Annotated in this window: 41 protein-coding genes and 1 tRNA gene (2 of these 42 running past the window's edge); 27 read left to right on the forward strand and 15 right to left on the reverse strand. The window is 60.0% G+C overall.

Annotated elements, in window-relative coordinates:
• A protein-coding gene (locus ACYZTZ_RS12495; RefSeq protein ID WP_461998406.1) for a UvrD-helicase domain-containing protein crosses the window boundary here: on the forward strand, nucleotides 1–213 show its end. The gene continues 2,262 nt to the left of window position 1, outside the view; the window shows 213 of its 2,475 coding nt (coding positions 2,263–2,475); its start codon lies off the left edge, out of view; the stop codon is at nucleotides 211–213.
• A gap of 66 nt (nucleotides 214–279) precedes the next feature.
• Here the strand turns inward: ACYZTZ_RS12495 and ACYZTZ_RS12500 are convergent, their stop codons facing one another.
• Nucleotides 280–552, reverse strand: a complete 273-nt coding sequence (locus ACYZTZ_RS12500; protein WP_046048374.1) for a DUF1652 domain-containing protein — start codon at nucleotides 550–552, stop codon at nucleotides 280–282.
• Between the two features lie 263 nt (nucleotides 553–815).
• Between ACYZTZ_RS12500 and ACYZTZ_RS12505 the strand changes: the two genes are divergently transcribed.
• The 13 genes from ACYZTZ_RS12505 (at nucleotide 816) to ACYZTZ_RS12565 (ending at nucleotide 21,583) form a co-directional block, all read left to right on the forward strand.
• Nucleotides 816–1,631 (forward strand): helix-turn-helix domain-containing protein, encoded by an 816-nt coding sequence (locus tag ACYZTZ_RS12505; RefSeq protein ID WP_461998407.1) that lies wholly within the window; start codon nucleotides 816–818, stop codon nucleotides 1,629–1,631.
• A gap of 50 nt (nucleotides 1,632–1,681) precedes the next feature.
• Nucleotides 1,682–3,085, forward strand: coding sequence for an NAD(P)/FAD-dependent oxidoreductase (locus ACYZTZ_RS12510; RefSeq protein WP_461998408.1), 1,404 nt, complete (start codon nucleotides 1,682–1,684; stop codon nucleotides 3,083–3,085).
• Nucleotides 3,086–3,128: 43 nt separating this feature from the next.
• A complete protein-coding gene (locus ACYZTZ_RS12515; protein WP_056743722.1) occupies nucleotides 3,129–3,470 on the forward strand; it encodes a cupin domain-containing protein in 342 nt (113 codons plus the stop codon).
• Between the two features lie 47 nt (nucleotides 3,471–3,517).
• A complete protein-coding gene (locus ACYZTZ_RS12520) occupies nucleotides 3,518–4,603 on the forward strand; it encodes a polyamine ABC transporter substrate-binding protein (RefSeq protein ID WP_461998409.1) in 1,086 nt (361 codons plus the stop codon).
• 578 nt (nucleotides 4,604–5,181) lie between these two features.
• Nucleotides 5,182–6,639: a serralysin family metalloprotease gene (locus ACYZTZ_RS12525; protein WP_461998410.1), complete on the forward strand. Its 1,458-nt coding sequence runs from the start codon at nucleotides 5,182–5,184 to the stop codon at nucleotides 6,637–6,639.
• Nucleotides 6,640–6,706: 67 nt separating this feature from the next.
• Nucleotides 6,707–7,132 carry an AprI/Inh family metalloprotease inhibitor gene (locus ACYZTZ_RS12530; protein WP_461998411.1) on the forward strand — a complete coding sequence of 142 codons (426 nt, stop codon included), beginning with the start codon at nucleotides 6,707–6,709 and terminating at the stop codon, nucleotides 7,130–7,132.
• Between the two features lie 187 nt (nucleotides 7,133–7,319).
• A complete protein-coding gene (locus tag ACYZTZ_RS12535) occupies nucleotides 7,320–9,095 on the forward strand; it encodes a type I secretion system permease/ATPase (protein ID WP_461998412.1) in 1,776 nt (591 codons plus the stop codon).
• Nucleotides 9,092–10,426, forward strand: a complete 1,335-nt coding sequence (locus ACYZTZ_RS12540; RefSeq protein ID WP_461998413.1) for an HlyD family type I secretion periplasmic adaptor subunit — start codon at nucleotides 9,092–9,094, stop codon at nucleotides 10,424–10,426. Before ACYZTZ_RS12535 ends, ACYZTZ_RS12540 begins: the two co-directional genes overlap by 4 nt.
• A 2-nt stretch (nucleotides 10,427–10,428) precedes the next feature.
• Entirely contained in the window at nucleotides 10,429–11,793 is a 1,365-nt protein-coding gene (locus ACYZTZ_RS12545) for a TolC family outer membrane protein (RefSeq protein WP_461998414.1), read from the forward strand.
• A gap of 34 nt (nucleotides 11,794–11,827) precedes the next feature.
• The gene (eprS, locus tag ACYZTZ_RS12550) at nucleotides 11,828–14,791 is read left to right on the forward strand and encodes an autotransporter serine peptidase EprS (RefSeq protein ID WP_461998415.1); all 2,964 of its coding nucleotides are present in this window, start codon (nucleotides 11,828–11,830) and stop codon (nucleotides 14,789–14,791) included.
• A gap of 83 nt (nucleotides 14,792–14,874) precedes the next feature.
• Nucleotides 14,875–17,922 carry an autotransporter domain-containing protein gene (locus tag ACYZTZ_RS12555; protein ID WP_461998416.1) on the forward strand — a complete coding sequence of 1,016 codons (3,048 nt, stop codon included), beginning with the start codon at nucleotides 14,875–14,877 and terminating at the stop codon, nucleotides 17,920–17,922.
• A gap of 23 nt (nucleotides 17,923–17,945) precedes the next feature.
• Entirely contained in the window at nucleotides 17,946–19,634 is a 1,689-nt protein-coding gene (locus ACYZTZ_RS12560; protein ID WP_461998417.1) for a polyurethane esterase, read from the forward strand.
• 95 nt (nucleotides 19,635–19,729) lie between these two features.
• A complete protein-coding gene (locus ACYZTZ_RS12565; protein WP_461998418.1) occupies nucleotides 19,730–21,583 on the forward strand; it encodes a polyurethane esterase in 1,854 nt (617 codons plus the stop codon).
• A 108-nt stretch (nucleotides 21,584–21,691) separates the two neighbouring features.
• On the opposite strand, the gene ACYZTZ_RS12570 is transcribed toward ACYZTZ_RS12565, so the two are convergent.
• Nucleotides 21,692–21,916, reverse strand: coding sequence for a YgdI/YgdR family lipoprotein (locus tag ACYZTZ_RS12570; RefSeq protein ID WP_461998419.1), 225 nt, complete (start codon nucleotides 21,914–21,916; stop codon nucleotides 21,692–21,694).
• Between the two features lie 208 nt (nucleotides 21,917–22,124).
• Between ACYZTZ_RS12570 and ACYZTZ_RS12575 the strand changes: the two genes are divergently transcribed.
• The 3 genes from ACYZTZ_RS12575 to ACYZTZ_RS12585 all read left to right on the forward strand — a co-directional run bounded on the left by ACYZTZ_RS12575 (nucleotide 22,125) and on the right by ACYZTZ_RS12585 (nucleotide 28,111).
• Nucleotides 22,125–23,792 carry a VRR-NUC domain-containing protein gene (locus tag ACYZTZ_RS12575; RefSeq protein ID WP_461998420.1) on the forward strand — a complete coding sequence of 556 codons (1,668 nt, stop codon included), beginning with the start codon at nucleotides 22,125–22,127 and terminating at the stop codon, nucleotides 23,790–23,792.
• On the forward strand, nucleotides 23,789–26,089 hold the full coding sequence (locus tag ACYZTZ_RS12580; RefSeq protein ID WP_461998421.1) for an ATP-dependent DNA helicase: 2,301 nt from the start codon (nucleotides 23,789–23,791) through the stop codon (nucleotides 26,087–26,089). The genes ACYZTZ_RS12575 and ACYZTZ_RS12580 overlap by 4 nt, the downstream gene beginning before the upstream one ends.
• A gap of 99 nt (nucleotides 26,090–26,188) precedes the next feature.
• Nucleotides 26,189–28,111 (forward strand): hybrid sensor histidine kinase/response regulator, encoded by a 1,923-nt coding sequence (locus tag ACYZTZ_RS12585; RefSeq protein ID WP_461998422.1) that lies wholly within the window; start codon nucleotides 26,189–26,191, stop codon nucleotides 28,109–28,111.
• A gap of 774 nt (nucleotides 28,112–28,885) precedes the next feature.
• Here the strand turns inward: ACYZTZ_RS12585 and ACYZTZ_RS12590 are convergent.
• Nucleotides 28,886–29,362, reverse strand: coding sequence for a hemerythrin domain-containing protein (locus tag ACYZTZ_RS12590; RefSeq protein WP_461998423.1), 477 nt, complete (start codon nucleotides 29,360–29,362; stop codon nucleotides 28,886–28,888).
• A gap of 207 nt (nucleotides 29,363–29,569) precedes the next feature.
• Between ACYZTZ_RS12590 and ACYZTZ_RS12595 the strand changes: the two genes are divergently transcribed.
• Nucleotides 29,570–29,872 carry a hypothetical protein gene (locus ACYZTZ_RS12595; protein ID WP_461998424.1) on the forward strand — a complete coding sequence of 101 codons (303 nt, stop codon included), beginning with the start codon at nucleotides 29,570–29,572 and terminating at the stop codon, nucleotides 29,870–29,872.
• On the opposite strand, the gene ACYZTZ_RS12600 is transcribed toward ACYZTZ_RS12595, so the two are convergent.
• On the reverse strand, nucleotides 29,856–31,010 hold the full coding sequence (locus tag ACYZTZ_RS12600; protein WP_461998425.1) for a MalY/PatB family protein: 1,155 nt from the start codon (nucleotides 31,008–31,010) through the stop codon (nucleotides 29,856–29,858). The two genes, ACYZTZ_RS12595 and ACYZTZ_RS12600, sit on opposite strands and share 17 nt — an antisense overlap.
• Before the next feature lie 223 nt (nucleotides 31,011–31,233).
• On the opposite strand from ACYZTZ_RS12600, the gene fdnG reads away from it, so the two are divergent.
• The 7 genes from fdnG (at nucleotide 31,234) to ACYZTZ_RS12635 (ending at nucleotide 40,312) form a co-directional block, all read left to right on the forward strand.
• Nucleotides 31,234–34,299 carry a formate dehydrogenase-N subunit alpha gene (fdnG, locus tag ACYZTZ_RS12605; RefSeq protein WP_461998426.1) on the forward strand — a complete coding sequence of 1,022 codons (3,066 nt, stop codon included), beginning with the start codon at nucleotides 31,234–31,236 and terminating at the stop codon, nucleotides 34,297–34,299.
• Nucleotides 34,300–35,235, forward strand: coding sequence for a formate dehydrogenase subunit beta (fdxH, locus tag ACYZTZ_RS12610; protein ID WP_461998427.1), 936 nt, complete (start codon nucleotides 34,300–34,302; stop codon nucleotides 35,233–35,235).
• Complete coding sequence (locus ACYZTZ_RS12615) at nucleotides 35,232–35,885, forward strand: formate dehydrogenase subunit gamma (protein ID WP_461998428.1); 654 nt, start codon at nucleotides 35,232–35,234, stop codon at nucleotides 35,883–35,885. Before fdxH ends, ACYZTZ_RS12615 begins: the two co-directional genes overlap by 4 nt.
• 5 nt (nucleotides 35,886–35,890) lie before the next feature.
• Nucleotides 35,891–36,817 (forward strand): formate dehydrogenase accessory protein FdhE, encoded by a 927-nt coding sequence (fdhE, locus tag ACYZTZ_RS12620; RefSeq protein ID WP_461998429.1) that lies wholly within the window; start codon nucleotides 35,891–35,893, stop codon nucleotides 36,815–36,817.
• Between the two features lie 64 nt (nucleotides 36,818–36,881).
• On the forward strand, nucleotides 36,882–38,306 hold the full coding sequence (gene selA, locus ACYZTZ_RS12625) for an L-seryl-tRNA(Sec) selenium transferase (RefSeq protein ID WP_461998430.1): 1,425 nt from the start codon (nucleotides 36,882–36,884) through the stop codon (nucleotides 38,304–38,306).
• A complete protein-coding gene (selB, locus tag ACYZTZ_RS12630) occupies nucleotides 38,303–40,210 on the forward strand; it encodes a selenocysteine-specific translation elongation factor (protein WP_461998431.1) in 1,908 nt (635 codons plus the stop codon). The genes selA and selB overlap by 4 nt, the downstream gene beginning before the upstream one ends.
• A 6-nt stretch (nucleotides 40,211–40,216) precedes the next feature.
• Nucleotides 40,217–40,312, forward strand: a tRNA-Sec gene (locus ACYZTZ_RS12635).
• A 293-nt stretch (nucleotides 40,313–40,605) separates the two neighbouring features.
• Here the strand turns inward: ACYZTZ_RS12635 and phaC are convergent.
• The 3 genes from phaC to phbB form a co-directional block, all read right to left on the reverse strand.
• Nucleotides 40,606–42,309: a class I poly(R)-hydroxyalkanoic acid synthase gene (gene phaC, locus ACYZTZ_RS12640; protein WP_461998432.1), complete on the reverse strand. Its 1,704-nt coding sequence runs from the start codon at nucleotides 42,307–42,309 to the stop codon at nucleotides 40,606–40,608.
• A 96-nt stretch (nucleotides 42,310–42,405) separates the two neighbouring features.
• Nucleotides 42,406–43,581, reverse strand: coding sequence for an acetyl-CoA C-acetyltransferase (locus tag ACYZTZ_RS12645; RefSeq protein ID WP_461998433.1), 1,176 nt, complete (start codon nucleotides 43,579–43,581; stop codon nucleotides 42,406–42,408).
• A 57-nt stretch (nucleotides 43,582–43,638) separates the two neighbouring features.
• A complete protein-coding gene (gene phbB / locus ACYZTZ_RS12650; RefSeq protein WP_461998434.1) occupies nucleotides 43,639–44,385 on the reverse strand; it encodes an acetoacetyl-CoA reductase in 747 nt (248 codons plus the stop codon).
• A gap of 257 nt (nucleotides 44,386–44,642) precedes the next feature.
• Here phbB and ACYZTZ_RS12655 point away from each other — a divergent pair, with 257 nt between their 5' ends.
• Nucleotides 44,643–45,647 carry an AraC family transcriptional regulator gene (locus ACYZTZ_RS12655; RefSeq protein WP_461998435.1) on the forward strand — a complete coding sequence of 335 codons (1,005 nt, stop codon included), beginning with the start codon at nucleotides 44,643–44,645 and terminating at the stop codon, nucleotides 45,645–45,647.
• 49 nt (nucleotides 45,648–45,696) lie between these two features.
• On the opposite strand, the gene ACYZTZ_RS12660 is transcribed toward ACYZTZ_RS12655, so the two are convergent.
• Entirely contained in the window at nucleotides 45,697–48,162 is a 2,466-nt protein-coding gene (locus tag ACYZTZ_RS12660) for a DUF3141 domain-containing protein (RefSeq protein WP_461998436.1), read from the reverse strand.
• Between the two features lie 255 nt (nucleotides 48,163–48,417).
• On the opposite strand from ACYZTZ_RS12660, the gene phaP reads away from it, so the two are divergent.
• Nucleotides 48,418–48,987 carry a TIGR01841 family phasin gene (phaP, locus tag ACYZTZ_RS12665; protein WP_056742252.1) on the forward strand — a complete coding sequence of 190 codons (570 nt, stop codon included), beginning with the start codon at nucleotides 48,418–48,420 and terminating at the stop codon, nucleotides 48,985–48,987.
• Nucleotides 48,988–49,080: 93 nt separating this feature from the next.
• Here phaP and ACYZTZ_RS12670 read toward each other — a convergent pair whose 3' ends face one another.
• From ACYZTZ_RS12670 to ACYZTZ_RS12700, 7 genes are all read right to left on the reverse strand, one after another.
• Nucleotides 49,081–51,102 (reverse strand): nitric oxide reductase activation protein NorD, encoded by a 2,022-nt coding sequence (locus ACYZTZ_RS12670; protein ID WP_461998437.1) that lies wholly within the window; start codon nucleotides 51,100–51,102, stop codon nucleotides 49,081–49,083.
• Nucleotides 51,103–51,903, reverse strand: a complete 801-nt coding sequence (locus ACYZTZ_RS12675) for an AAA family ATPase (protein WP_461998438.1) — start codon at nucleotides 51,901–51,903, stop codon at nucleotides 51,103–51,105.
• 14 nt (nucleotides 51,904–51,917) lie between these two features.
• Nucleotides 51,918–53,288 (reverse strand): cbb3-type cytochrome c oxidase subunit I, encoded by a 1,371-nt coding sequence (locus ACYZTZ_RS12680; protein WP_461998439.1) that lies wholly within the window; start codon nucleotides 53,286–53,288, stop codon nucleotides 51,918–51,920.
• A gap of 15 nt (nucleotides 53,289–53,303) precedes the next feature.
• Nucleotides 53,304–54,164, reverse strand: a complete 861-nt coding sequence (locus tag ACYZTZ_RS12685) for a c-type cytochrome (RefSeq protein WP_461998440.1) — start codon at nucleotides 54,162–54,164, stop codon at nucleotides 53,304–53,306.
• A 378-nt stretch (nucleotides 54,165–54,542) separates the two neighbouring features.
• On the reverse strand, nucleotides 54,543–55,085 hold the full coding sequence (phaR, locus tag ACYZTZ_RS12690) for a polyhydroxyalkanoate synthesis repressor PhaR (protein ID WP_156400827.1): 543 nt from the start codon (nucleotides 55,083–55,085) through the stop codon (nucleotides 54,543–54,545).
• An 81-nt stretch (nucleotides 55,086–55,166) separates the two neighbouring features.
• Complete coding sequence (locus tag ACYZTZ_RS12695) at nucleotides 55,167–56,435, reverse strand: OprD family porin (RefSeq protein ID WP_461998441.1); 1,269 nt, start codon at nucleotides 56,433–56,435, stop codon at nucleotides 55,167–55,169.
• Nucleotides 56,436–56,562: 127 nt separating this feature from the next.
• Nucleotides 56,563–57,671, reverse strand: the 3' portion of a protein-coding gene (locus ACYZTZ_RS12700) for an acyl-CoA dehydrogenase C-terminal domain-containing protein (protein ID WP_461998442.1). It continues 664 nt past the right edge of the window; only the last 1,109 of its 1,773 coding nucleotides appear in the window; its start codon lies beyond the right edge, outside the window — the gene reads right to left on this strand; the stop codon is at nucleotides 56,563–56,565.

The raw sequence follows: 57,671 nt of genomic DNA on the forward strand, positions 1-57,671 counted from the left end.
GGCAAGGCTGGCGACAGCGAAGCGTATGACAGCGCACAGAAAGACGAGATCCTGCGGCTGGCTTACGTCGGCATCACTCGGGCGGTGAGTCATTGCTATTGGTATGTCGATGGGCAAGACACTCAAGCAGCCAACCTGCCTAAAGCTTCCGATCGGATCGGCAAGGGCAAAGCGTTCTTTGCCGATCACCGACAGGGCAAGACATCGGCGTGAACCGCCAAAGATCGTCGCGCACAAAAAAGCCCACTTAACGTGGGCTTGTTGTTGAAAGTTCAGCCTTCAGGCATAGCTCCTGAGGGCGGCGGACGGAATGAAAGCCTCAAGCTCGTCTTCCACCGCTTCGATTATTCGTTCTACATCCGCAGCATTCATTACCGTCGCGCAAGGAATGCCGGCGATGGCGATCATGGTCTCGCCACTGGCACGGTCAAATAGACGGGCAATCATGCTGCCCGGCGCATCCATGCTCGCCTCGAAACCCATGGGATGAAAATGCCAGCGCATCAGCTGGCAGGCGTTTGGAAAGGTGACTTTACTGAACCCTTTATTCATATGCAGCCCGCCTCATTCATCGAGCGCTTCCTTTAGCTCATGTTAGGAGGGAAGAGCCTTCAATGGCTCAACCGGTGACTGCCTTTAAAAGTAGCAGCCAAATGTGAAAACAATGTGGATTTTTCAGGCCGTTTAGCGATTGGTTCAGTTTTTTTGATGCAAGTCACGGGAACGGTCGGTGTCGGGCAGTTGGCCACTACTGGTTGGTCATTGAAGCCGAGACGGAATTTCGGCAAGCTCGGCTTTTTTTCGCCGAGTCCTTTATGCACGCCGATGATGATGGTCCGCTGCAAACCCAGGCCACGGGCGACACGGTGATGCGTTATCACTTGCGCTGGAAACACCGGGACCTGGACGGGGTGATGGCGCTCTATCACCCAGAGATTCAGTACAGCGATTTTTTCCAGAACCGTGTGATGGGGCTGTCCGAATTACGTGAATACGTGCGCAGCAGCATGCCCCGCGATCCCGATGAGGCCCTGGAGCACTCGGACCGTATTCGTCTGGACGGCAACACGGCGTTCATTCAGTACCGCATCACCCTTCGCGGCGGTGAAGGTCTGGTGTCGTTCCGGGCCAGCGAGGCGATTACCGTACGTCACGGACTGATCTGGAGGGTCAACGAATATGCCTCGCTGGTGCATGAACAGCCTGTCAGCAAAGCCGCCAGCAGCCAACGTCCGGCGGTCAGTCGACTCGGGCTGTCTGCACGCCAGCTGAGCTTCATGGCTGAAGACTTGCAGCAGTATTTTCAGCGCCAACAACCATACCTCGATCCCGAACTCGACCTGCAACGGGTGGCGAAGGAGTGCGGCTATAGCCGCAATCAGATTTCCTATCTGCTGAATCAGGTGCTTGGCCAGAGCTTCTACCGATACGTCAACCAGGCGCGCCTGCAGCATTTGCTCGCAGCACTGGATAACGCCACGCCGCCACTGCGTATCGACGAACTGGCGTTTGCCGCCGGGTTCAATTCGCTGTCGGCGTTCTATAGCTGCTTCCGTCAGCACACCGGCCAGTCGCCCAAGGCCTACGTAAAACAAATTTCTTTGCGTGCACGCGCGCAAGACAGTCTCTAAGTCCACGCACTAGGATCGACGCCATCGAAGTTTGAGTGGCGGAGTCTTGCATGTCGGCGTGGCGCACTATCAGTTTGTGGATGGATCAACTCGACGAGCCATTATTGGCGCGACCGGCGCTGGAACAGGATCTGGACGTCGACGTCGCCATCATTGGCGCGGGATACACCGGGCTCTGGACCGCGTACTACCTCAAGCGCCTGGCGCCCGACCTGAGCATCGCCATCGTTGAAGCGCAAACCGCCGGTTTTGGCGCCTCGGGGCGTAACGGTGGCTGGCTGATGGGCAATGTGCTGGGCGAAGACCGCTTGCTCGCCGACTTGCCGCCCGAACAGCGCCGGGCTTCTTTCGATTTGCTGCACGGTATTCCAGATGAAGTCGGGATTGTCCTTGAGCGTGAAAACATAGACTGCGATTACCGCAAAGGCGGGGCGCTGTATTGCGCTGCACGCTATCCGGAACAGGAAGCCAGCCTTCGGCATTATCTCGACACGCTCTACCGCCAGGGATTGACCGAAAGCGATTACCGCTGGCTCAGCCCCGAGCAGTTGGCGCAACAGATCAGAGTCGCCAAACCTTATGGCGGTATCTATGCACCGCACGTCGCGACCATTCACCCGGCAAAGTTGGTGCGAGGTCTGGCTGGGACGGTGGAGAAAATGGGCGTCAGGATTTACGAGAACAGCCCGGTCACCCAGTGGCAGTCGGGTGGCCTGCGCACGGCGAAAGCCTCGGTTCGTAGCCGTTGGATCGTGCCGGCGGTCGAAGGTTACTCGGTCACCTTGCCACCCTTGGGGCGTTATCAGCTGCCGGTGCAAAGCTTGATCGTGGCCACCGAGCCGTTATCCGCTGCCACGTGGGATGAAATCGGCCTGAGTCGCGGCCAGGCCTTCAGCGAAAACAGTCGCCAGGTCACTTACGGTCAGCGCACGGCTGACAACCGGTTGGTGTTCGGCGCGCGGGGCGGTTATCAGTTCGCTGCCAAGTTACGCCACGACTTCGACTTGACCACCAGCGAAGTGGAGCTGCGGCGTTACCTGTTTGGCGAACTCTTCCCGCAGCTCAAGAACGTGCGGATTACCCATGCCTGGGGCGGCAACCTGGGGATGTCCCGGCGTTTCAAGCCGCACATGCTGTGCGATCAGGCCAGTGGCATCGCCTTGTCGGGTGGCTATGGCGGGGAGGGCGTCGGTGCCAGCAACCTGGGTGGCCGGACCCTGGCCGACCTGATTCTGCGGCGCGACACCGAGCTGGTTCGCCAGCCGTGGGTCATCCATGGCGGGCTCGACGCGCTCAGGGCCTGGGAGCCGGAGCCCTGCCGCTGGCTTGGTTACAACGCAATCATCCGCAGCTTCGTCCACGAAGACCAGACCCTGGCCAACCCGGCCACCGCACCCTGGCGTCGCAAACTGGCCACTGGTATTGCCGGCTTCATGGAAGGTTTCATGCAGTAAACGGCGCGCTCTTCATCTATAGGCTCAATCGACAGGTACTCCCATGAGCATCACGCAATTCAAGAACACCGCAACCCTGAAGCTGGAAGAGTCGAATCCGGTCGCCGTGCCGCTGGGCATGCCCGTGGCGGTGGCCTCGACCACCAGCGTTGAACGCGACGATGGCGTCGAAACCGGCGTCTGGGAATGCACGCCCGGCCGCTGGCGGCGGCAGATCGTCGCCCAGGAGTTCTGTCACTTCATCCAGGGACGCTGCACCTTTACCCCGGATGACGGTGAAACCCTGCACATAGAAGCCGGCGATGCACTGATGTTGCCAGCCAACAGCCTCGGCATCTGGGATATCCAGGAAACCGTACGCAAGACCTACGTTTTGATTTTTTGATCTTCTGATTGCCTGCCAACAACAATAAACCCATCAGGAATCGACTCATGATCCGAAAGACACTGACTCTGGCTCCACTTGCGCTCTTCGCGACCCTCGGCCACGCGGCTGAGACCGTCAAGATCTACAACTGGTCGGAATACATCGCCCCGGACACGACGAAAAACTTCCAGAAAGAAACCGGCATCGCGTTCAGTTACGACGTCTTCGACAGCAATGAAACCCTCGACGGCAAATTGATGACCGGCAAATCCGGTTACGACGTGGTGTTTCCGTCCAACCACTTCATGGCGCGGCAGATTCAAGGCGTGGCGCTGAAGAAACTCGACAAGAGCCAACTGCCGAACTGGAAAAACCTCAACCCGGCGTTGCTCAAGGCCTTGCAAACCAACGATCCGGGCAACGAACACGGCTTCCCGTACCTCTGGGGCAGCACCGGCATCGGTTACAACATCGCCAAGGTCAAGGCCGTGTTGGGTGATAACGCGCCAGTGGACTCCTGGGACCTGATTTTCAAGCCCGAAAACATGCAAAAGCTGCAGAAGTGCGGCGTGGCCATCCTCGACAACGGCCCCGAACTGTTGCCGGCGGCCCTGAACTACCTGGGCCTGCCGCATCACAGCAAGAACCCGGAAGACTACAAAAAGGCTGAAGCGCTGCTGATGAAAGTCCGCCCGTATGTCAGCTATTTCCACTCGTCCAAGTACACCGGCGACCTGGCCAATGGCGACATCTGCGTGGCTGTCGGCTTCTCCGGTGACATTCTGCAAGCTGAAAACCGCGCGAAAGAAGCCAAGAACGGCGTCGACATTGGCTATTCGATTCCCAAGGAAGGCGCCGCCATCTGGTTCGACATGGTCGCCATGCCGGTAGACGCCCCGGACGAAAAGGCCGGCTATGCCTTCATGAACTACCTGCTGCGCCCGGACGTCATGGCCAGCATCAGCAACTACGTGCACTACGCCAACGGTAACGAGCAGGCCGACAGCCTGATCGACCCGGCGATCAAGAATGACACCAAGGTCTACCCGAGCCCGGACATGATGGGGAAATTGTTTGCGCTGGAGGCTATGCCGCTGAACATCGACCGGGTCCGTACGCGGGTGTGGAACAAGATTCGTACCGGGAGTTGAGGTAGATTCCTGGCCTCTTTTCAATGGTTAGGAGGCAATGGAATGCCTGTCTGCTTGAATGCTGGTCATCTGCGTATCGGTCGCTTCTCTGAGCCAGGGCGTATTTATCTGTTAACGGCTGTCGTTGACCAACGGCAGTCGTTTTTTGCTATTGGCGATTGGGGAGGTTGGTTGTGAGTATCTGCCGAAGCCTGCGTTCGGCTGCGCAGCAGTCGCCAAAAGCTCTAATCCAATGAAGATCCAACTGATATCAATGCGCTGGCACTCATGTTAATAACTCACGCAAAGTGAGACCCCATCGACAAAAAACAAACTTACCTCTATTTAATAATTAAATAACGAATTGTCAGACAATTTGCGCAAACCGCCATCTAACAAACAATATTTAGACAGCGAAGGCATTGTTTCCGGGTACTTGCAGGAACAACTCAATTTGACGTCAAAAAAAATGTAGACGGTTGATTTCAAATTGTGTCAGTTTTCTTTCGCCTTCATTGGGCGAGTGATAGGACGATCTCGCCAGAGATTGTCGCTGTCTGACAAAAAACTGTTCCATAGCTAAACAAGGAAGTGTGTTTATGTCGAAAGTAAAAGACAACGCTATTGATACCGCCGAACAGGCGTTCCAGCCGCTGCACGCATTGGCTGCATCCAGTTCTGCGTTCAACCAGATCAATAGCTTCAGCCATCAGTATGATCGGGGCGGTAACCTCATGGTCAATGGCAAACCCTCATTCTCCGTCGACCAGGCAGCTACCCAATTGCTGCGCGATGGCGCTGCCTACCAGGACAAGGACGGCAGCGGCAAAATCGAACTCACCTACACGTTCCTGACCTCGGCGTCGTCGAGCACCATGAACAAACACGGGATCACCGGGTTCAGCCAGTTCAGTGCTCAGCAGAAAGGCCAGGCTGTGCTTGCCATGCAATCCTGGGCCGATGTGGCCAATGTCACGTTCACCGATAAGGCCACGGGCGGCGACGGTCACATGACCTTCGGCAACTACAGCGGCGGCCAGGATGGCGCAGCGGCCTTCGCCTATCTGCCTGGCACCGGCGCGGGTTACGACGGTACTTCCTGGTACCTGACCAACAGCAGCTACACGCCAAACAAGACGCCGGACCTGAACAATTACGGCCGGCAAACCCTGACTCACGAAATCGGTCACACCCTGGGCCTTGCCCACCCTGGCGACTACAACGCAGGCGAGGGCGCGCCGACCTACAACGACGCTTCCTACGGGCAAGACACCCGCGGTTACAGCGTCATGAGCTACTGGAGTGAAAGCAATACCAGCCAGAACTTCAGCAAGGGTGGCGTCGAAGCCTATTCATCCGGTCCGCTGATGGACGATATCGCGGCCATCCAAAAGCTCTACGGTGCCAACACCACCACCCGAACCGGCGATACCACTTACGGTTTCAACTCCAACGCCGGGCGCGACTTCCTGAGTGCGACTTCGTCGTCGGACAAGGTTGTGTTTTCGGTATGGGATGCGGGCGGCAAGGACACGCTGGACTTCTCCGGTTTTACCCAAAACCAGAAGATTAACCTCAATGAGGCCTCGTTCTCCGACGTTGGCGGCCTGGTGGGTAACGTGTCCATCGCCAAGGGCGTCACCGTCGAGAACGCTATCGGCGGTTCGGGCAGCGACCTGCTGATCGGCAACAGCGTGTCCAACGAACTGAAGGGCGGTGCCGGCAACGACATCCTCTTCGGCGCGGGCGGCGCGGACAAACTGTGGGGTGGCGCCGGTTCGGATACCTTCGTGTTCGCCGCCAGCAGCGATTCCAAACCCGGTGCTGTCGACCAGATCCTCGATTTTGTCAGCGGCCTGGACAAGATCGACCTGACCGGCATTACCAACGGCGCGGGCCTGCATTTCGTGAACTCGTTCACCGGTGCGGCAGGCGATGCGGTGTTGACCTCATCGGGCGGCAACAGCCTGTTGTCGGTGGACTTCTCCGGGCATGGCGTGGCTGATTTCCTGGTCAGCACCGTAGGCCAGGCGGCTTACTCCGACATCGCTGCGTAATGTGAGGTGAAAAGGAGGGCGGCGCAGACGCGCTGCTCTCTGCCCCTTGAAATGAGTAAAGCGCCTTATGATCCATAACGGCTTCACCGACAGAACAACCGCGTGGCTATTGGCGACGTTCATGATGATTTTTGGAGATGTAGCCATGGCGAGCAGCCTGAAATTAGCAGACCCCTCGGAATTGGCCGGCAAATGGCAGGCGACCCTGATCGCCAAAGATGACTCGTCAGAGTCCCAGGCGTTGCAGGACAAACCGTCAAACGTCTGCGTCATCGACTTTCAACCGAAACAGACGCTGGGTGAGGGCGCCGATTGTCTCAGCGCCTGGCTGGGTGGCGAATCTGCGATTGGCTGGTTCCCTGAGCCGGATGGGCTGGCGATCACCGGCAAAGAAGGTTCGAAGATTCTATTTCTCAGCCGCCAACGCGACGGATCGTATAAAGCCACATTGAAATCCGATCTGGTCATAACACTTGTGCGCCAGGTGCAATAACACGATTCGACTATAACGTTCGTCATTGCCGACATAAGCACAACACAACTAGTCGAGGCGCTCTGCCGCCCACGAAAAGTTGTTATTAGTTTGTAAGCGCTACTGCAAAGCCTATATCCGCCTCTGCGCGGACAGTTAATGGAAACTTCGCCAGACAGGGCGAGGAATAACACCTCAGGAATAATCCATGAAGATGGCAAAGAGCCCGGCCACCGCACCCTTATTCAAAGCGCTGGGCGACTACAAGAGCATCCTGATCAGCGTCGGCTGTTTTACCGCGTTAATTAACGTGCTGATGCTGGTTCCGTCGATTTACATGCTTCAGGTCTACGACCGTGTGCTGTCTTCGCAAAACGAAACAACACTGGCCATGTTGTCCTTAATGGTCGTCGGATTCTTTGCCTTCATCGGTCTGCTTGAGATCGTGCGCAGCTTCATCGTTATCCGCATCGGCAGCCAACTGGAGCGCCGCTTCAACCTTCGGGTCTATCAGGCCGCATTCGAGCGCAACCTGTTCAAGGGCGAGGGCAACGCCGGGCAAGCCTTGGGTGACCTGACGCAAATTCGCCAATTCGTCACCGGTCCTGCGCTGTTTGCCTTCTTCGATGCGCCGTGGTTTCCGGTCTATCTGTTTGTGATCTACCTGTTCAATGTCTGGCTCGGCGTGTTTGCGACCGTGGGCGCGGTGGTGCTAATTGGCCTTGCTTGCCTCAACGAGACAATGACCAAAAAGCCCTTGGGCGAAGCCGCAGGGTTTTCCCAGAAATCCAGCCAACTGGCCACCAGTCACCTGCACAACGCCGAAACCATTCAGGCCATGGGCATGCTCGGGGCATTGCGTAAACGCTGGTTCCAGGTCCATTCACGTTTCCTCGGCTTGCAGAACCAGGCCAGCGACACCGGTGCCGTCATCAGCTCTCTGAGCAAAACCCTGCGCCTGTGCCTGCAATCGCTGGTGCTGGGTCTGGGGGCATTGCTGGTGATCAAGGGTGATATGACGGCCGGGATGATGATCGCCGGCTCCATTCTGATGGGCCGCGTCCTGAGCCCCATCGATCAGTTGATTGCCGTGTGGAAGCAGTGGAGCGGCGCCAAGCTCGCGTATCGTCGTCTTGATTCGTTGCTGCAAGCCTTTCCACCGAGTGACGAAGCCATGGCGCTGCCGGCGCCGAAAGGCCAGATCGCGTTCGAGCAGGTCAGCGCCGCGCCGCCGGGGCAACGAGCCGCCACGCTGCATCTGGTCAATTTCAGCCTCGGTGCCGGGGAAGTCCTGGGCGTACTCGGGGCTTCCGGTTCCGGCAAATCGACATTGGCCCGGGTGCTCGTGGGCGTCTGGCCGACGCTGGGCGGTACGGTGCGGCTCGACGGTGCGGACATTCATCGCTGGAACCGCGACGATCTCGGCCCCTACATCGGTTACCTGCCTCAGGACATCGAATTGTTCAGCGGCAGCATCGCTGAAAACATCGCCCGGTTCAGCGAGGCGGACCCGCAAAAAGTCGTTGAAGCCGCGCAACAGGCTGGCGTTCATGAACTGATCCTGCGCATGCCGCAAGGCTACGACACCGTGCTCGGCGAGGACGGCAGCGGCTTGTCCGGGGGCCAGAAGCAGCGTGTGGCCTTGGCGCGTGCGTTGTATGGCAACCCGCGCCTGGTGGTGCTGGATGAACCCAATTCCAACCTCGACACCGTGGGTGAAGCGGCATTGGCCAGCGCCATTGCGCAAATGAAAGCCCAAGGCACCAGCGTGATTCTGGTGACCCATCGCTCCTCGGCACTGGCCCAGGCCGACAAGTTGCTGGTGCTCAACGAAGGGCGCTTGCAAGCCTTTGGTGCAAGCCAGGACGTGCTTAAGGCACTTTCCGGCGCCCACGAACAGCAACGGGAAAAAGCCGCGCAAGCACCGGGTGGACTCAGCATGAGCCGTCAGTATCAGCCCTCGACAAGGAATTCGGGCGTATGAGCAACATCAGCGAAGCCACCATGGAACACGACTACATCGCAGAACGCCCTGAGCGCGACGCGCGTTTCTTCGCCCGCATGGGCTGGATTCTGGCGATCGTCGGCGCCGGCAGTTTCTTTACCTGGGCCAGTCTTGCGCCTCTTGACCAAGGCATTCCCGTGCAAGGCACGGTCGTGGTGTCGGGCAAGCGCAAAGCCGTGCAATCGATGAGCAGTGGGGTGGTCAGCCAGATTCTGGTGCGCGAGGGTCAAGTGGTGACGCAAGGCCAGCCATTGTTCCAGCTCGACCAGACGCAAGTCGCCGCGGACGTGCAATCGCTGCAAGCGCAATACCGCATGGCCTGGGCCAGTCTGGCGCGGTGGCAGAGTGAACGGGACAACCTCAAGCAAGTGAGTTTCCCCGCTGAACTGAGCAACAATCCTGACCCGCGTCTGGCCTTGGTGCTGGAAGGTCAACGGCAGTTGTTCAGCAGCCGCCGTGAGGCGTTTTCCCGCGAGCAGGCTGCCTTGCGCGCCAGCATCGAAGGCGCCAGCGCGCAACTGGCGGGCATGCGCCGCGCCCGCACGGACTTGACTGCCCAGGCCAGCTCTCTGCAACAACAGCTGAGCAACCTTCAGCCCCTGGCGGATAACGGCTACATCCCGCGCAATCGGTTGATGGAGTACCAGCGTCAGCTGTCGCAAGTTCAGCAACAATTGGCAGAAAACACCGGCGACAGCGGCCGTGTGGAGCAGGGCATCCTCGAATCGCGGTTGAAACTGCAACAGCACATCGAGGAATACCAGAAAGAAGTCCGTACCCAACTGGCCGACGCGCAATTGAAAAGCGTAACGCTGGAAGAGCAATTGACCTCCGCCGGGTTCGATCTGCAACACAGCGAGATCATCGCCACGGCCGATGGCATTGCGGTCAACCTCGGGGTTCACACCGTGGGCGCGGTGGTGCGTCAGGGCGAAACTCTGCTGGAGATCGTGCCTCAGGGGACGAGTCTGGAGGTGGAAGGGCACCTGCCGGTCAACCTGGTCGACAAGGTTGGCACGCACTTGCCGGTGGACATTCTGTTCACGGCGTTCAACCAGAGCCGCACGCCGCGCGTGCCCGGCGAAGTCAGCCTGATCTCCGCCGACCAGATGGTCGACGAGAAAACCGGTGCGCCGTATTACGTACTGCGAAGCAGCGTCAGTGATCAGGCCATGGAAAAACTCAACGGCCTGGTGATCAAGCCTGGCATGCCGGCGGAAATGTTCGTGCGCACCGGTGAACGTTCACTCCTCAACTATTTGTTCAAACCGCTGCTCGACCGGGCAGGTTCCGCGTTGACTGAGGAATAAGGATGTTCCGCTGTATGAATAAGCTTTCCATGCTCGCAGCGACTCTGGCGTTGCTGACCTGCAACAGTGTGCTGGCCATGGGGCCGTTCGAGGTCTACGAACAAGCATTGCGCAATGATCCGGTGTTTCTCGGCGCCATCAAGGAACGCGATGCCGGCCTTGAAAACCGCGCCATCGGCCGCGCCGGGCTGTTGCCCAGGATCGGTTACAACTACAACAAGGGGCGCAACTCCTCCAAGGCCACCGCCCTCAATGAGCGCGGGCAGAACCGCACCGATGATCGCAACTACAGCAGTTACGGCTCGACCCTGACCCTGCAACAACCGCTGCTCGACTACGAGGCTTACGCGTCGTACCGCAAAGGTGTGGCGCAATCGCTGTTTGCCGACGAAGCCTTTCGGGGCAAGAGCCAGGAATTGCTGGTTCGGGTGCTGGAGAATTACACCCAGGCGTTGTTCGCTCAGGATCAGATCGACATCGCGCAGGCCAAGAAAAAGGCTTTCGAGCAACAGTTCCAGCAGAACGAACACATGTTCCGCCAGGGCGAGGGCACACGCACCGACATCCTTGAGGCCGAGTCCCGCTATGAACTGGCCACGGCCGAGGAAATCGAAGCCCGTGATGAGCAGGACGCGTCGTTACGAGAGTTGGGCGCTCTGATTGGTGTGCCGGTGATCAATATCGGGGATTTGGCGCCGCTGGATCAGCGTTTCCAGACGTTCACCCTGCAGCCGGCCAATTACGACACCTGGCACGAGATGGCGGTGGCCAACAACCCGAACCTGGCCTCCCAGCGTCAGGCCGTGGAAGTGGCGCGTTACGAGGTTGAACGCAACCGCGCCGGACACCTGCCCAAAGTCAGCGCTTACGCCTCGGTGCGCCAGAACGAGTCGGAAAGCGGCAACACCTACAACCAGCGCTACGACACCAACACCATCGGGATTGAAGTCAGCGTGCCGCTGTATGCGGGTGGTGGGGTCTCGGCCTCGACCCGTCAGGCCAGCCGCACCATGGAGCAGGCCGAGTACGAACTGGACGGCAAGACCCGGGAAACCCTGATCCAGCTGCGTCGGCAGTTCAGCGCCTGCTTGTCCGGTGTGAACAAATTGCGGGCTTATCAGAAGGCCCTGACGTCTGCCGAAGCGCTGGTGGTTTCGACCAAGCAAAGCATCTTGGGCGGTGAGCGGGTCAACCTCGATGCGCTGAACGCCGAACAACAACTATTTACCACCCGCCGCGATCTGGCACAGGCACGCTACGACTACTTGATGGCCTGGACCAAGTTGCATTACTACGCCGGGACGTTGAATGAGCAGGATTTGGCCAAGGTTGACGAGGCGTTTGGCCAAGGCCCAAGAACGCGATAGATGCCCCCAAAAAAAACAAAAAAAGCGAGAAGTCATGAACACGGACGTACAGATCAAGCCGATGTCGGTCGGCACGCTATTACTCCTGGTGTCAGCAATGCCCGGCTCGGTGCAAGCCGCTTACCTGGAAACCGGCACACCCGGCGATGCCGCCAGTTGGCGCACGACGGAGTTCCAGCGCGACTGGGGACTGGCCCGTATGCAGGCCGATCAAGCCTACGCCGCCGGCATCACTGGCAAAGGCGTGAAAATCGGCGAGCTCGATTCAGGTTTCGATGCTGCCCATCCCGAATTCGCCTCCGACCGTTACCACGGGGTGACCGCCAGCGGCCGTTACGTTGACGGCACCCAGTTCAACGTCGACGGCACGCTCAACGCCAACAACGACTCCCACGGCACGCACGTCGCCGGCACCATCGGCGCTTCCCGCGACGGTACCGGCATGCACGGCGTGGCCTACAACGCGCAGGTCTACGTCGGCAACACCAACAAGAACGACAGTTTCCTGTTCGGCCCCAATCCTGATCCACGCTACTTCAAAGCGGTCTACAACGCGTTGGCGGATGCCGGTGTGCGAGCGATCAACAACAGCTGGGGCAGCCAACCACCGGACGTCAGCTATCGGACCCTCGACGATCTGCATGCGGCCTACGCCCAGCACTGGAACAAAGGCACCTGGCTCGATGAGGCCGCAGACGTTTCCAGACGCGGCGTGATCAACGTGTTCAGCGCCGGTAACAGCGGTTACCCCAACGCCAGCGTGCGTTCTGCCTTGCCGTATTTTGAGCCGGACCTGGAAGGCCACTGGCTGGCGGTGTCGGGGCTGGATCAAGGCAACCAGCAGAAATACAACCAGTGCGGGATCGCCAAGTATTGGTGCATCACCACCCCCGGCGCGAAGATCGACAGCACCATTCCCGGCGCAGGCTATGCGATCAAGTCCGGCACCTCCATGTCCGCGCCGCATGCCACCGGTGCCTTGGCGCTGGTGATGGAACGCTATCCGTACATGAACAACCAGCAGGCGCTGGAAACCTTACTGACCACCGCCACCCAACTCGACGGTTCGATCACCGAAGCGCCGAATACCCGCGTCGGCTGGGGCGTCGCCAATCTAGAACGGGCGATGCACGGGCCGGGGCAATTACTCGGACGTTTCGACGCCAATCTGGGGGCAGGGCAGAGCGATGTCTGGAGCAACAACATCACCGACAAGGCGCTGATTCAGCGTCAGAGCGAAGACGCGGCGGAACACAGTGCCTGGCAACAGACACTGCTGACCAAAGGTTGGGAGAACGGTGTACCGGTCGGTGCCAGTCAGCAGGATCAGACCGACTATGCGGTGGGCACGACCCGCGATCTCGCCGCCTCCACTCGGGTCTACGAAGGCAGCCTGATCAAGTCCGGTGCCGGACGCCTGATGCTGACCGGCGACAGCACTTATCGCGGGTCGACTTCGGTGAATGGCGGTCTGCTGTCGGTCAACGGTTCGCTGGCATCGCAAGTGACCGTCAATGACAGCGGCACGCTGGGCGGATCGGGGCGCGTCGGCGCACTGACCGCCAACCGCGGCGCCACGGTTGCGCCCGGCAATTCCATTGGCACCTTGCAGGTCAGCGGCGACGTCACGTTTGCGCCGGGTTCAACCTACGCGGTGGAGCTGTCGCCGACCGAGAGCGACCGGATCGTCGCGGGCGGCACGGCCACGGTCAGCGGCGCGACCGTCAGCCTGTCACTGGAAAACAGCCCGACCTTGCTCAGCACTCAACAAGTGCAAAGCCTGCTCGGTCATCAGTACAACATCCTGCAAGCGGCCGGCGGTATTCAAGGTCAGTTCGGCGCGGTGTTGCCCAATTATCTATTCATCGGCGGCAGCCTCGATTACGCCGCCACCGGTATTCAACTGAGTGTCGAGCGTAACGACACAACCTTCGCCAGCGTCGGCCAAACGCCGAACCAGCGCGCCGTAGCCTCCGCCGTTGAAGGGCTAGGGGCGGGCAATCCGGTTTACGAAAGCTTGCTGCTGTCGCCCACCGCGACATCCGCCCAACAGGCGTTTCAGCAGTTGTCGGGAGAAATCTATCCGGCGCTGGGTTCGGTACTGATCAACGACAGCCGCTACCTGCGTGATGCTGTTGGCGAGCGACTGATTGACGCCCAAGGCGCTCAAAGCAATGGCTGGATCAAGGCGCTGGGCGCCTGGGGCAAGACCGATGAGCGCCATGACACCGCCGGTTACACCACCTCGATTGGCGGCTTGCTCGCCGGGGTCGACGGGGCGCTCGATGAGCAAACCCGGATCGGTCTGGTCACCGGCTATAGCGACAGCTCGGTGAGCATGGGCTCCGGCACTCACTCATCGGCCAAGGTCGACAGCTATCACTTGGGTGCTTATGCCGGCCGCGAGTCAGGTGCCTGGCGTCTGAGTGCCGGCGGTGCCTACAGCTGGCATCGCGCCGACGTCAAACGTGACCTGCAATACGGCGACGTCAGCGCCAAACAGAAAGCCAAGGTTGATGCCGGGACCACCCAAGTGTTCGGTGAAGCGGCGTATCGCCTGAACCTGCAACCGCTGGCAGTCGAACCTTTCGCGAACCTGGCTTACGTGCACCTCGACACCGAAGGTTTCACCGAGAAAGGTGATGCCGCCGCACTGAAAAGCAGTGGCGACACGCGTGACGCGGTGCTCAGCACATTGGGCGTGCGCGCATTGAAAACCGTGAACCTGTCCGGCCAGCAGAAACTGGACCTGAGCGGCAGCCTCGGCTGGCAGCACAACCTGAGCCATACCGACTCCGAAGAACACCTGGCGTTTGCCGGCGGCAGCACAGCGTTTTCCGTGGAGAGTTCGCCAATGGTGCGTGATGCGGCGCTGGTGGGCGCCCATGCCAGCCTGGCCCTGAGCCGGGACATCCGCTTGAACCTCGATTACACCGGCCAACTGGCCAGCCGCGAGAAAAGCCATGGCGTAGGGCTGAGCCTAAATTGGCAGTTTTAATGCAAACCCAGGATGTGTGTGAATTTGAAGGGTGCTTTTCAAGGCACAGGGATTTTGGCAACACAACTAAGGACGGTAGCTGGATGAATAACAAGCACAACAACCTTGCCATGCTCTGCGCATTGGCCACCCTCGGTACCGCGCAAGCGGCGCCTTACGTGGAAAACGGTAGAGCAGGCGATCCCAACAGTTGGCGCAGCACTGAATTCAATGCCGATTGGGGGCTGGGAGCGGTCAACGCACAAGAGGCCTACGCCGCCGGTTACACCGGTAAAGGCGTGAAGCTGGGGATCTTCGACCAACCGGTCTACGCCGCGCATCCGGAGTTTTCCGGCCCCAACAAAGTGATCACTCTGGTCACCAGCGGCATCCGCGAATACACCGACCCGTACATCCCGGTCAAAGCCGGCGATGCGTTTCGCTACGACGGTTCGCCCTCGATCGGTTACGACGGCAAGCTGGGTGCCCACGGCACCCACGTTGGCGGGATCGCTGCCGGCAGTCGCGATGGTGGCCCGATGCATGGCGTGGCGTTTGGCGCACAGATCATCAGTGCGGACAACGGTGATCCGGGCCCGGAGGACGGCATCATTCGCGGCAACGACGGCGCGGTCTACAAGGCTGGTTGGGATGCCTTGATCGCCAGCGGCGCGCGGATCATCAACAACAGTTGGGGCATCGGCATCACCGATCGTTTCGACCTCGGCGGACGCAACCCCGCCTACCCGCATTTCACCGTGCAAGACGCGCAATTGCAGTTCAACGAGATCCGTCCGTTGCTCGGGACCAAACCGGGCGGAGCCTACGATGGTGCCATCGCGGCGGCCCGCAGCGGTATCGTGACGATCTTCGCGGCCGGTAACGACTACAACCTCAACAACCCGGACGCCATCGCCGGCCTGGGCTATTTCGTCCCGGACATCGCGCCGAACTGGGTGACCGTGGCGGCGTTGCAGAAAAACCCGGACCTCAACAGCCCGGACTTCTACAACATCAGCACCTTCTCTTCGCGCTGCGGCTACACCGCCAGCTTTTGCGTGTCCGCACCGGGCAGCAAGATCTACAGCTCGATCATCAGCGGTACCAACGCCGACAACCTGACCACCGGCTACACCAACTACAACGGCACGTCGATGGCGGCGCCGCATGTCGCCGGTTCCATGGCTGTGCTGATGGAACGCTTCCCGTACATGACCGGCGCCCAGGTCGCCAGCGTGTTGCGCACCACGGCCACCGACCTCGGTGCGCCAGGTGTCGATTCGCTGTATGGCTGGGGCATGATCAACCTGCGCAAAGGCATCGATGGCCCGGCGATGTTTGTCACCGAGCAAGACATTCCCGAGGAGTTCCGCATTCAGGGTGCCTATGGTTCCAGTCAGTTTGTGGCGGACTTGCCAGGGATCGGCGCGATCATCGACGCGGGCAAACCGACTCAACGCGTGTGCAATGACGTGCACTGCGGCCTCGACACGTGGCGCAACGACATTTCCGGCCATGGTGGCCTGACCAAGCAGGGCATCGGCACGCTGGTGCTGACCGGCGCCAACACCTACGGCGGCCCGACGCTGGTCAATCAGGGCCGATTGGCCATCAACGGCTCGCTGCTCTCGGCGGTCACCGTCAACGACAGCGGGATCCTCGGCGGTAATGGCCGCATCGGCGCGTTGACCGCGAAAAGCGGTGGCACCGTGGCGCCTGGCAATTCCATCGGCACCTTGCAAGTGGCGGGCGACGTCACCTTCGAGCCTGGTTCGACCTACGCCGTGGAGTTATCGCCGACCAGCAGCGATCAGATCGTGGCGGGCGGTAAAGCCGTGATCGACGGCGCTACCGTCAGCCTGTCCCTGGAAAATAGCCCGACCTTGCTGACCACCAGCGAAGTGAAATCCCTGCTCGGCAATCAATACAACATTCTGCAAGCGGCCGGCGGGATCGAAGGGCGTTTCGGCGCCGTGCTCCCGGATTATCTGTTCATCGGAGGCACACTCGGCTATTCGGCCAATGGCATCCAACTGGCGGTAGAGCGCAACGCAGCGTCCTTCGCCAGCGTCGGCCAAACACCGAACCAACGCGCCGTCGCTGCGGCCGCCGAGCAACTGGGCGCCGGCAATCCGCTCTATGAAACTTTGCTGCTTTCGCCGACCGCCGCCGTCGCGCAACAAGCCTTCCAGCAACTGTCCGGTGAGATTCACCCGGCGATCGGCACACTGCTGATCAACGACAGCCGTTACCTGCGCGATGCCGTCGGCGAACGCCTGCGTGAACGTGATCTGTTCAATGCTGCGGCACCGACCGATGACCGCAGCAACGCTTGGGTCAAAGTCCTCGGCGCCTGGGGCAAGAGCGATGGCGGGCATGACAACGCCAGTTCCAACAGCTCCATCGGCGGCTTGCTGGCCGGTGTCGACGGGCTGATCACTGAAGATACGCGGCTGGGTTTCGTGACCGGTTACAGCGACAGTTCGTTGAGCATGGGTGATGGCACGCATTCGTCAGCCTCCGTCGATAGCTACCACCTGGGCGCCTATCTGGGCCATGAAATCGATGCACTGCGTCTGAGCGTCGGCGGCGCCTACAGCTGGCACCGCATTGACGTGAAGCGTGACCTGCAACTCGGCGACGTCAGCGGCAAACAGAAATCCAAACGCGATGCGACAACCGCACAACTGTTTACCGAAGCGGCGTATCGCCTGGACCTGCAACCGCTGGCGCTGGAACCGTTCGCCAACCTGGCTTACGTGCACCTGAACAGCGACAGCTTCACCGAGAAAGGTGATGCCGCAGCGCTCAAGGGCGGCGAAGACAACCGCGACGCCGTGCTCTCGACCCTCGGCCTGCGGGCGAGCAAAGCGATTGCCCTGTCGGACAAGCAGCAGCTGGAACTGTCCGGCACGCTGGGCTGGCAGCACAACCTGAGCAACACCCGTTCCGAAGACCACCTGGCCTTCGCCAACGGCAACACCGCGTTCAGCGTGCAGAGCGTTTCCCTGGACCGTAACGCTGCCGTCATTGGTGCGCGGGCCGGTTTGGCGGTGGCGCAGGACGTTCGTTTGAGCCTGGATTACAACGGACTGCTCGGCTCCCGCGAGAAAGACCACGGTGTGGGTCTGACGCTCGACTGGCAGTTCTGATTTGACGCAAAGGAAGCAAGCTTATGGGACTGTTTGATTACAAAAATGCTGACGGCAAGGCGTTGTACAGCGACGCCATCGCCCTGACGTTGTACGCGTACACCCCGACGGGGCAGCCACTGCCTGCGACCGGTTGGGCGCCGATTGGCGCTACACAGCTGGGTTATCAAGGCAAGGTCGGCGCACAAGGCACCTTCTATGGCGAGAAGGACGGCTTCACCAGCGCCGAAGCCGAAGTACTCGGCAAATACGACGCGGCGGGCAAGCTGATCGGTATCGGCATTGCCTTCCGAGGCACCGGCGGCCTGGGTTACAGCGACACCTTCGGCGACATGAAAAACAACCTGCTGGCGGCTGTCGGCCCGGTGGATTACGCGACGAACTACGCGAAAAACGCCTTCGACAGTTTGCTCAAGGACGTCGCTGCGTTTTCGATTGCCCATGGCCTGAGCGCCAGGGACGTGCTGGTCAGCGGGCATAGCCTGGGCGGGCTGGGCGTCAACAGCCTCGCCGAACTGAGTGGCAACAACTGGGGCGGTTTCTTCAAGGAGGCCAACTACGTTGCCTTCGCCTCGCCGACCCAGAGCGCAACCGGCAACAACGTGCTGAACATCGGTTACGAGAACGATCCGGTGTTTCGGGTACTCGACGGCACCACGTTCAGCAGCGGCTCGCTGGGCAAGCACGACGGACATCAGGATTCGGCGACCAACAACATCGTCAACTTCAATGACCAGTACGCGTCCACCTCGCAGAACCTGGTGCCGTTCAGCATCCTCAACCCGCTGAACTGGTCGGCCCACGGCTCGCTGGGTTACGCCGACGGGTTGAACCGGGTGATCGACTCGCGTTTCTACAACCTCACCGACAAGGACTCGACGCTGATCGTGTCCAACCTGGCGGAAGCGTCCCGGGGCAAGACCTGGGTCGAGGACCTCGGTCGCAGCGGCGAACCTCACTCCGGCAGCACATTCATCATCGGCACCGACAGCAACGACCTGCTCAAGGGCGGTGCCGGTAATGACTTCATCGAAGGCCGCGATGGCAATGACCGGTTCCGCGATGATGGTGGCTACAACCTCCTGCTGGGCGGCAAGGGCAGCAACACCTTCGAATTGCAGAAGCCGTTGCAGAACTTCAGCTTTGCCAATGATGGCGACGGCACGCTGTACGTGCGTGATGCCTATGGCGGCATCAGCATGACCCGCGACATCGGCGCGCTGGTCAGTCAGGAGTCGGGCTCATGGTGGGGGAGCAAGGAGGTGACTTACAGCGTGACCGCCAACGGTTTGCTCAACGGCAGCGAACTGACCCACTACAACCACTCGCTTAACGGTGATGCCTACGGCAACACACTGGCAGCCAGCGTCGACGGCGACTGGTTGTTCGGCAATGCCGGTGACGACCTGCTGCGCAGCGACAAAAGCCACGTGACCTTCGTCGGTGGCGTGGGCAATGACGTGATGCAAGCCTCGGGTGGCAACAACACGTTCCTGTTCAGCGGCGCCTTCGGTTTCGACGTGGTCAATGGCTACCAGGGCAGCGACAAACTGCTGTTCATGGGCGTTCAGGGCGCGGGGCAGGGCTATGACTACACGCAACACGCTTCGCAGTCAGGCCATGACACGGTGCTGAAGATTGGCGACTTTGCCGTGACCCTGGTGGGGGTGGGACTGGATAACCTGTCGGCTTCAGGCATTACGTTTGCCTGAGGCTGCATGCACTAAATGCTCCGGGGCGCCTCGTGATCGGGCGTCCTGGTTGTGAGCTATCTCTAACAATTCCAACAAAGAGAGAGGCAATACCAATGGGTGTGTACGACTACAAAAACTTCGGTACAGCCGATTCCAAAGCGTTATTTACCGACGCGATGGCGATCACGCTGTATTCCTACCACAACCTGGATAACGGCTTTGCCACCGGCTATCAGCACAACGGCTTCGGCCTTGGCTTGCCGGCGACACTGGTGACCGCGCTGATCGGCGGCACCGACTCCCAGGGCGTCATTCCCGGAATCCCATGGAACCCCGATTCGGAAAAAGCCGCGCTGGACGCGGTGCAGAAAGCCGGCTGGACGCCCATCACCGCCACGCAACTGGGCTATGACGGCAAGGTCGACGCACGCGGAACGTTCTTCGGCGAGAAAACCGGGTACACCAGCGCTCAAGTGGAAATTCTCGGCAAGTACGATGCGCAGGGTCATCTCAGCGAAATCGGTATCGCCTTTCGCGGCACCAGCGGCCCACGAGAAAGCCAGATCAGCGACTCCATCGGCGATGTGATCAATGATCTGCTGGCGGCGTTGGGGCCCAAGGATTACGCCAAGAACTACGTCGGCGAAGCGTTCGGCGACCTGCTCAGCGACGTAGCGGCCTTTGCCCGGGCCAATGGCCTGTCGGGCAAGGACGTGCTGGTCAGCGGTCACAGCCTCGGCGGGCTGGCGGTCAACAGCCTGGCGGACTTGAGCACGGACAAGTGGTCCGGGTTCTACCAGGATTCCAACTACATCGCCTACGCCTCGCCGACCCAAAGCAGCACCGACAAAGTGCTGAACGTCGGTTACGAAAACGACCCGGTGTACCGCGCCCTCGACGGTTCATCGTTCAACCTGTCATCGGTGGGCGTGCACGATGCCGCCAAGGTCTCGGCGACCGATAACATCGTCAGCTTCAATGACCACTACGCTTCGACAGCGTGGAATGTGCTGCCGTTTTCCATCCTCAACATCCCGACCTGGATCTCGCACTTGCCCACCGCCTATGGCGACGGCATGAACCGGGTGATCGAATCGAAGTTCTACGACCTCACCAGCAAAGACTCGACGATCATCGTTGCCAATCTGTCGGACCCGGCGCGCGCCAGCACTTGGGTTCAGGATCTGAATCGCAACGCTGAAACCCACAAGGGCAGCACCTTCATCATCGGCAGTGACGGCGATGACCTGATTCAGGGTGGCAAGGGCAATGACTACCTGGAAGGCCGCGATGGCAACGACACCTTCCGCGACGGCGGTGGTTACAACATCCTGTTGGGCGGCAAGGGCAACAACGTGCTGGACGTGCAGCAGTCGGTGAAAAACTTCGACTTCGCCAATGACGGCGCCGGCAACCTGTACATCCGCGACGCCAATGGCGGCATCAGCATGACCCGCGACATCGGCAGCATTGTGACCAAGGAGCCGGGGTTTCTGTGGGGGGTGTTCAAGGATGACGTGACCCACAGCGTCACGGCCGAAGGCCTTAAGGCGGGCAACAACCTGACTCAGTACGCGTCAACAGTGAAGGGCGGCGCCGGGGCCGATACGCTCACGGCTCACGCCGGTGGCGATTGGTTGTTGGGGCTGGATGGCAACGACCATTTGCTCGGCGGCAAGGGCAACGATGTGTTTGTCGGCGGGGCAGGCAATGACTTACTGGAGTCGGGGGGCGGGATCGATACGTTCCTGTTTAGCGGCGCGTTTGGTCAGGACCGGGTGGTTGGTTACCAGGCCAGCGACAAACTGGTGTTTCTCGGGGTTCAGGGGGTGATGCCGAACGACGACTATCGGGCGCATGCCTCGGCGGTGGGGCACGATACGGTGCTGACGTTTGGCGGGGATTCGGTGACGTTGGTTGGGGTTGGGCTGGATAGCTTGTCCAGTGGAGGGGTTGTTATCGCCTGAGGGTGATGCGCCGTCTGTGAGGGACTCTTCGCGAGCAGGCTCGCTCCCACATTGGAACTCGGTCTAATGTGGGAGCGAGCCTGCTTGCGATGAACGATGACGCGGTATTTAGTCTTCCCGTCGAATCGTGGTCACTTCATCAGCCTTGACCTTCACTTTCGCCCCGGAAATATCTTCGAATTCAAAGAAGCCGTCCTTGGTCTTGGTTTTCGGCATGTCCTTGGTCAAATACTGGGTGCCGTTCTGCAGCGTTACAACCGTTGGCGTCGAGCAACCGGCCAGGGCCAGAAAGGCCGCTACCGCCAGGGGGAAGCCCAGAGTCTTGATATTCATAACCACCTCTCAACCTTCAAAAAAACAGCGCGACTGCCACGAACGAAATCAATCGTCACTGCGCCTCTAACGCGGTTAGGTGCGATGGATCGACAGAAAGTTCAGAAACGCCCGAAAAATTACCGATTAACGCCGCCGCTTATCCTTTTCCGTTTGCACGGGGCAGGGCGTAGCTGGTATCTGTACGCATAACCAGTACTCGCTCGCCATGGCCTTTTTTCCTGTGACTGCAAACCCTCTCGACGATCCGTTCTACTACTTGAACAACTTCATGCAAGTGCTTGATTGGCTTGAGCTTCGCTATGCCGATGTGCTGAGTGTCGAAGAGCAACACTTCATCCGCGAGTTCAAGCGGTTGCCCCGTGAACCCAGGGCGCTGCTGGTCAGGATGGTGATGCGCAAGGGGAATCACTTCCGGGCGAGCAAGCTGCATTACGTCGAAATCGGCGACATCGCCATTGCTGCCGGCCCACTGCTGGCGCTGGGCTGGATCGATGAGCAATCGCCGCTGGCGATCGAAGCGCTGTTCGAGGTGCTGCTCAAGGCGGAAATTCTCCAGTGTTTTGGCACCACCATCGATCAACCCAAGGGAAAAAAGACCGATTGGCTGCCCGCACTGAGCGAACAGTTTCCCCAGGCTCACAGCTTCGGCCAGTGGTGCCCGTCGCTGGATGACCGATTATTCAGCCTGACCATCATGGGCCTGTGCGACCGGCTGCGCTTGATGTTTTTTGGCAATCTTTACCAGGACTGGTCCGAGTTCGTACTGGCTGACCTGGGCATCTTTACCTATGAAAAAGTCGAGTTTTGCGCCGATTCCCGAGGCCTGCGCAGCCGCGACGACGTGGACGCCTGCCTCTTCCTTCATGAGTGTCAGCAGCATTTCGAGGCCGGCGAAGCCGTGGAAGGCATTGTCGAGCAGATCAAAGGGCTGGCGCTGAGCAATCCCTGGCTGCAACGACGTCGCGGCAAACTGTTGTTCCAGATCGGTCAGCACTGCGAGCGCGTGGCGGATTTCTCTACCGCGCTGACGATCTACCGCGAGTGTGCCTATCCCGGCGCGCGCCTGCGGTTGATTCGCGTATTGGAGCGCTGCGGTGAATATCAGCTGGCCATGGACCTGGCCGCCGCGGTGGAGCAATCGCCGGAAAGTGCCGCCGAACAGCAACAGTTGTTGCGTGTGCTGCCCAGGCTGCGACGCAAGTTGGGCGGTCCGGTGATAAAGCGCTCGTCCCCACGGGAGATGCTGCGCCTGGACCTGCAACTGCCCAGAACCGATCCGGCGTTGTCGGTGGAGTCTTACGTTCAGGCGCATTTGGCGGAAGAATCGGCACCGGTGCATTTCGTCGAAAACAGCCTGATCAATTCGCTGTTCGGACTGCTGTGCTGGCCGGCGATTTTCGCGCCGTTGCCGGGGGCGTTTTTCCACCCGTTCCAGCGTGGGCCGGTGGATCTGCTCAATGAGGACTTTCACGCACGCCGCGCGGAGCTGTTCCAGGACTGCCTGGCGGAACTCGATGACGAGCGTTACCGCCAGACGATTCGCGAACGCTATGCCAGCAAGTGGGGCGTGCAGTCGCCTTTCGTGTTCTGGGGTGTGCTGAGCGAAGAATTGCTCGATCAGGCACTCGATTGCCTGCCGGCCGAACACCTCAAGCACTGGTTCAATCGACTGCTGTTGGACATCAAGGCCAATCGCGCCGGCATGCCGGACCTGATCCAGTTTTGGCCGCAGGACAAAACCTACCGGATGATCGAAGTCAAAGGGCCCGGTGATCGCCTGCAAGACAATCAATTGCGCTGGCTCGAGTTCTGCCATGAGCACCAGATGCCGATTGCCGTCTGCTACGTGCAATGGGCGGAGCAGGGCGCTTGAGTTACAGCATCGCGGTGCGGGCGCTGTGTGAATTCACCGCCAAGGTCGGTGACCTCGACCTGCGTTTTACGCCTTCGCCGACGGCGCTGGAAGGGATTGTCGGGCACCGTACGGTGGCGTCCCGGCGCAGCGAGGGCTACCAGAGTGAAGTCGCGCTTGAAGGCTTGTATCAGACGTTGAAGATAAAGGGCCGGGCCGACGGCTACGATCCCGCGCAAAACTGCCTGGAAGAAGTCAAAACCTATCGCGGCGACTTGAGCAAGCAACCGGCCAACCACCGTCAGCTGCACTGGGCGCAGGCGAAAATTTACGGTTGGTTGATGTGTCAGAAACTGGAGCTGGCGCAGATCAATCTGGCCCTGGTGTACTTCGACATCGTCAGCGAAAAGGAAACCTGCCTGGTCGAGGCGTTCAGCGCCGCGCAACTGCGGCTGTTCTTCGAAGCACATTGCGCCTTGTTCCTGCACTGGGCCGAACAGGAAATGGCTCATCGCGAAGGGCGTAATCGGGCGGCGCAACAACTGGCGTTTCCCCACGCCGACTTTCGACCGGGGCAGCGTCATCTGGCGGAATCGGTGTTCAAGGCCGTCAGCACCGGTCGTTGCTTGATGGCCCAGGCGCCCACGGGGATCGGCAAGACGGTCGGCACGCTGTTCCCGATGCTCAAGGCCCTGGCGCCGCAGCAACTGGACAAGGTGTTCTTCCTCACGGCGAAAACCCCGGGGCGCAAACTGGCGCTGGACGCCGCGCAAGTGATCCTCGACAGCGCCGACGCGCCACCCTTGCGGGTCCTCGAAATGATCGCCCGGGACAAGGCCTGCGAGCATCCGGACAAAGCCTGTCACGGCGAATCCTGCCCGCTGGCCCGGGGGTTTTATGATCGCTTGCCCGCCGCTCGCCAGGCGGCCAGCAAGTTATCCCTACTGAACCAGAACGCTTTGCGCGAGGTCGCCCTGCAACACGACGTCTGTCCCTACTACCTGAGCCAGGAAATGGCCCGCTGGGCAGACGTGGTGGTCGCCGATTACAACTACTATTTCGATTTCAGCGCGCTGCTGTTCGGGCTGGCCCAGGCCAATAACTGGAACATCGCGGTGCTAGTGGACGAAGCACACAACCTGGTGGAGCGCGGCCGGCAGATGTACAGCGCCAGCCTCGACCAATCGACCCTCAACGGTGTGCGAAAAACCGCGCCCGAGGCGTTGAAAAAACCTTTGCAACGGGTCAACCGTGAGTGGAATGCCCTGCATAACCTGCAACTCGGCGCCTATCAGGCCTATGACAAGGCGCCGGAAAAACTGCTCCAGGCGTTGTCGTCGTGCAGCGCGAGCATCGGCGATTACCTGAATGATCATCCCCAGGGCCTGGACGGAGCGTTACAGAACTTCTATTTCGACATGCTGCAGTTTTGCCGGGTGGCCGAGCTCTTCGATGAACAGTTCCTGTTCGACATCAGCAAGCGCGACCTCGACCGCCAACGCAACCTGTCGCAGCTGTGCCTGCGCAACGTGGTGCCCGCCGGCTTCATCCGCCCACGCTTGACGGCTGCACGCAGCACCGTGCTGTTTTCCGCGACCCTGAGCCCTCGCCACTACTATGCCGACCTGCTGGGCACGCCGGCGAACACAGTGTGGATAGACGTTGAATCGCCATTTCACGCCGATCAGCTGCAAGTGCACATCGTCAGCCAGATCTCTACGCGGTTCGTCCATCGCCAGTCATCCCTTGCACCGATCGTCGAGCTGATCGCCCGGCAGTTCAGCCAACGTCCCGGCAACTATCTGGCGTTTTTCAGCAGCTTCGATTATTTGCAACAAGTGGCGCAGTTGCTGGCCGAGAAACATCCACACATCAATCTGTGGTCGCAGTCCCGCGGCATGGGGGAAGGGCAGCGACAGGACTTTCTCGATCAGTTCACCGCCGAGAGCCAGGGCGTCGGTTTCGCAGTGCTGGGCGGGGCGTTTGGCGAAGGCATCGACTTGCCGGGCGCGCGACTGATCGGAGCGTTTATCGCCACCCTCGGACTGGCGCAACTCAACCCGGTCAACGAGCAGTTGAAACAGCGCATGGCAGCAATTTTCGGCGCAGGTTATGACTACACTTACCTGTTTCCCGGTGTGCAGAAAGTGGTGCAGGCGGCGGGGAGGGTGATCCGCACCCAGCAGGACCAAGGGGTGGTGATGTTGATCGATGACCGGTTTGGCGATAGCAAGGTCAAGCAGTTACTGCCGCGTTGGTGGTCGATTGCGCCAGCCTCTTTTGCAACTCAGCGAACGTATGACCACCCGGTAATCTGAGGCATACCTTCCAGAGCCGCCACCCAGCGTTGTTTTCGAACTTTCCAAATTTTCGGTTTGTCGCATACTCCAGAAAAACGAGAGTGACGTGAGGGATCAATGAGCGAGGATCGGACCAAAGCCAGCGCCATCGACGACAGTCGTTTTCGCCTGTTGATCGATGCTGTGATTGACTACGCGATCTACATGATTGATCCCGAAGGCATCATCACCAGCTGGAACGCCGGCGCCAGGCGTTTCAAGGGGTACGAGGAGTCCGAAATCCTCGGTCAGCACTTTTCGCGGTTCTATACCGAAGAGGATCGCCGTGCCGGTTTGCCCCGGCGAGCGCTGGACACGGCGATCAGGGAGGGGCGTTTCGAAGGGGAAGGCTGGCGGGTTCGCAAGGACGGCACGCATTTCTGGTGCCACGTCGTCATTGATCCGATTCTCGACCCATCGGGTAAGTTGCTAGGGTTTGCCAAGATTACCCGCGACCTGACCGACCGCAAAATGGCCGAAGAAGTCCTCAAGCAAAGCGAGCAGCAGTTCCGCCTGCTGGTTCAAAGCGTCACTGATTACGCCATCTACATGCTCACCCCGGATGGCCGCATGACCAACTGGAACCTTGGGGCTCAGCGCATCAAGGGCTACTTGCCCGAAGAAGTCATCGGCCAGCATTTTTCGATGTTTTACACCCCGGAAGACCGCAAGGCCGGCGAACCACAACGGACCCTGGACATTGCAGTACGTGAGGGGCGATTCGAAAACAAAGGCTGGCGCGTGCGCAAGGACGGTACGCGGTTCCTGGCACATGTCGTGGTCGACCCGATTTGGGGCGACACCGGAACGTTACTCGGCTTCGCCAAGATCACCCGCGATATCACCGAAGTCACACAAGCCCAGCAAGACCTTGAGCAAACCCGCGAAGCGCTGTTTCAGGCGCAGAAGCTGCAGGTCATCGGTCAACTCAGTGGTGGCATCGCCCACGACTTCAACAACTTGCTGACCGTCATCCTTGGCAATCTGGAGATCATCCGCAAACGCGTCGGGGACGATTCGAGAATTACCCGATTGGTGGACAACGCCACTCAAGGTGCCTTGCGTGGCGTAACCCTGACTCAGCGCATGCTGGCGTTTGCCAGACGCCAGGAGCTCAAGTCCGAACCTGTCGAGATTCCGAAGCTGGTGCATGGGATTACCGGACTGTTGCGCAGCTCCCTCGGGCCTTCCGTGGTGCTCGAAACGCGCTTTTCGCCAGATATTGAACCCGTCATGGCCGACGTCAATCAGCTCGAACTGGCGGTCCTGAACCTGGTGACCAACGCTCGCGATGCAATGCCCCATGGCGGAAAAATCGTGATCAGTGCCCAGACAGATGCTGTTCTGGACAAGGCGCAGCTTTCCCTGGCGCCCGGTCGTTATGTCTGCCTGAGTGTTACCGACACCGGTGAGGGCATGGATGACGCGACGCTGGCATCGGCAACGGACCCTTTTTTCACCACAAAGGGCGTTGGCAAAGGTACTGGCCTGGGGCTGTCGATGGTTCATGGTTTTATCGAGCAATTGGGCGGTCGATTCGTTCTCAAGAGCCTGAAGGACAAAGGCACAACCGCCGAACTGTGGATACCCGTCGCCGCCGCTGGTTCAGTCGCCAAACCTGTTGCCGAGGAGCGCGCCGCACCGCCCGTGCCCCGACTGTGTGTGTTGGTGGTGGACGACGACAGCCTGGTATTGACCAGTACCTGCCTGTTGCTCGAGGACCTGGGGCATCGAGTGATCAGTGCAGTGTCCGGTGTACAGGCGCTGGCAATGTTCGACAGCGAACAGGCGATTGATCTGGTCATCACCGACATGGCCATGCCACAGATGAATGGCGCGCAACTGGCGCAGGCCATCCGGATCATTAAGCCGAGCCTGCCGATCATTCTTGCCACCGGTTACGCCGAGCGCCTGGAAGGTTTCGCCACCAGACTTCCGCGCCTGTCCAAACCCTTTACCCAAATTAACCTGGTGGAAATCATCGCCACGACCATGAAATGACAACGCGTGCTCAGTGTTTGGCCGCTTTTGTGATTGTGTACATATCCGTTTCTGCGGTCATGGCGGCTATCGGTTTCGCTTTTACAGCGAGTCACTTTGGAAAAGAACCCCAAAGTAACCAAAGGGTTCTTGCCCCTTTCGTTCGGTGCCTCGCCTAGGCTCGGCATGCCCTCGCTCCGGTCCTGCTCCGTGGGCCCGCCGCCATCGGCCATCCATGGCCGGGGGCGGCTAACCCGGCATCCATGCCGGGTTGCCCACTGCGCAGAACCTCCACTCGGCCTCTCGATGGGGCGGTGCATCAAGATCAAAAGCTGCAGGCGAGCTAACGCTCGGCCTGTTGAGTGGTGAGGAGCGTGCGTATACCCCTTCCCTCGGTAGGAGCTGTCGAGTGAAACGAGGCTGCGATCTTTTGATCCTGCTGTGGCTGTGGCTGTGGCTCTGGCTTTTGATCTTGATCTGCCTGCCCCTTTCCCAGAGGCCGAACGCAGGCGTTGCGCAGGGGGCACCGCGGCAAGGATGCCGCGGTAGCCGCCCCCGGCCATGGATGGCCGATGGCGGCGGGCCCCCGGAGCAATGCCGGAGTGAGGGCATGCCGAGCCTAGGCGAGGCACCGAATGGCGGGGCAAGAGCCCTTGGTTACTTGGGGCTGTTCCAAGTGACTCGCTGTAAAAGCGAAACCGCCAGCCGCCATCACCGCAGAAACGGATATGTACCCAACCTTAAATGAACAGCATTGCAGCATATGCCGGACCTTTTGTTGTCCCATCACCTGCATCAAGCCGCCAGATTGGCTGCGCTCATTTCTTTCTTGTACTGGGCTTTCAAACTTTCCATTTGCACCCCCAGCTCTTCCAGTGTGGCTTTGCCCAACAGCTTCTTGGCCTGAGGGAACATCTCGGTTTCCTCTTCTTCGATGTGGTGTTCCAGCAGTTCCTTGACCACTTTCACGCGACCGGCGAATTCCGGGGTGGACGGGTCGGTGACTTTCAGGTCTGGCAGCACCAGCGAATCAACGGTGCGATGTTCTTCCTTGGCTTCGTAATACATGACGTCCTGCTCCTTGCCCCCGGCTTTCTTGTACGCCGGGTACAAGACTTCTTCTTCGAGACGGGTATGGATGGCGATCTCCATTTCCAGTTTGGCCAGCAACTCGCCGCGCTTTTTAACACCACGTTCGGTGGATTCGCTTAATTGGGTCAGGATGCCTTTTACGCGTTCATGGTCGGCTTTCAACAAGTCTATGGCGTTCATGGTTGAGTCTCTCCAACGAGTCAGGGGGTGAGCGCGAACGGTCTAAAGGCCGAAAGTCGCTCATTGTCCTGGAGCATTTGTCGTGCCGCTTTGCTGGAGCGATAACTTGTTTATAAAACAATAAGTTGAAGTGATTGATGGCGAACTGAGCTCATGCAGCCTGCATGAGTCTGGAAATTGACTCATGCAGTTCGCAGTGGAGCATTGATGTTCCAGGCAATAAAAAGCCCGGCGATTGCGCCGGGCTTTTCAAGTTCAGGATATGGGTTCGGGTTGCTGGAGCGAACGATGAGTATTTTGCGTGGAAATCGAGACAGGCGGCAAAGCTTCGTTGAGCAGCCGCAAGTGCTCGATCGCTTCCTCGAACTTCAAGTCGGCCTTCCTGCGCATCGCCTGATAGCGATCAAACAGCTCCACATCCGTTCGGTTGGATTTCAGGGGGGCGTGATCGTTCCCACGCGGAGAATGGGAACGATCATCACAGATGGGTGTGTCAGGCGTTGCGATTGAGCAAACTGCGCTCCATCCGCGCGATGCCTTCTTCCAGCAATGCCCGTGGGCAGCCGAAATTCAGACGCACGAACTGTTTGCTGTCATCGCCGAAGTCCAGACCCGCGCTCAACCCGACCTTGGCTTGCTCAAGGAAAAACTGCTGAGGGTTATCCAGTCCCAGCGCCGAGCAATCGAGCCACGCCAGATACGTGCCTTGCGGGATATTCATGGTCACACCCGGCAGGCGCGTGTTGACCGCTTCCACCAGATAATCCCGATTGCTTTGCAGATACGCCTTCAACCCGGCCAGCCAAGGGCCGCCTTCGCTGTAGGCGACGCGCGTCGCTTCCATGCCCAATGGGTTGACGCTGTCGACCATGCCGCAGCGGGCGTGGTTGACCTTTGCACGCAAAGCCGAGTCCTGAATAATCATGAACGATGTTTTCAGCCCGGCGATGTTGTAGGCCTTGCTCGCCGACATCAGCGTGATGGTGCGCTTGGCGATTTCCGGGCTCAGGGAAGCCGTCGGAATGTGCACGCGCCCATCGAAACACAGCTCGGCATGAATCTCGTCAGAGATGATCCAGGCATCGTGCTCCAGGCAGATGTTGGCGACCGCTTGCAGTTCTTCTCGTGGGAAGACTTTGCCCACCGGGTTGTGCGGGTTGCTCAGCAGCAGCGCACCGCCACCGGTCAGCGCCTGATTCAGGGCATCGAGTGGCGTGGCGTAACTGCCGTCCGTCAACGCGTCGAATTCGAGTTCAACCTTGTTCAAACCCCAGTGACCCGGCGCATGACGCAGCGGCGGGTAGTTCGGGACCTGAACCACGACGTTCTGCTGCGGCTGGACCAGCGCATTCAGCGCCATGTTGAACCCCGACTCCACGCCCGGCAGGAAAATCAGTTCCTCAGGCAATACGCGCCAGGCGTACTTGTTCCACAGATCGGCGACGATGGCATCGCGCAAGTCATCCTGGGCCACGCTGTAGCCGAGCATCGGGTGTTCCAGACGTTTTTGCAGGGCCTGGATGATCACCGGCGGTGCGGAGAAGTCCATGTCGGCCACCCACATCGGCAACACGTCGGCCGGGTAACGGCTCCATTTGGTACTGCCGGTGTTGTGGCGGTCGAACACCTGATCAAAATCGAAAGTCATGCTCAGTCTCATAAAAAGCGTGGTTGAACGTGGGGCAATGATAAACGCCAAGGACCTGTGGGAGCGAGCTTGCTCCCACAAGGTATTGCCCGATGGTCGGTTTTCACACAGTCAGTTCTAACATTGTCTACAGTTTTAAGTGTCGGCAGCCAGACTGCCGCAACCGTGATTGTCCAGAAAAACCCGGCAAAACTACCGGGTCTCCACCTGACAGGAGTGCACGATGGACCTCAACCGTCGTCAGTTCTTCAAGGTCGCTGGTATCGGCCTTGCGGGCTCGAGCCTCGGCGCGCTGGGCATGGCCCCCGCGACTGCCTTCGCCGAGCAGGTGCGCCACTTCAAGCTTGCCCACACCCATGAAACCCGCAACACCTGCCCGTACTGCTCGGTCGGCTGTGGCGTGATCATGTACAGCCAGGGCGATGCCGCCAAGAACGTCGCGCAAAACATCATCCACATCGAAGGCGATTCCGACCACCCGGTCAACCGCGGCACCCTGTGCCCCAAAGGCGCGGGCCTGCTGGACTTCATTCATAGCCCCGGCCGTCTGCAGTATCCACAGGTGCGCAAACCCGGCACCACCGAGTGGACGCGTATCTCCTGGGATGAAGCGCTCGATCGCGTCGCCGACCTGATGAAGGCCGACCGCGACGCCAACTTCATCGAGAAGAATGCCCAGGGCCAAACGGTGAACCGCTGGCTGACCACCGGTTTCCTCGCGGCCTCGGCGGCCTCCAACGAGGCCGGTTACATCACCCACAAGGTGGTTCGCAGTCTCGGCATGCTGGGGTTCGATAACCAGGCGCGTGTCTGACACGGCCCGACGGTGGCAAGTCTTGCCCCGACGTACGGCCGTGGTGCCATGACCAATACCTGGACCGATATCGGTAACGCGAATCTGATCCTGGTAATGGGCGGCAACGCAGCAGAAGCGCACCCGTGCGGCTTCAAATGGGTGACCGAAGCCAAGGCGCACAACAAGGCACGCTTGATCGTGGTCGATCCGCGTTTTACCCGGACCGCCTCGGTGGCCGACTATTACGCGCCGATTCGCACCGGCACCGACATCGCCTTCATGGGCGGGCTGATCAACTACCTGCTGACCGAAGACAAGATCCAGCACGAGTACGTGCGCAATTACACCGACGTGTCGTTCATCGTCAAAGCCGGTTATGGCTTCGAAGACGGAATCTTCAGCGGCTACGACGCGGCCAAACGCAGCTACACGGACAAGTCCGGCTGGGGTTATGAACTCGGTGATGACGGCTTCGTCAAGGTCGACCCGACCCTGCAAGACCCGCACTGCGTCTATCAATTGATGAAAACGCATTACAGCCGCTACAACATCGAACTGGCGAGCCAGATTTGCGGCATGCCGGTGGATGCCATGCAGAAGATCTGGGAAGAGATCGCCACCTGCTCGCAACCGGGCAAGACCATGACGATTCTCTACGCGCTGGGCTGGACGCAGCACTCGATCGGTTCGCAGATCATTCGCAGCGCGGCCATGGTGCAATTGCTGCTGGGCAACGTCGGTATGCCGGGTGGGGGCGTCAATGCCTTGCGCGGTCACTCCAACATTCAGGGGCTGACCGACCTCGGTTTGCTGTCCAATTCGCTGCCGGGCTACCTGACCTTGCCGCAGGATGCGGAGCAGGATTACAACGCCTACATCGTCAAACGCACGCAAAAACCGTTGCGGCCGGGGCAGCTGTCCTATTGGCAAAACTACGGCAAGTTCCACGTCAGCCTGATGAAAGCCTGGTACGGCGCGAATGCCACGCTCGAAAACCGCTGGGCTTATGACTATCTGCCGAAACTCGACATCCCGAACTACGACATCCTCAAAGTGTTTGACCTGATGGGCCAGGGCAAGGTCAACGGCTACATGTGCCAGGGCTTCAACCCCATCGCCGCGTTGCCTGACAAAAACCGGGTGATGGCGGCGCTGGCCAAGCTGAAGTGGCTGGTGGTGATGGATCCGCTGTCCACCGAAACCTCGGAGTTCTGGCGCAATGTCGGGCCGTACAACGATGTCGAAACCGCTGGCATCCAGACCGAAGTGATTCGCCTGCCCACCACCTGTTTCGCCGAAGAAGACGGCTCACTGGTCAACAGCAGCCGCTGGCTGCAATGGCACTGGAAAGGCGCCGACGGCCCAGGCGAAGCGCGCACCGATGTGCGGATCATGAGCGAGCTGTTTATCCGTCTGCGCCAGCGTTACCAGGCCAACGGCGGCGCTTATGCCGAGCCGATCCTCAAACTGTCCTGGCCCTACAAAATAGTCGAGGAGCCTTCGCCGGAAGAACTGGCCAAGGAAATCAACGGCTATGCCACCGCTGACTTCACCGACGCTACCGGCGCGGCGATCAAGGGCAACGCGCAACTGGCCGGTTTCGGCCAGCTCAAGGACGACGGCAGTACGGCTTCCGGTTGCTGGATTTTCTGCGGCAGCTGGACTGAAGCGGGCAACCAGATGGCCCGGCGCGACAACAGCGATCCATATGGCATGAAGCAACATCAGGGCTGGGCTTGGGCCTGGCCGGCGAACCGGCGGATTCTCTACAACCGCGCTTCGTGCGACCCGCAAGGCAAGCCGTGGGACGAGAAAAAACGCCTGGTATGGTGGAACGGCAAAGTCTGGGGCGGCACCGATGTGCCGGACTTCAAGGCCGACTCGCCACCGGAAGCCGGGATGAATCCGTTCATCATGAACCCCGAAGGCGTGGCGCGGTTCTTTGCCGTCGACAAGATGAACGAAGGGCCTTTCCCTGAGCATTACGAGCCGTTCGAAACGCCGATCGGCATCAACCCTCTGCACCCGGAAAACAAGAAAGCCACCAGCAACCCGGCGGCACGGATCTTCGATTCGGTGTGGGATTCCTTAGGCGTGGCCAAGGACTATCCGTATGCCGCGACCAGCTACCGGCTGACCGAGCATTTCCACTTCTGGAGCAAGCATTGCAAGCTCAACGCGATTGCCCAACCTGAGCAGTTCGTCGAGATCGGTGAAGTGCTGGCCAAGGAGAAAGGCATCGTGGCCGGCGACCGGGTCCGTGTCAGTTCCAAGCGTGGGCATATAGAAGCGGTGGCGGTGGTGACCAAGCGGATTCGACCGTTGCAGGTCAACAATCAGGTGGTGCACCAGATCGGTATCCCGCTGCACTGGGGCTTTACCGGCCTCACGCGCCACGGTTACCTGACCAACACCCTGGTGCCATTCCTCGGCGATGGCAACACTCAGACCCCGGAATCCAAGTCATTCCTGGTCAACGTGGAGAAAGTCTAAATGGCCAGCCAAGACATCATCGCCCGTTCGGCCACCACGACCGTCCCGTCCTCGGTACGCAATCAAGAGGAAGTGGCCAAGCTGATCGACACCACCAAGTGCATTGGCTGCAAGGCCTGCCAAGTCGCCTGCTCGGAATGGAACGAGCTGCGCGACGACGTCGGCCACAACCTCGGCACCTACGACAACCCACAGGACCTGACCGCAGAAACCTGGACCTTGATGCGCTTCACCGAGCACGAAACCGACGCCGGCAATCTGGAGTGGCTGATTCGCAAGGATGGCTGCATGCACTGTGCCGAGCCCGGTTGCCTGGCGGCGTGCCCGAGCCCGGGGGCGATCATCAAGCATGCCAATGGCATCGTCGATTTCGACCAGGACCATTGCATCGGCTGCGGGTATTGCATCACAGGATGCCCGTTCAATATCCCGCGAATCTCACAAAAGGATCACAAAGCCTACAAATGCACGTTGTGCTCGGACCGGGTGTCGGTGGGGCTGGAGCCGGCCTGCGTCAAAACCTGTCCGACGGGCGCCATTGTGTTCGGCACCAAAGACGACATGAAAGAACACGCGGCCGAAAGGATCGTCGACCTCAAGAGCCGTGGCTTCGAACACGCGGGTCTGTACGACCCGAGTGGCGTCGGCGGTACTCACGTGATGTATGTGCTGCACCATGCCGATGAGCCTCGGTTGTATGCCGGCCTGCCGGACCATCCGACCATCAGTCCGCTGGTGGAGCTGTGGAAAGGCGTGAGCAAACCCTTGGGGTTGCTGGCCATGGGCTTGGCGGTGCTGGCCGGATTCTTCCACTACGTACGCATCGGGCCGCAACTGGTCGAGGAGGACGAACACCCGACCATCCCCGATCCCGCCGTGCATGAAATCGATCCATCGGTGCACACCTATGATCCGAAGGGGCAGGACAGGCCATGAACGACAAACCGATCCTTCGCTACACATCAAACCAGCGCACTAATCATTGGCTGGTGGCGATTCTGTTTCTGATGGCGGCACTGTCGGGGCTGGCGTTGTTCCATCCGGCGCTGTTCTGGCTCAGCAACCTGTTTGGCGGCGGCCCGTGGACGCGCATCCTGCATCCGTTCATGGGCGTGGTGATGTTTGTGCTGTTCCTTGGGCTGGTGATCCGTTTCTGGCGGGCGAACTTCTTTATCAGCAACGATCGGTTGTGGCTGAGGCGAGTCGGGCGGGTGATCAAGAACGAGGAGGAGGGCGTGCCACCCATCGGCAAGTACAACCCTGGGCAGAAGCTGCTGTTCTGGACTTTGCTGATTTGCATGCTGGTGCTGCTGTTCAGCGGGCTGGTGATCTGGCGTGCGTATTTCAGCGAGTACTTCGGCATTACAACGATTCGATGGGCGATGCTGCTGCATGCGTTGGCGGGTTTTGTGCTGGTACTGAGCATCATCGTGCACATCTACGCCGGGATCTGGATCAAAGGCTCGGTCAACGCCATGTTGCATGGCTGGGTCAGCCGCGCCTGGGCGAAAAAACACCATGAACTCTGGTACCGCGAAGTGACCCGCGACGAGCACCCCGACCGGCCGATCAGCAAAAAAGGATAACCCCCTTGGCGACGATTCTTGAGCCTGGCGAGATCGAAGCGGCAGCGAGTTCACCGCCGTTTCTCTACCTGCCACCGAACAACCTGTTCACCTTGCGCGCGTTGCGCCTGGAGCGTCTGGTCGACGGTCATCCACTGGCCGATTACCTGCGGCTGGTAACCGGCCTGTGCCACGTGCAGCAGCGCCTGATGGACGATCCGCCCGTGGCCACCATGCCCGATGCCGAACGCCTGCGAGTGTGCCAGCAACACGGCTTGCCGCCGTTCGCCGCTGACAGTCTGGTGCGCGAAAACGATTGGCTGCCGTTCCTCGAAGCGCTATTGCAGCGTTACCAGCCACCGCCGCAACCTGCCGTGGAAAAAGCCGTGGCGACTTTGCGCAGCGCCAACATCGGGCAACTCAAGGCCTGGGCGATTGCGCTGGTCAGCGGCCAGTTCGCCTTGCTGCCCGCCGCCGTGGTGCCGTTTCTCGGCGCGGCGTTGCAGGTGGCCTGGAGTCATTGGTTGTTGGGCACGCCGGACCTTGCGCTGAAGCCCGGCGACAGTCTCAGTCAATGCCCGGCCTGCGGTTCGCCGGCCATGGCCGGCGTGATTCGCCATCGCGGCAAGTACAACGGCTTGCGTTATCTGGTGTGCTCGCTGTGTGCCTGCGAATGGCATGTGGTGCGGGTCAAATGCGTGTATTGCGAACAAAGCAAAGGCCTTGAATACGTCAGCCTCGATGACGACCGCCACGCCGCCAATCAGGCACCGTTACGCGCGGAGGTCTGCCCCGGCTGTCGCAGCTACCTGAAACTGCTTTACCTGGAAAACGACGCCGAGGCCGAAGCGCTTTCGACGGACCTGACCAGCCTGCTGCTGGACATGCGCCTGGAGCAGGAAGGCTACCAGCGTCCGGCGCCTAATCTGTTGCTGGCCCCCGGAGGTGACTGAGCGCTCCCTTTAAACCCAGCGGCTACACTCAGGCGCTACGGTCAATCGTATTCAGGAGCGCCTGATGTCCTCCAGACCCGCCAGCCAGGCTCTGCGGCTGCCTTCCATCGACAGTCTGTTGCGCCATCCCGCCTGCCAACCGCTGGCCGAGCGTTATGGGCGTGACGCATTGCTGGCCAATTTGCGCCAACTGCTCGATGACTTGCGTGAACCGGTGCTTTCAGGGCAACTCGACGCCATTGAAATCGCACCCGAAGCGTTAGCGGGCAGGGCGGGTGAACGTTTGGCCACTCAGCATCGCAGCAACGTGCGCCGGGTGTTCAATCTCACCGGCACGGTGCTGCACACCAATCTGGGGCGAGCGTTGTTGCCGGAGGAAGCCATCGACGCCGTGCAACTCGCGGCACGCTACCCGCTCAATCTGGAGTTCGACCTGCACAGCGGCAAGCGCGGCGACCGTGATGACCTGATCGAAGGCCTGATCCGCGAGCTGACCGGCGCCGAGGCGGTGACGGTGGTCAACAACAACGCCGCCGCGGTGTTGCTGACGCTCAACAGCCTGGGCGCGCGTAAGGAAGGCATCATTTCCCGGGGCGAACTGATCGAAATCGGCGGCGCGTTCCGCATTCCCGACATCATGGCCAGAGCCGGGGTCAGGCTCCACGAAGTCGGCACCACCAATCGAACGCATGCCCGCGATTACGAAGCCGCGATCAGCCCACGCAGCGGTTTGGTGATGCGCGTCCATGCGAGCAACTACAACATCGAAGGCTTTACCGCGCGGGTGCCGACCGCCGAGTTGGCGGTACTCGCGCATAAACACGGTTTGCCGTTGCTTGAAGACCTCGGCAGCGGCAGCCTGCTGGACCTGACGCGCTGGGGCTTGCCCGCCGAGCCGACCGTGCGCCAGGCGCTGAGCGATGGCGCCGACATCGTCACCTTCAGCGGCGACAAATTACTCGGCGGTCCTCAGGCCGGATTAATCGTCGGCCGCAAAGACCTGATCGCGAAGATCAAGAAGAATCCACTCAAGCGCGCCTTGCGGGTCGACAAACTGACCCTGGCCGCCCTCGAGGCGGTGTTGGGCCTTTACCGCGATCCTGATCGACTGGCCGAGCGGCTGCCGAGTTTGCGCCTGCTGACCCGACCCCAGGCGGATATCCTCGCCCAGGCTGAGCGCCTGCAACCCTCGCTGGCCAAAGTCCTGGGCGATGGCTGGAGCGTCAGCGCAGTACCGGCGCTGGGTATGATCGGCAGCGGCAGCCAACCGGTGGCGCGCTTGCCGAGTGCGGCTTTATGCCTGCGACCGCACGCGTCCAAACGTCTTCGCGGACGGCGGCTGCACGATCTGGAGGCGGCCCTGCGTGCGTTGCCGATTCCGGTGCTCGGGCGTATTGATGACGATGCGTTGTGGCTCGATCTGCGGCAACTGGACGATGAGCCGGCGTGGCTGGCGCAACTCGATCAAATTGCAGGAACCGTAGAGTGATCGTCGGCACCGCCGGGCACATCGACCACGGCAAGACTGCCTTGCTCCAGGCACTGACCGGCCTGCTCGGCGACCGGCGTCGGGAAGAGCGTGAACGCGGCATGACCATCGACCTCGGCTACCTTTACGCGGCGCTGGAGCCGCATGCGCCCCTGACCGGTTTTATCGATGTGCCCGGTCATGAGCGCTTCACCCACAACATGCTGGCGGGGGCTCAGGGCATTGATCTGGTGTTGCTGGTGGTCGCGGCCGACGATGGCGTCATGCCGCAGACCCGCGAACACCTGGCCATCGTTGAACTGCTAGGCATCCCTCGAGCGCTGGTGGCGATCAGCAAATGCGACCGCGTCGAACCGTCCAGAGTGCAAGCCGTTCGCGATCAGATCCAGACATTGCTGGCTCCGGGCCCCTATGCCAACGCGCCGCAGATTTCGCTGTCAAGTGTGACCGGGGAGGGCGTCGAGACGCTGCGACAGGCTTTGCTCGTGGCGCAACGTGAAGTCCTTCAACGCAGCACCACCGGCGGTTTTCGCCTGGCGATTGATCGTGCCTTCAGCGTGGCCGGCGTCGGTATCGTGGTGACCGGCACTGCGTTGTCTGGCGTGGTGGCCGTGGGCGATACGCTGATGCTCGGCCCGCTGAACAAACCCGTTCGCGTGCGCGGCCTGCATGCGCAAAGTCAGGCCGCCGAGATCGCAATGGCCGGACAGCGAGTGGCGTTGAACCTGAGTGCCGAACGCTTGGCCCTGGAGCAGATCCATCGCGGTCAGTGGCTGTCGGCCGAGTGGCTGTACGCGCCGACCCAGCGAGTGGATATCGATCTGCAATTGTTGGCCAGCGAACCCAAAGCCTTCGAGCACTTTCAGCCTGTACACGTTCACGTGGGGACTCAGGACGTGACCGGGCGGGTGGCGTTGCTGGAAGGCGCCCGCCTGGCGCCGGGTGAACGGATGTTCGCGCAACTGCTGCTGAATAGGCCAGTGCAGGCCGTGAAGGGTGATCCGTTGATCCTGCGTGACCAGAGCGCCCAACGCACCCTCGGCGGCGCTCGGGTGCTCGACCCGTTTGCACCGACCCGACAACGCCGAAGCCCTGAGCGACTGGCGCAGCTCGACGCCCTCGCCACATGCAATCAGTTGGAAGACAGTCTGCCGGCGTTATTGGCCAACAGCGACACCGGGCTCGACCCACAGCGTCTGGAGCGTCAGTTCAACCGCCCCCGCAACACGTGGGTTTTGCCTGATGACGTGCGCCTGATCGACACCCGCCAAGGTCCGTTGCTGTTCAGTGCGGCCCGCTGGGAAGCGCTCAAAGCGCCATTGCTGGAACACCTCGCACGTTTTCATCAACTGGAACCGGATCAAATGGGCCCGGACCGGGATCGCCTCCGACGGTTCACCGGCACAGCGCTGGACCGTCCGACGTTCATCAGCCTGCTCGACGAGTTACTCGCCTGCGGTGCCATCGCCGCCAGCGGGCCATGGCTGCATTTGCCCGATCATCAGGTGCGGTTGAGCGAAGACGACGAAGCCCTGTGGCAACACTTGCAACCGTTGTTCGAACAGGCTGGTTTTGATCCGCCGTGGGTGCGCGACCTTGACCATGACGAGGCGGCCGTGCGCTTGCTGCTGTGCAAAATGGCGAGGTTGGGATTGGTGCATCAAGTCGTCCGTGACCTGTTCTACACCGACACGATGATCCGCCGATTGGCGGCTATGCTTGTGCAACTGGCTGCGCAAAACCCGGTGATTCAGGTCACGGCGTTTCGTGATGCAGTGGGCCTGGGTCGCAAGCGCAGCATCCAGATTCTCGAATACTTCGACCGGCTCGGCCTGACGCGACGGTTTGGCGACAAGCGCCACATCCGCCTCGACAATGCTTTGGCCCAACGCACCGAGCACTGACTTCAAGGAAGGCAATCGCGCCCGGTGGCGCGGCCGGGCTTCAAACCCGGTTGGGGACGGCATCCGTTCCCGGGCAGGTTCGACTCCGGCTGCCTTCCGCCATTTTCAATCATGCTGACCGAGTTGGTGGTGAACCGAGCACTGGATCGCCTCGCCCCATCTGAGTAGTCACGATCCTCTGGGGAGAGGGGGCTTGCGCCCCGTCCGGCGCTGTAGCAGCTGTCGAGCTTGCGAGGCTGCGTTCGGCTGCGAAGCAGTCGTAAACCCTGAGTACGCGATGAGTCTGACGCACCGCATTGACTGACCTTACGGCTGCTGCGCAGCCGGACGCAGCCTCGACAGCTGCTACAGGGACTCCCACGGAGCCCGAGTTTTTCGCCGTGCGCGGTGGTCGATCACTGCATCACATAACGCCCCGGTGCCGACTCGATCGCCGGGTATTGCGCGTTGCCGGTATGCAGTACCGAGGGCTGGCGTTCGCCAGACTGTTCAGCCAGCCAGACGAACCAGTCATTCCACCAGCTACCGGAATGTTGCTGGGCGTTCTTGAACCAGGTTTCCGGGTTTTTGGTGACCCGGTTGTTGGTCCAGTAGTGACGTTTTTCCTTGGCCGGCGGGTTGATCACTCCGGCGATATGCCCTGAGGCGCCCAGTACAAAACGCTTGGTCCCGGAGAGCAACTCGGTGCTGGCGTAAGCGCTTCTCCACGGCACGATGTGATCGTCATGGGTGGCGAGGATGTACGCCGGAGCATCGATGGCGCGCAGGTCCAGCTTGACCCCGCAACAGTCCAGCTCACCGGATTTCAGGTCGTTCTGCAGGTAGGTGTGGCGCAGATACCAGCAGTACATCGGGCCCGGGAGGTTGGTGCTGTCGTTGTTCCAGAACAGCAGGTCAAGGGGGATCGGTTTCTGGCCCTTGAGGTATTTGTCGACGTTGTAGTTCCACCACAAGTCGTTGGGGCGCAACAGCGAGAAGGTATTGCCCATGTCCTCGCCCTTGAACAGGCCGATGGGGCCGTCCTTGCCGCCGATGGTGCGCTCGCGGTAGGCCACCAATTGTTCGTCGACGAAGATGTCGATGGGGCCGGTATCGAGGTAGTCGAGGAAGGTGGTCAACAGGCTCACGCTGCCAATCTCGCGGTCGCCGCGCGCCGCCAGGACGGCTAGCGCCGAACTCAGCAAGGTGCCGCCGATGCAGAAGCCGACGCAATTGGGCCGCTGCTCACCGCTGATTTCTCGGGTCACTTGCAGACCTTTGATGATGCCGGTTTCGATCAGGTCATCCCAGCTGGTGCCGGCGTGTTCCTGGTCGAAGTTGCGCCACGACATCAGAAACACCGGGTGCCCTTGTTTCAACAGATGGGCAACCATCGAGTTGTCCGGGCGCAGGTCGAGAATGTAGTACTTGTTGATTGACGGCGGCACGACAAACACCGGGCGCCGGTACTGGGTTTCGCTTTGCGGGTAATACTGGATGAGCTGGAAGAGTTCATTCTCGAACACCACTTCGCCCGGGGTGTTGGCGAGATCGACACCGACTTTGAATGCGCCGGCGTCGCACTGGCGCATCTTGCCTTCTTGCAGGTCGCTGGCCAGGTGCAACAGGCCGGTGAGGAGGCTGCTTCCCTGGGTATCGACGACCCGTTGCAGCGCATCGGGGTTACTGGCCAGAAAGTTGCTCGGCGCTCCGGCGGCGATGGCTTGTTCCACCAGATAGAGCAGGCGTTGGCGCGGCTTTTTGTCCGGGATCGCTAATTTGTTCAGCAGCTTCAGCAGAAACTCTGCGTTGAGCAGGTAAAACGCTGCGAGGGAGCCGAACAGTGGCTGGCTCCAGTTGCCGCTGGAAAAACGTCGATCGTCGAAGCTGAATGGCTGACCGGTCAGCAGTTGCTGGCCGAGTTCGCCCCATTGCTGTTGGTAATCCGATTGAAGGCTGTCCAGGGTGCCGCGCGGCAGGTCAAACCACTCGTTGTATTCCTGACCGGTAAACCACGGATTGCTACTGACCCAGAGACGTAATTGTTGCACTGCAAAGGAGGCAATGAACGGAACCTGGCCTGACCAGAAGGTGTTGAAGGTATGCGCGTTATTGTCCATGGAACTCCTTGCCCACATCCGTAAACCGGGCCGAAAAAAACCGCGGCGCCGGACTTCGGCGCCGCGTCAGCAACTTAAGCAAACACTCCTGTGTTTCTAGCGCTCAATGACCAGGCTGACGCCCTGGCCGCCACCGATGCACAACGTGGCCAGGCCTTTTTTGCCGTCGCGACGAATCAGCTCGTGTAACAGCGACACCAGAATCCGCGCGCCCGATGCACCGATCGGATGACCGAGGGCAATCGCGCCACCGTTGACGTTGACTTTGCTGGTGTCCCAACCCAGTTCCTTGCCGACTGCCAGTGATTGCGCGGCGAACGCTTCATTGGCTTCGATCAGGTCGAGGTCGTCCAGGCTCCAGCCGGCTTTGGTCAATGCCAAGCGGGTGGCCGGTACCGGGCCGATGCCCATGATCGACGGGTCGACGCCAGCGCTGGCGTAAGCCTTGATGCGTGCCAGAACCGGCAAGCCGAGGGCCAGGGCTTTGGCGGCGCTGGCCAGCAACAGTACGGCGGCGCCGTCGTTGAGGGTCGACGAATTACCGGCAGTCACGCTGCCGTCTTTCTTGAACGCGGGTTTGAGGTTGCCCAGCGCCTGCAGTGTGCCCGGACGCGGCTGTTCATCGGTGTCGAAGACCAGCGGCTCACCCTTGCGCTGAGGGATCAGGATCGGGGTGATTTCACGCTTGAAGTAGCCCGCTTCGATGGCAGCAGCGGCTTTCTGTTGCGAGGCCGCGGCGAAAGCGTCCTGGTCTTCGCGACTGAGCTCGTACTTCTCTGCCAGGTTCTCGGCGGTGATGCCCATGTGATAGTCGTTGAAGGCATCCCACAAACCGTCTTGAATCACGCTGTCTTGCAGTTGCGCATGACCCAGACGCAGACCGGTGCGGGCCTTGGGCAACACATACGGCGCCAGGCTCATGTTTTCCTGACCACCGGCAATCACCAGTTCGGCGTCGCCGCAACGGATGGCCTGGACCGCCAGCTGGACAGCCTTGAGGCCCGAGCCGCAGACCTTGTTCAGGGTCAGAGCAGGGGTGGTATGGGGGAGGCCGGCCTTGATTGCCGTCTGACGTGCCGGGTTTTGTCCCGAGCCCGCGGTGAGTACCTGGCCGAGGATCACTTCATCGATCTGCGAGCCGTCCAGACCGGTCTCTTCCAGCAAACGGCGAATGACCGCCGCGCCCAGCTCGGTGGCTGGAATCGCGGACAAGGCACCTTGAAAACTGCCAATAGCGGTACGAGTAGCGGCAACGATTACGACTTCGTTCATGCGTGACCTCATTAAGATGTTGTCGAGCGAAAGCAGGGCATCCATGCCCTGACAGGTCTACTGCATGTTCATGCCGCCGTTGACCGAGAAGTCGGCCCCGGTGCTATAGGCCGATTCATCGGAAGCCAGCCAGGCCACGATGGAAGCGATTTCTTCAGGTTGGCCGAGACGCCCGACCGGTGTGGCCGCGATCATGGTGTCGAGAATGTCCGGGCGGATGGCCGCGGTCATGCTGGTCTGGATGTACCCTGGGGAAACGGTGTTGACGGTCACGCCCTTGCCGGACACTTCCCGGGCCAGGGCCATGGTGAAGCCATGGATGCCGGCCTTGGCCGCGCTGTAGTTGGTCTGGCCGAACTGGCCGCGCTGACCGTTGATCGAGGAGATGTTGATGACCCGTCCCCAACCCTTGGCCAGCATCCCTTCAATCACCTGTTTGGTGGTGTTGAACAGGCCGCTCAGGTTGGTGCCGATGACCGCATTCCAGTCTTCGGGCGTCAGTTTGCGAAAGGACGCATCACGTGTGATGCCGGCGTTGTTGACCAAGACATCGATCGGGCCGAATTGCTCACGTGCCATCTCGAACGCTTTGCGCGTTGATTCCCAATCGGTGATGTCGCCATAGATGCATTCGAATTGATAACCCGCCTCCAGTTGGCTCGCCATCCATTCTTTCTTGCGGGAGGAATCTGAGCTGCAGCCCACGATCACCTTGAATCCTTCCGTGTACAGGCGTTGGCTTATCGCAGTGCCAATCCCACCCATACCACCCGTTACCAACGCAATACGACCAAGCGACTTCATATGCTCTCTTCCTTTTTGTATTTTGCGTTGCAAGATGGGGGATTGTTCGGCATAGGCGGGGTGTGCGGAAGTGTTGAGAGGTGACGGTCTGGTGTCCAACGGTGCCATGCAGATTTTTTCGGACCACTGGCAAAAAATGACGAGTGCCTATACTGGGATCAATATTCCAGACTTATTGGTCAGTTAGTATTCGATTCAACGCAGAGTAGTCATGGCTCCGGACAGGATGTTCGGCTCCACAGGTCATTGAGGACGTCATGTATAGAATCAGTTCAGGTTATGCCAGCGTGCTGGTGAATACGCTCTCGGCACAAGGGCTGGATGTTGCCAGTCTGTGTCGGGAGGCTGGGATGGACATGGAGACCGTTAACAACCCGGGAGCGTACTGCGAACGAGGGGCTATTTATCGGCTATGGGAGCTGGGAGCCCAGGCCGCTGGCGATCCAGACATCGGTTTGAAGGCCTATGGAAACTTCCATCCCGGTAACCTTCAGATCGTCGGCTACACCATGATGTCCAGTTTGAATCTGAAAAAAGCACTTGAACGCCTGGTGCGTTTCAGCCCTTTGATCAGCACCGGATTCAGCCTCTTCTTTGTGCCGGAGCAACAGCATTTTCGATTGGCGGCGCTTGATCATCAGCAAAAGGGATCGGTCAAACCCCGGCAGTACTCGGATGCAGGCATGGCTTCATTGCTGGGTTTTTGCCGTTGGCTGGCGGGAGGCAACTTACCGCAACCGTTGAGTGTGGAGTTCGCCTATCCCGAACCTGAAGACACGTCCGAGCATCAAAGGCTGTTTGGCTGCGACCTGCGTTTTGGGACTGCCTATGACAGCATCCTGTTTGACGGGCAGGAGCTTCTGCGTCCGCTGAGCATGGCTAACGAAGAACTGGCGGTACTGCATGACAGTTTTGCCGAAGCTCAATTGGTTTCGTTGTTTGGCTTCACCATCGTCGGCAGAATTCGGGCACTGATTACCAAGCGCTTGAGTCAGGGCCAGGGGGTGTGCGATATGGAGTCGATCGCGGCCGCATTGAACATCAGCAAGCGAACGCTGCAACGCACCCTGGAAAAAGACGGGACGCAATTCAAGGACGTGCAGAATGCCGTGCGCCGGCAATTGGCCGATTTCTACCTGCGCAACTCTCGCTTCAACATGAAGCATGTGGCGTATCTCCTTGGTTTTCATGACCACAGCAGTTTCAACAAAGCCTGTAGCCGCTGGTTTGGCATGACACCCGGAAAGTATCGGGCTGATTGAAATCGAGGAAGCCGCGCCGGTGTGACGCGGTGTTCCCCAGCGTTAAACGTTATTTCACCGGAGGTTTTTTCACGCCTTTCTTGCCCTTGGCAGGTTTGCGCACTGGAATCGCAACCTTGGCGATGGGGTCAGGGGTAACTGCGGTTATTTTCTGCTTGATTGGCTCCGGGGTTACCGCTGGGGCTTTCTGCTTGATTGGCTCAGGGGTTACCACCGCGACTTCCTCTTCGATGGCATCGGCTTCACCGGGTGGTTGGGTCAGGCTGAAACCTGGCAGCGGCACGTCGAGCAGCGTGTGCAGCTCACACCAGAATGGGTTGTCTGCGCCGCTGGCCAGCAGTTCCGGCAGCAAATTGGCGACGGCCGCCAGCACTTGTTGGCGCTCTTCGACCTCGGCAAGCATCAAGGGCAGGCTGAGCAGGCTTTCTTGCGGGTGGGTGGCGACCAGCAGTTTTTGCAGGCGCAAGGTTTCGCGCAAATCAAGCGGCTCGGCACTGTAGTCCTGGAGCAGCACCTGCATTTGCAGGATCAATTTTTCGACGCTTTCCTTGCCCGGCTCGTCGCTGTCGCGGCCCAGCAGGAACAGGATCCGTATCAGGGCTTCCATCAGGCCGCCAAGGGGCAGGGCATCCTGCAGGCGCTCGATCAAAACCTTGTCGTGCTGCTCGGCATGTTCCTGAAGATTTCGCCCGGGTGCATTGCCGGCCAGGCTGTTGAGGACGCCATACACGCCGTAGAAACACATTTCCTGAGCCGCATCGCGCAGATCCCGATAGCCGTTCAAGGCGTCCTGCACCTGGTTGGAAAACAGTTCCTGCCAGACCAATAACGGGTTGTTCTGGTTGGCGGGGTGACGATCCTTGCTCACTTGAGCGGCACTGCCTGCCAGCCACCACAGCGCCGGGTTCAAACTGCTCCAGGCTACTTGCTGCTGATGGAAAGGGTGCGCCCGACGCAGCGTTTCGGCGCTCGGTTCGTTGATCAGCTGGCGCAACCACGGACGAACGAATTCGTCATACACATTGTTGTTGATGTCGGACGCGCGCTGGACCAGCGCAAATTCGCGATCGTCATCACGGGGCGGCTGCACCTGACCATGGATGTCGGCGATACGCCGGCGTTCGAAACGCACGGCATACGGCGTCGCCGAATTCTCCGGCAGGTCTTCGATCAGCATTTCATACAGCCCGGCCGACAGCGCGTTGATCGCATCGACCGCTCCGAGCAATTCACGGTGCTCACGCCGCGCCACTTCACCGGACACGAAGATGCCCAGGTGACCGATGCTCGCGTGTCGCAGGTAAACGATGGTGCGTCCGGCATTTTGCAACGCGAGATCGCTGGGATAGACGTCGGAGATCCAGTCCAGTGCCTGCTGCGGGGGGGTGATGTTGTCGCCATACGAGCAGAACACCACCACCGGCACTTCGATCAGCTTGAGGTCAAGCCCGCTGCTCTTGCGCCCCAGGCCACCGGACAGCCGATTGCCGATGAACAAGTCGTCGACAATCATCTCGATCTCTTCGCCATTGAGCAGGGTCGGGCTGCCCCACCAGCGTTCAAAATCCAGAAAGCGTGCGGCCTCGCTGTCGACTTCGCTGAACAGGTGGTAGTACTTGCCCCAATAGGTGTTGGCCGGGTCCAGGTTTTCGAAATTGCTGACCAGCCAGGTGCCGTCGAAACGGTCATTACCGAGGTCGCTTCCCAGCCGCGCCATCCAGCCACCGCCCAGCAAACCGCCGGAATAGCGCATCGGATTGCGGCCATTGACGCCGGCCCAGTACGACAGCGGTGCACCATTGACGATGATCAGCCCCGGCAGCTCCGGACGGGTGGCCGCGAGCCCCATTAACGCCCAGCCCGCCTGGCAGTTGCCGATCACCACGGGTTTGGTGCTGTCGGGGTGTCGGGCGCTGACGACTTCGATGAACTTCGCTTGGGCTTCTGTGATATCGGCAAGGGTTTGCCCAGGGCGTGGCGAGTGACTGAAGGAGACGAAGTAGGTGGGGTGCCCGGCTCTCAGGCTTTCGCCGATGACCGAATCCTGTTTGAAACCGCCGATGCCCGAGCCGTGACCGCCGCGGGGATCGATGATGATCACCGGCTGTTTTTTGCTGTCGATCTGTTGTCCGGGACCGCCTAGGATTTGCAACAGCGAATAATTGACCGGGCGGGGCAGGTCTTCACCGGCGACCAGCGTTTCATGATTGAACTTGAGCAGTAGCGGATACCCGGCGCGTTCGTGGGCCAGGGTGTTGTCGCCGCGCTGACGCAAGGTGTCCCAGAACAACACGCTGCGTTGGCCGAGGTCGGTGAAGTATTCCTGCCAGTCAGCGGGCGTTGGCTGTCGGAGTTGCCCAAGGCTTAAAGGCGCGAAGGTTTTTGCCTGGCGCTTCTGCACGGCGTCGAGGACGTTACGGGTATTGAGGCGTTGCAGATGATTGAGGTGTTCGAACAAGCCGGCGGGTTCGGAGAGCTTTTCATCTTGCGGCGCAATATTAACTTCCTGACCCATCGTGATCTCCTGACGCTGTGCATGGGAACCTGCGCATCTGAGCCCTTTAGTTAAAGAGGGCTAGCCTGGCCGTTCGATGAGCAGGAGTTTACAGCGAATAAGGAGGGCTTTAGCAAAGGTTATTTTGCACCGCACAAAAATAGACATTGCCAAATGGTTTTGTGCGCTGCAATATCAAGGCTAACGCGATGACTGGCCGGATCGCTATCGCGTCCTCAGGTCCATGAGGACCTTCCAGTACCAGGAGATTCAAGCATGTCTTTTTTCAATTCGGAAAAACTGCAAACCGCTCAGAAAGCCAACCTCGATCTTTTGCAGCAAATCAGCGGCAAAGTCTTCGCCAGCGTTGAACAGCTCAGCCAGTTGCAGTTCAAGGCACTGCGCGACTCCACCGAAGAGCACTTCGAAGGCGTTCGCAAGCTGCTGGCCGTCCGTGATCCACAAGGTTTCGCCGAGCTGCAGGCTTCTTTCACCCAGCCGAGCGCGCAGACCGAACGTCTGGCCGAGTTCAATCGTCAGGTTCAAGCGCTGATCGTGGGTACTCAGTCGGACATCGCCAAACTGACCTCGGGTCAGGTCGAAGCGGGCACCCAACAGGTGCAAGAGTTCGTTGAAGCCATCAGCAAGAATGCACCGGCCGGCTCCGAGCCTGTTGTGGCCGCGTTCAAGTCGAGCCTGGCGAATGCCGGTACTGTGTTCGAAAGCGCACAGAAAGCCGTAAAACAGGCTGCCGATGTGGCTCAGAGCAGTTTTGACGCAGCGACTGCCGCGGCCACCAAAGCGGCTCCAGAAGCAAGCGCCAAGGCTACCAGCGGTAACAAGTAAGTCACGTCAAGCAAGCGGCACCAATGGCGATGGGTTTATTCCCTATCGCCATTTTTTTGTGCCGCGAAAAACCGTGGCGGGGCGGGCTCTGGCTCACGCTGATACCAGTCGTCTGATCCAGTCCAGCAGCACACTGGGCAACAGTTCGGGTCTGTGCAGCAAGGCGTATTGCCGCGAACCGAATACCGCTGGCAAGTAACTCGCCGCCTGTCGGTCGATGGTCAAACAGAAGGGATAGATGCCTTGGAGCTTGGCTTCGATCACCGCCTGACGCGTGTCTTCCACACCATAGCGGCCTTCGTACTGATCAACATCGTTCGGCTTACCGTCGGAGAGCAGTAACAAGAGACGGTGCGTGGCGGCTTCGCGCATCAGCAATGTGCTGGCGTGGCGCAGGGCGGCGCCGGCCCGGGTATAGCGTTCCGGTTCGAGGGCGGCAATGCGCCGACCGACTTCATCGCTGTAGCGCTCATCGAATGCTTTCAGGGTGCGGATCGTGACCCGCTGCGGCCCTTCGCCGGAAAACGCCAGCACACTATAAGGCTCGCCCAGACTCTCCAGCGCCAGACAGACCAGCAGCAACGCCTCGCGCTCGACATCAATGACCCGGCGATGGCAGGACAGCCAGCTGTCAGTGGAGCCGCTGACGTCGATCAGCAACATGATCGCCATGTCGCGCCGGCCACGGCGCTGGGTCTGATACAGCGCCTGCGGCATGCTCAGGCCGGCGCGGGCCTCGGCGCAACCGTCGATATACGCCTCCAGATCGATATCGTCGCCCTCCCATTGTTTGCGCAGCCTGACGCGTTGGGCCCGCAGACTTTCGAATTGCCGACGGATGGCATCGAGCACCGGACGGTGAGTATCGAGGGTTCGCTCGACCCACTGCTGCGGGCCTTCCAGGGCGGGACACAGTTGCAGGGTCGCCCCCGGATTACGGTAGACCTGGCGGCGGTAATCCCACTCGGGGTAGCTGATTGCGTTGTTGGCGAGATCCTGTGCAACGCGCTGAGTGCGGGTCTGTGGCGGGTCGTCGGACAGCAGCACTTCTTTCGGGCGACCTGCCGTGATCACCAGTCGGGCTTCGTCGAGTTCGGACAATGACTCGGCGAAATCAGCCGCCGGGGTGTCGGTATCCCGGTCGGCAGGGCGCTGCATTCCCATGGGGTCTTCGGCCTTTTCCAGCGGTTCGGCGGGCTGCACCATCCACAGGCCTTGTTCCTGATCGTCGTCCTCGTCGGCACAGGCTTCGCGCACAGTGGGCTGACGTGCGAGGCGGGCGCTGCGGGGCAGGGTGTCGGTTGTGTCGATTTCGCCGGGCAGGGGCGACACCTTCTGGCCCGCCGACGGCTCGCGTAGGTCGCCGGTCCAGGCATCGAGCAGCAACAGATGAGCGCCCAGTCTGTGCGGTTCGTCGATGGACAGGAAACGTTGCGCAAGGGTTTCTGACTGTTGTACCGAGTCGGCCGTTTTTACGGGTATCTCCAGCCCCTCAAGAGGGTTGCCGCATTCGCTGCGCAGCAGTGAACGAAGAAAATTTTCCAGGGGTTGTCGCGGATTGGGAAAGGCGTGAATCGGCGGGCGAGTCGCCAGGGCATGTTGGCGCAAGCCATGGATCGATGGCGCCAACCCCGGCAACAGTCGCACTAAATCCGTATCGGCGGCCCAGGCTTCCAGAAGTAGATAGACGCTGCGCTGCATCGGGTTGTCGAGGGCTGACAGGGCGCTGGCACTGCCTCGTCGGGCACGCATCGCCTGTTGCAAGGCCAGGGTTTTATAGCGTTGCAGCGTGAGCGGACCCTCGTGGCTGCCCAAGTCTTCCGGCAGCCATATCGTCACGCCATCGGTCGCCGGGACGGCGCTTTGCCGACACGGCTTTTCATGACGCAGCAATAGCTTTTTCAGGAACGTGGGGGGCGAGGGTGGTTGCGCGACGCGCAACGAATAGTGGGTGTCGAACACCGCCTTGATCAGTAAATCGAGGTGTTGTGCGACATCCCCGAGGGTGATGATTTTTGCAGTGTCCGAGGGTGCCCGATGACGACGCCACAACGCCTGCGCATACACCGTAGCGTGGCGTGCGACGTCGGTGATGAGGTCCTCGGCTTCGGCCATTTAGATAAATGTCAGGTCGACGAGGTCGCGCATGGCCGCGACCAGCACCGCGTCATCGGACAGCGGCGAGATCAACGCGACCCGGCACGCGATGGGCGCAGCAATGCCGCGGGTAATCAACCGTGCCGTGGCGATCAGCAGACGAGTGCTGGGGACTTCCGCCAGACCACGGTCCTGCAAGGCGCGTAGCCGTTGGGCGAGGGTGACCAGGGCGTGCGCGGTGGCGTAGTCGGTTCCACCCTCATGGATGACGATGGCGATTTCGCGCTCGGCCGGCGGGAAGTCAAAATCCAGCGCCACAAAGCGCTGTCGGGTACTCGGTTTCAAATCCTTGAGTATTCGTTGGTAGCCGGGGTTGTAGGAGACCACCAGTTGAAAGTGAGGCGAGGCTTCGAGGGTCTCGCCGATTTTGTCCAGCGGCAGGATGCGTCGGTGGTCGGTCAGCGGGTGCAGGACGACAATCGTGTCTTGCCGCGCTTCGACCACCTCGTCCAGGTAACAGATAGCGCCTTCGCGCACGGCTCGGGTCAGCGGGCCTTCCGTCCAATGGGTGCCCTGATGTCCGATCAGGAAACGTCCGACCAGGTCGCTGGCACTGAGGTCGTCATGGCAGGAAATGGTGATCAACGGGCGTTTGAGTCGCCACGCCATGTGTTCGACAAAACGGGTCTTGCCACAACCGGTGGGTCCTTTGAGCATGACGGCCAGTTGCTGCGCATGGCATTGCTCGAAAATCGCCACCTCGTCGCCGCTGGGCTGGTAATAGAGTTCAGCTTGCAGCGTTGCGGGTTCGACGTGCATCAGCGAACGCTCCATCACAACGCCGCGCCTGAGGCTCGAGGTGTGGCCAGGACCGGATCGGCTTCATCGACATTGAAGTCCGGCGCATGGCGGAAAAATTCGAAGATGAACAGCCCGGCACCCAGGCTGAACATCGACGCCGTCGCTACCAGCATCAGGAAGTGCACCTGAATCTTCAGCTGCACGTCCAGGTAGCCCAGGCCGAGAATGCGCTCCAGGTACACCTGACCAATGCCCGCGGTGGCGAATGACAGGGTCATGCCGAACATTCCCCCCAACTGCAGCCAGAACGCCCAGTAACCGATACTGCTTTCCTCCACCGGACGACGGGTCATGCCGGGCAGCGCATAGGTGATCATCGCCAGGACAATCATGGCGTAGGCGCCATAGAAGGCCGCGTGGCCATGCATGGCGGTAATCAGGGTGCCGTGGGTCCACTTGTTGACGTCGGGGAAGGTGTGAGCCAACCCCAGCAGACCGGCGCCGAACATGGTGAACACCGCGCTGCCCAAGGTCCAGTGCAAGGCCAGTTTGTTGGGGTGAGAGAGGCCGGAGCGGCGCATCGCGTTGTAGGCATAGATCGCCATGCCGATCAGCGCCATCGGCTCAAGCGCACTGAAGAAGCCGCCCAGTGGCAGCCAGTAATGGGGAACGCCGATCCAGTAATAATGATGAGCGGTGCCCAGAATGCCGGCAATGAACACCAGGCCGACGATGACGTACAGCCACTTCTCCATCACCTCGCGGTCAGCACCGGACAGACGGATCAGCAGATAGGCAAGAAAGCCGCCCTGGATCATCTCCCAAACACCTTCGACCCACAGGTGGATGGTCCACCAGCGGTAATAGATCGACACCACGTAATTTTCATAGTGCAGCAACGCTGGCAGAAAGAGCACGGCGGCGCTGGCCAGGCCCAGTAGCAGGACGCCCTCGGTGGAGGTGAAACGCCCGGCCTTTTTGATCGTCATGCCGATGTTGTAGAGGAACATCAGCATGCAAATCACGATCACGATCTTGTGGGGCAGCGGCTGTTCGAGCAGCTTGTTCCCGGTGCCATAACCGAACAGGTAGCCAAGAACAGCGGTGACACCCATGGCCGTCCACAACCCGAGCTGGATGTAGGCCAGTTTGGTGCTGTGCAACTCGCCACGGGATTCGTCCGGCACCATCCAGTAGGTCGCGCCCATGAACCCGGTGAGCACCCAGACGATCAACAGGTTGGTGTGAATGGACTTGGTGACATCGAATGGCAAGAGGTTCAGCAGCGGATCCGGCCCGAGGTATTTGGCCGCCGAGAGCAGGCCGAAGACCAGTTGCAGGCCGAACAGCACCATGGCAACGGCGAAATACCAGTAGGCGACGGATTGAGATCTGTAGCGCATGGTCATCCCCTTCGGTTACTGGAACGACGCCAGATAGGCGACCAGTTGATCGATCTGTTCGGGCGTCAGCGATTTTGCGAAGGTGTCCGGCATGAAGGACATGCCATTGGCGGAAAACATCTCGCCCGGATGCAGGTAGGCACTCGGCGTGACGATGGATTCGCGGATGAAACTTTCGGCGTCCTTGGCCTTGCCTTTGTAGTCAGGCGAGGCGATGACCTGCTTGGCGCGGTTGGCCAACCCGGCCAGTGATGGTCCGGCGAGGTTGACGCCCGGCGCAATCGAGTGGCAAGCGCTGCACACCGGCGTCGCGTTTGTTCGAAACAACGCCTCGCCCAGGGCGATCGGGTCTTCCTTGCCGGACACCGGGCGGGCAGCGGGCGGTGGATGGTCTCCGCCGGTGGCATTCTGCTGTGCCACGGTGAGGTCCATGCCAGGGATCGATGCACCGGTCACCAGAATCGGGCGCGGCGGCCAGCCTTGATTGTCGACCTTGCTCACCCAGTCGAGGAAGGTGATCAAATCGGCGATTTCCTCGTCGCCGAGTTTCAGGTTCGGCATCAGACGACGATGGCGTTTCTCGTCATAGAACTTTGAGGGGTCTTTGAGGAACGCAGTGAGATAAGGGGCGCCACGCTGCTGGGTGATTTTCGTCAGGTCCGGGGCGTAATAAGCACCCTCGCCGAACAGGGTGTGGCAATTGATGCAATTGTATTGATGCCAGACATCCTTGCCGCGAGTGACCTGCGGCGTGATCTGTTGGGCATTGGTCAGTGTGGGGAACTGCCGGTGACTATCAACCGTCATGCCCAGAAACACCACAGTGGCAATAGCCGTCGATATCAGCGCGAATGAGCGTGTCTGGCGTTTGTTCATTGCGAACTCCCTATACGCCGATACCGGTCCAATAGGTGATGCCGATCACTCCGGCATAGACGACCGCGCCGGCCATCAGCACGAGCACTGCATAGCTGACGAGCTTCAAGACGTTGTGCACGACTGCCTCCCTACATGAAAGTGCGGGTGGAAAGTGCCTGGTTATTCGCGTTACGCATTCAGTATTGATGCGCGCGAAAGAGCGTTAGCCCGTTGCACTGACGATTGCTTGAAGTCTGCATTCGAACAACTGCGAACAGGCGCTAAAGATTGACGACTTCACCAAGCCTTGGGTTCAAGTGCCGTGGTTCAGTGGGGGAGGCAGGATGACTGTGAGCCTAGTAGACGTCGCGCGACTGTCAATGACTCGGGTGTACTTCATTCACCGTCTTTTTTCTTTCCACCATCAGCGTTTGGTTTGCCGCCGAACATGCCAAACAGATTCTGGGTGTTCAGGTACAGCGCCTTCGACTGGTCGACATACTGGCGCATCAGGTCCTGCATCACCGGGGCTTGTTGATGCATGAAGTCGCTCCAGGCCTCGGACGACTGGGCGCCGGTCTGGGACTGGATGTCGATGACGGTCTGAATGCTCTTGTCCAGATAGCTACCGAGTACGCCCTGATAAGGGCCGTAGAACTGGATAATCCCCATCAGCATTTCGGTAGTGAAGATCGGCTCACCGCCGCTTTCAGCTTCCAGAATCACTTGCAGCAGGATGCTGCGCGTCAGGTCCTCGCCGCTCTTGGCATCGACCACCTGAAAGGCAACTTTGTCGACCACCAACTGGCGTATGTCCGCCAGCGTCAAATGACTGCTGGTGTGGGTGTCATACAGTCGGCGATTGGGGTACTTCTTGATCAGGCGGGGGGTGGTATCAGTCATGCGGGGCGTCTCGCGGCGGGCCTGGTTTGCAGGCATCTTAACCTACTCTGGCGACTGCCGCGGGTTGACGGGTACGGATCGTTCCCACGCTCCGCGTGGGAACGATCATTGCGGTGCTTACCAGATCGGTAGGGTGTAGCTGACGATCAGGCGGTTTTCATCCAGGTCGCTGCCGAAGTTGGTCGAGCGAACCGTCGCGTTACGCCATTTCACCCCGACATTCTTCAACGGCCCGCTCTGCACGACATAGCCGATGTCGGTATCACGTTCCCATTCCTTGCCTTCCGGGCGGTTGCCGCCCAGATCGATATTGTCGCCGGTGAGGTAGCGGGTCATGAAGGTCAGCCCTGGAACGCCGATGGCCGCAAAGTTGTAGTCGTAGCGCGCCTGCCAGGACTTTTCGTCCTTGCTGGCGAAGTCGCCGATCTGCACGAAGTTTACCAGGAAGGCGTCGGTGCCGTTGACGTAGGCGTAGCCAGTGTCGCCGCTCATGCCTTGATAACCCAGGCCCAACGCATGCCCGCCGAGGTTGTAGGTGAACATCGCGCCAATCGCATTGTTATCGACATTACTGCCTCCATCGTCCGTGGAACGGGCGAAGCGCAGATCCGTCTTCAACGACTGGCCCGTCGTCACCGGCAACACGTAAGTCAGGTTGACCAGGTGCTGGCTGTAGAAGTTGTCGAGGTGACCGTAGCTGTAGCCGGTGGCGAGGTTGCTGGTCCATTTGTAGTTCAGGCTGGCGAAATCGAAGCTGTCGCTGTCGAGATGACGTGTGGTGATGCCCTTGGCGCCGGTTCGGGTGATGCCCATGTCCTCGTAGTCCGAGGAGTCGCGCTGATTGACCTGCGTCAGTCGCCCGGCATCCACGGTCAGGCCTTCGATTTCCAGCGAGGTCAACTGACCGCCCTTGAAGGTTTGTGGCAACAGCCGTGAATCGTTGGCCAAGACCGTCGGCAGTTTCGGCAGCAGCGTGCCGAGTTTCAGCGTACTTTTTGAGGCGCGCACTTTGGCGGTCAGGCCCAGTTCGCCGTACTCGTCCTGAGCACCTTTGCTCGTGTCGCGGTGACGTTTGAGCAGGCCGGAGCCTGCGCGATCAGGGCTGGAATCGAGCTTGACGCCGACCAGGCCAATGGCATCGAAGCCGACGCCGATCAACCCTTCGGTAAATCCCGATTCATAGCGCAGCAGGAAACCCTGCGCCCATTCCTCTTGTTTGGATTGGGCGGCGTTGTCCTGGCGATAGTCACGGTTGAAATAGAAGTTGCGCAGCTCAAGGCTGGCCTTGCTGTCTTTGACAAAGTCAGCGGCGGCGGGGGCCGAGAGGCTGATGACGCCGCCGGCCAGCAACAGTCGGGTAGCGAGGGTGCGGGTGTTGCGGTCCATGGTGAAGCCCCTTTGTTTTTATTATGGAAAGACAGGTCCCGCGGCCCTCGCCAGGTCGGCGAGGGCTTATCGATAAAAAACGCGAACGCCAAAAGATAGGAGCGTGGCGCCGCGTGCGGTTCAATCGTTAGAACTGTTCGGCGCTCAGGCCAAACAAGGAGCCACTGCCCGCGCGGATGGATTGCTCCAGGCTCAAAATGCGCGGCAGCAGGCGGTGGATATAGAAGTCGGCGGTGGCGATTTTTGCGCCATAAAACCCTTCGTCTTCGTGCAGCTTTTGCTTGGCGACCTGCGCCATGCGCGCCCAAAGCCAGGCGTAGGCGACGTAACCGAACAGGTGCAAATACTCCACCGACGCGGCGCCGACTTCGTTGCGGTTGGTCGCGGCCTGATCCTGCAGCCAGTCGCTCAGGTCTTCCAGACGCTGCACGGCATCGAACAGTTGAGCGGAGTAGGGCGCGTCAGGCTGATGGGCGAAATGGCGGATCTCGCCGGTGAACTGGCGCAGCGCAAAGCCCTTGTCGGCGAGCACTTTGCGTCCGAGCAGGTCCAGGGCCTGAATGCCGTTGGTGCCTTCGTAGATCTGCGCGATGCGCACGTCACGGACCAATTGTTCCTGGCCCCATTCGCGGATGTAGCCATGACCGCCGAACACTTGCTGGCCATTGATGCAGCTTTCCAGGCCGGTGTCGGTGAAGAACGCCTTGGCCACCGGCGTCAGCAGCGCAACCAGGGTTTGCGCGCTGTCGCGTTCTTTGGCGTCATCGGAAAACTTCGCCAGGTCCAGTTGCTGCCCCACATAGCTGGCAAACGCGCGGCCGCCCTCGGTCATGGCTTTCATGCTCAGCAGCATGCGGCGCACATCAGGGTGAACGATGATCGGGTCAGCCACTTTGTCCGGAGCAATGGCACCGGTCGGCGCGCGGCTCTGCACACGTTCACGGGCGTACGCCACGGCGCTTTGATAGGACGCTTCGGCGCAGCCAATGCCCTGAATGCCGATGGACAAGCGCTCGTAGTTCATCATGGTGAACATCGCCGCCAAGCCTTTGTTGGCTTCGCCGACCAGCCAACCGCTGGCACCATCGAAGTTCATCACGCAGGTGGCCGAGGCCTTGATGCCCATCTTGTGTTCGATGGAGCCGCAACTCACGGCGTTGGCGTCGCCGAGGGAACCGTCGGCATTGACCAGTACTTTGGGCACGACGAACAGTGAGATGCCTTTCGGCCCCGCCG

The sequence above is a fragment of the Pseudomonas sp. LB3P58 genome (assembly GCF_054897895.1).

Excerpts from the sequence above, each read along its gene's own strand:
- ACYZTZ_RS12500 (WP_046048374.1), bottom strand. The coding sequence starts at position 552 with ATGAATAAAGGGTTCAGTAAAGTCACCTTTCCAAACGCCTGCCAGCTG.
- ACYZTZ_RS12505 (WP_461998407.1), top strand. The coding sequence starts at position 816 with ATGCACGCCGATGATGATGGTCCGCTGCAAACCCAGGCCACGGGCGAC.
- ACYZTZ_RS12510 (WP_461998408.1), top strand. The coding sequence starts at position 1,682 with ATGTCGGCGTGGCGCACTATCAGTTTGTGGATGGATCAACTCGACGAG.
- ACYZTZ_RS12515 (WP_056743722.1), top strand. The coding sequence starts at position 3,129 with ATGAGCATCACGCAATTCAAGAACACCGCAACCCTGAAGCTGGAAGAG.
- ACYZTZ_RS12520 (WP_461998409.1), top strand. The coding sequence starts at position 3,518 with ATGATCCGAAAGACACTGACTCTGGCTCCACTTGCGCTCTTCGCGACC.
- ACYZTZ_RS12525 (WP_461998410.1), top strand. The coding sequence starts at position 5,182 with ATGTCGAAAGTAAAAGACAACGCTATTGATACCGCCGAACAGGCGTTC.
- ACYZTZ_RS12530 (WP_461998411.1), top strand. The coding sequence starts at position 6,707 with ATGATCCATAACGGCTTCACCGACAGAACAACCGCGTGGCTATTGGCG.
- ACYZTZ_RS12535 (WP_461998412.1), top strand. The coding sequence starts at position 7,320 with ATGAAGATGGCAAAGAGCCCGGCCACCGCACCCTTATTCAAAGCGCTG.
- ACYZTZ_RS12540 (WP_461998413.1), top strand. The coding sequence starts at position 9,092 with ATGAGCAACATCAGCGAAGCCACCATGGAACACGACTACATCGCAGAA.
- ACYZTZ_RS12545 (WP_461998414.1), top strand. The coding sequence starts at position 10,429 with ATGTTCCGCTGTATGAATAAGCTTTCCATGCTCGCAGCGACTCTGGCG.
- eprS (WP_461998415.1), top strand. The coding sequence starts at position 11,828 with ATGAACACGGACGTACAGATCAAGCCGATGTCGGTCGGCACGCTATTA.
- ACYZTZ_RS12555 (WP_461998416.1), top strand. The coding sequence starts at position 14,875 with ATGAATAACAAGCACAACAACCTTGCCATGCTCTGCGCATTGGCCACC.
- ACYZTZ_RS12560 (WP_461998417.1), top strand. The coding sequence starts at position 17,946 with ATGGGACTGTTTGATTACAAAAATGCTGACGGCAAGGCGTTGTACAGC.
- ACYZTZ_RS12565 (WP_461998418.1), top strand. The coding sequence starts at position 19,730 with ATGGGTGTGTACGACTACAAAAACTTCGGTACAGCCGATTCCAAAGCG.
- ACYZTZ_RS12570 (WP_461998419.1), bottom strand. The coding sequence starts at position 21,916 with ATGAATATCAAGACTCTGGGCTTCCCCCTGGCGGTAGCGGCCTTTCTG.
- ACYZTZ_RS12575 (WP_461998420.1), top strand. The coding sequence starts at position 22,125 with ATGGCCTTTTTTCCTGTGACTGCAAACCCTCTCGACGATCCGTTCTAC.
- ACYZTZ_RS12585 (WP_461998422.1), top strand. The coding sequence starts at position 26,189 with ATGAGCGAGGATCGGACCAAAGCCAGCGCCATCGACGACAGTCGTTTT.
- ACYZTZ_RS12590 (WP_461998423.1), bottom strand. The coding sequence starts at position 29,362 with ATGAACGCCATAGACTTGTTGAAAGCCGACCATGAACGCGTAAAAGGC.
- ACYZTZ_RS12595 (WP_461998424.1), top strand. The coding sequence starts at position 29,570 with ATGTTCCAGGCAATAAAAAGCCCGGCGATTGCGCCGGGCTTTTCAAGT.
- ACYZTZ_RS12600 (WP_461998425.1), bottom strand. The coding sequence starts at position 31,010 with ATGACTTTCGATTTTGATCAGGTGTTCGACCGCCACAACACCGGCAGT.
- fdxH (WP_461998427.1), top strand. The coding sequence starts at position 34,300 with ATGGCCAGCCAAGACATCATCGCCCGTTCGGCCACCACGACCGTCCCG.
- ACYZTZ_RS12615 (WP_461998428.1), top strand. The coding sequence starts at position 35,232 with ATGAACGACAAACCGATCCTTCGCTACACATCAAACCAGCGCACTAAT.
- selA (WP_461998430.1), top strand. The coding sequence starts at position 36,882 with ATGTCCTCCAGACCCGCCAGCCAGGCTCTGCGGCTGCCTTCCATCGAC.
- phaC (WP_461998432.1), bottom strand. The coding sequence starts at position 42,309 with ATGGACAATAACGCGCATACCTTCAACACCTTCTGGTCAGGCCAGGTT.
- ACYZTZ_RS12645 (WP_461998433.1), bottom strand. The coding sequence starts at position 43,581 with ATGAACGAAGTCGTAATCGTTGCCGCTACTCGTACCGCTATTGGCAGT.
- phbB (WP_461998434.1), bottom strand. The coding sequence starts at position 44,385 with ATGAAGTCGCTTGGTCGTATTGCGTTGGTAACGGGTGGTATGGGTGGG.
- ACYZTZ_RS12655 (WP_461998435.1), top strand. The coding sequence starts at position 44,643 with ATGTATAGAATCAGTTCAGGTTATGCCAGCGTGCTGGTGAATACGCTC.
- ACYZTZ_RS12660 (WP_461998436.1), bottom strand. The coding sequence starts at position 48,162 with ATGGGTCAGGAAGTTAATATTGCGCCGCAAGATGAAAAGCTCTCCGAA.
- phaP (WP_056742252.1), top strand. The coding sequence starts at position 48,418 with ATGTCTTTTTTCAATTCGGAAAAACTGCAAACCGCTCAGAAAGCCAAC.
- ACYZTZ_RS12670 (WP_461998437.1), bottom strand. The coding sequence starts at position 51,102 with ATGGCCGAAGCCGAGGACCTCATCACCGACGTCGCACGCCACGCTACG.
- ACYZTZ_RS12675 (WP_461998438.1), bottom strand. The coding sequence starts at position 51,903 with ATGCACGTCGAACCCGCAACGCTGCAAGCTGAACTCTATTACCAGCCC.
- ACYZTZ_RS12680 (WP_461998439.1), bottom strand. The coding sequence starts at position 53,288 with ATGCGCTACAGATCTCAATCCGTCGCCTACTGGTATTTCGCCGTTGCC.
- ACYZTZ_RS12685 (WP_461998440.1), bottom strand. The coding sequence starts at position 54,164 with ATGAACAAACGCCAGACACGCTCATTCGCGCTGATATCGACGGCTATT.
- phaR (WP_156400827.1), bottom strand. The coding sequence starts at position 55,085 with ATGCCTGCAAACCAGGCCCGCCGCGAGACGCCCCGCATGACTGATACC.
- ACYZTZ_RS12695 (WP_461998441.1), bottom strand. The coding sequence starts at position 56,435 with ATGGACCGCAACACCCGCACCCTCGCTACCCGACTGTTGCTGGCCGGC.